The organism is Microbacterium sp. Ld4 (assembly GCF_045066555.1).
In the GTDB taxonomy this organism is placed as follows: domain Bacteria; phylum Actinomycetota; class Actinomycetes; order Actinomycetales; family Microbacteriaceae; genus Microbacterium.
In genome coordinates this window covers 1-56,429 of record NZ_JBISHE010000011.1, presented here as the reverse complement: position 1 = coordinate 56,429, position 56,429 = coordinate 1, and the positions used below count along the sequence as shown (strand labels likewise).

Annotated in this window: 53 protein-coding genes and 1 tRNA gene; 11 read left to right on the top strand and 43 right to left on the bottom strand. The window is 70.0% G+C overall.

Features of this window, described 5'->3' with window-relative positions; all coding sequences use genetic code 11:
* Positions 1-90 precede the first annotated feature (90 nt).
* The 5 genes from ACJJV7_RS07410 to lnt all read left to right on the top strand — a co-directional run bounded on the left by ACJJV7_RS07410 (position 91) and on the right by lnt (position 5,421).
* A complete protein-coding gene (locus tag ACJJV7_RS07410; RefSeq protein ID WP_405376065.1) occupies positions 91-627 on the top strand; it encodes a ribose-5-phosphate isomerase in 537 nt (178 codons plus the stop codon).
* Positions 627-1,625 (top strand): Fpg/Nei family DNA glycosylase, encoded by a 999-nt coding sequence (locus ACJJV7_RS07405; protein WP_405376067.1) that lies wholly within the window; start codon positions 627-629, stop codon positions 1,623-1,625. Before ACJJV7_RS07410 ends, ACJJV7_RS07405 begins: the two co-directional genes overlap by 1 nt.
* A 16-nt stretch (positions 1,626-1,641) precedes the next feature.
* Positions 1,642-2,295, top strand: a complete 654-nt coding sequence (locus ACJJV7_RS07400) for an FMN-binding negative transcriptional regulator (RefSeq protein WP_405376069.1) — start codon at positions 1,642-1,644, stop codon at positions 2,293-2,295.
* On the top strand, positions 2,292-3,794 hold the full coding sequence (locus tag ACJJV7_RS07395; RefSeq protein ID WP_405376071.1) for an amidohydrolase: 1,503 nt from the start codon (positions 2,292-2,294) through the stop codon (positions 3,792-3,794). The genes ACJJV7_RS07400 and ACJJV7_RS07395 overlap by 4 nt, the downstream gene beginning before the upstream one ends.
* 70 nt (positions 3,795-3,864) lie before the next feature.
* Positions 3,865-5,421 carry an apolipoprotein N-acyltransferase gene (gene lnt / locus ACJJV7_RS07390; RefSeq protein ID WP_405376073.1) on the top strand — a complete coding sequence of 519 codons (1,557 nt, stop codon included), beginning with the start codon at positions 3,865-3,867 and terminating at the stop codon, positions 5,419-5,421.
* Positions 5,422-5,424: 3 nt separating this feature from the next.
* Here lnt and ACJJV7_RS07385 read toward each other — a convergent pair whose 3' ends face one another.
* Both ACJJV7_RS07385 and ACJJV7_RS07380 read right to left on the bottom strand, forming a co-directional pair.
* Entirely contained in the window at positions 5,425-5,787 is a 363-nt protein-coding gene (locus ACJJV7_RS07385; protein ID WP_405376074.1) for an RNA polymerase-binding protein RbpA, read from the bottom strand.
* A 106-nt stretch (positions 5,788-5,893) separates the two neighbouring features.
* On the bottom strand, positions 5,894-6,667 hold the full coding sequence (locus tag ACJJV7_RS07380; RefSeq protein ID WP_405376076.1) for a glycerophosphodiester phosphodiesterase family protein: 774 nt from the start codon (positions 6,665-6,667) through the stop codon (positions 5,894-5,896).
* Positions 6,668-6,801: 134 nt separating this feature from the next.
* Between ACJJV7_RS07380 and ACJJV7_RS07375 the strand changes: the two genes are divergently transcribed.
* A complete protein-coding gene (locus ACJJV7_RS07375; protein WP_405376077.1) occupies positions 6,802-7,563 on the top strand; it encodes an SDR family oxidoreductase in 762 nt (253 codons plus the stop codon).
* An 18-nt stretch (positions 7,564-7,581) separates the two neighbouring features.
* Here ACJJV7_RS07375 and ACJJV7_RS07370 read toward each other — a convergent pair whose 3' ends face one another.
* On the bottom strand, positions 7,582-8,523 hold the full coding sequence (locus tag ACJJV7_RS07370) for an AEC family transporter (RefSeq protein WP_405376079.1): 942 nt from the start codon (positions 8,521-8,523) through the stop codon (positions 7,582-7,584).
* Between the two features lie 86 nt (positions 8,524-8,609).
* Here ACJJV7_RS07370 and ACJJV7_RS07365 point away from each other — a divergent pair, with 86 nt between their 5' ends.
* A complete protein-coding gene (locus ACJJV7_RS07365) occupies positions 8,610-9,074 on the top strand; it encodes a DUF2975 domain-containing protein (protein WP_405376080.1) in 465 nt (154 codons plus the stop codon).
* The gene (locus ACJJV7_RS07360; protein ID WP_405376082.1) at positions 9,074-9,292 is read left to right on the top strand and encodes a helix-turn-helix domain-containing protein; all 219 of its coding nucleotides are present in this window, start codon (positions 9,074-9,076) and stop codon (positions 9,290-9,292) included. The genes ACJJV7_RS07365 and ACJJV7_RS07360 overlap by 1 nt, the downstream gene beginning before the upstream one ends.
* A 108-nt stretch (positions 9,293-9,400) precedes the next feature.
* Here ACJJV7_RS07360 and ACJJV7_RS07355 read toward each other — a convergent pair whose 3' ends face one another.
* Positions 9,401-9,934, bottom strand: a complete 534-nt coding sequence (locus tag ACJJV7_RS07355) for a DUF2087 domain-containing protein (RefSeq protein WP_405376084.1) — start codon at positions 9,932-9,934, stop codon at positions 9,401-9,403.
* Positions 9,931-10,230, bottom strand: coding sequence for a DUF427 domain-containing protein (locus ACJJV7_RS07350; RefSeq protein WP_405376086.1), 300 nt, complete (start codon positions 10,228-10,230; stop codon positions 9,931-9,933). The genes ACJJV7_RS07355 and ACJJV7_RS07350 overlap by 4 nt, the downstream gene beginning before the upstream one ends.
* Before the next feature lie 160 nt (positions 10,231-10,390).
* Between ACJJV7_RS07350 and ACJJV7_RS07345 the strand changes: the two genes are divergently transcribed.
* Entirely contained in the window at positions 10,391-11,725 is a 1,335-nt protein-coding gene (locus tag ACJJV7_RS07345) for a nitrate/nitrite transporter (RefSeq protein ID WP_405376087.1), read from the top strand.
* 49 nt (positions 11,726-11,774) lie between these two features.
* Here the strand turns inward: ACJJV7_RS07345 and ACJJV7_RS07340 are convergent, their stop codons facing one another.
* From ACJJV7_RS07340 to polA, 6 genes are all read right to left on the bottom strand, one after another.
* Positions 11,775-12,032: a DUF6458 family protein gene (locus ACJJV7_RS07340; protein ID WP_405376089.1), complete on the bottom strand. Its 258-nt coding sequence runs from the start codon at positions 12,030-12,032 to the stop codon at positions 11,775-11,777.
* Positions 12,033-12,119: 87 nt separating this feature from the next.
* Entirely contained in the window at positions 12,120-12,878 is a 759-nt protein-coding gene (locus ACJJV7_RS07335) for an SGNH/GDSL hydrolase family protein (RefSeq protein ID WP_405376091.1), read from the bottom strand.
* Between the two features lie 28 nt (positions 12,879-12,906).
* Positions 12,907-14,256 (bottom strand): MFS transporter, encoded by a 1,350-nt coding sequence (locus tag ACJJV7_RS07330; protein WP_405376092.1) that lies wholly within the window; start codon positions 14,254-14,256, stop codon positions 12,907-12,909.
* A gap of 45 nt (positions 14,257-14,301) precedes the next feature.
* Positions 14,302-15,333, bottom strand: a complete 1,032-nt coding sequence (locus ACJJV7_RS07325) for an LLM class flavin-dependent oxidoreductase (protein ID WP_405376094.1) — start codon at positions 15,331-15,333, stop codon at positions 14,302-14,304.
* A gap of 93 nt (positions 15,334-15,426) precedes the next feature.
* Positions 15,427-17,103 carry a DUF885 domain-containing protein gene (locus tag ACJJV7_RS07320; RefSeq protein ID WP_405376096.1) on the bottom strand — a complete coding sequence of 559 codons (1,677 nt, stop codon included), beginning with the start codon at positions 17,101-17,103 and terminating at the stop codon, positions 15,427-15,429.
* A 31-nt stretch (positions 17,104-17,134) separates the two neighbouring features.
* On the bottom strand, positions 17,135-19,762 hold the full coding sequence (polA, locus tag ACJJV7_RS07315; RefSeq protein ID WP_405376098.1) for a DNA polymerase I: 2,628 nt from the start codon (positions 19,760-19,762) through the stop codon (positions 17,135-17,137).
* 82 nt (positions 19,763-19,844) lie between these two features.
* On the opposite strand from polA, the gene ACJJV7_RS07310 reads away from it, so the two are divergent.
* On the top strand, positions 19,845-20,276 hold the full coding sequence (locus ACJJV7_RS07310; RefSeq protein ID WP_405376100.1) for a PaaI family thioesterase: 432 nt from the start codon (positions 19,845-19,847) through the stop codon (positions 20,274-20,276).
* Between the two features lie 7 nt (positions 20,277-20,283).
* On the opposite strand, the gene ACJJV7_RS07305 is transcribed toward ACJJV7_RS07310, so the two are convergent.
* Both ACJJV7_RS07305 and ACJJV7_RS07300 read right to left on the bottom strand, forming a co-directional pair.
* Complete coding sequence (locus ACJJV7_RS07305) at positions 20,284-20,796, bottom strand: GNAT family N-acetyltransferase (RefSeq protein WP_405376102.1); 513 nt, start codon at positions 20,794-20,796, stop codon at positions 20,284-20,286.
* 7 nt (positions 20,797-20,803) lie between these two features.
* Positions 20,804-21,427, bottom strand: a complete 624-nt coding sequence (locus ACJJV7_RS07300) for an ANTAR domain-containing response regulator (RefSeq protein ID WP_405376104.1) — start codon at positions 21,425-21,427, stop codon at positions 20,804-20,806.
* A gap of 57 nt (positions 21,428-21,484) precedes the next feature.
* On the opposite strand from ACJJV7_RS07300, the gene ACJJV7_RS07295 reads away from it, so the two are divergent.
* Positions 21,485-21,567, top strand: a tRNA-Leu gene (locus tag ACJJV7_RS07295).
* A gap of 51 nt (positions 21,568-21,618) precedes the next feature.
* On the opposite strand, the gene ACJJV7_RS07290 is transcribed toward ACJJV7_RS07295, so the two are convergent.
* From ACJJV7_RS07290 to carA, 30 genes are all read right to left on the bottom strand, one after another.
* Positions 21,619-21,885: a GlsB/YeaQ/YmgE family stress response membrane protein gene (locus ACJJV7_RS07290; RefSeq protein WP_405376106.1), complete on the bottom strand. Its 267-nt coding sequence runs from the start codon at positions 21,883-21,885 to the stop codon at positions 21,619-21,621.
* A gap of 159 nt (positions 21,886-22,044) precedes the next feature.
* Positions 22,045-23,493, bottom strand: a complete 1,449-nt coding sequence (gene pyk / locus ACJJV7_RS07285; protein WP_405376108.1) for a pyruvate kinase — start codon at positions 23,491-23,493, stop codon at positions 22,045-22,047.
* A 46-nt stretch (positions 23,494-23,539) separates the two neighbouring features.
* Positions 23,540-25,006 carry a glutamate synthase subunit beta gene (locus ACJJV7_RS07280; RefSeq protein WP_405376110.1) on the bottom strand — a complete coding sequence of 489 codons (1,467 nt, stop codon included), beginning with the start codon at positions 25,004-25,006 and terminating at the stop codon, positions 23,540-23,542.
* The gene (gltB, locus tag ACJJV7_RS07275; RefSeq protein WP_405376112.1) at positions 24,999-29,612 is read right to left on the bottom strand and encodes a glutamate synthase large subunit; all 4,614 of its coding nucleotides are present in this window, start codon (positions 29,610-29,612) and stop codon (positions 24,999-25,001) included. The genes ACJJV7_RS07280 and gltB overlap by 8 nt, the downstream gene beginning before the upstream one ends.
* Positions 29,613-29,665: 53 nt before the next feature.
* Complete coding sequence (gene lgt, locus ACJJV7_RS07270) at positions 29,666-30,637, bottom strand: prolipoprotein diacylglyceryl transferase (protein WP_405376114.1); 972 nt, start codon at positions 30,635-30,637, stop codon at positions 29,666-29,668.
* Positions 30,634-31,458 carry a tryptophan synthase subunit alpha gene (trpA, locus tag ACJJV7_RS07265; RefSeq protein ID WP_405376116.1) on the bottom strand — a complete coding sequence of 275 codons (825 nt, stop codon included), beginning with the start codon at positions 31,456-31,458 and terminating at the stop codon, positions 30,634-30,636. Before trpA ends, lgt begins: the two co-directional genes overlap by 4 nt.
* Positions 31,455-32,714, bottom strand: a complete 1,260-nt coding sequence (gene trpB / locus ACJJV7_RS07260) for a tryptophan synthase subunit beta (RefSeq protein ID WP_405376118.1) — start codon at positions 32,712-32,714, stop codon at positions 31,455-31,457. Before trpB ends, trpA begins: the two co-directional genes overlap by 4 nt.
* Positions 32,711-33,487 carry an indole-3-glycerol phosphate synthase TrpC gene (gene trpC / locus ACJJV7_RS07255; protein ID WP_405376120.1) on the bottom strand — a complete coding sequence of 259 codons (777 nt, stop codon included), beginning with the start codon at positions 33,485-33,487 and terminating at the stop codon, positions 32,711-32,713. Before trpC ends, trpB begins: the two co-directional genes overlap by 4 nt.
* A gap of 1 nt (position 33,488) precedes the next feature.
* Complete coding sequence (locus ACJJV7_RS07250; RefSeq protein WP_405376122.1) at positions 33,489-33,719, bottom strand: DUF6704 family protein; 231 nt, start codon at positions 33,717-33,719, stop codon at positions 33,489-33,491.
* A 124-nt stretch (positions 33,720-33,843) separates the two neighbouring features.
* Complete coding sequence (locus ACJJV7_RS07245) at positions 33,844-34,449, bottom strand: Trp biosynthesis-associated membrane protein (protein ID WP_405376123.1); 606 nt, start codon at positions 34,447-34,449, stop codon at positions 33,844-33,846.
* Complete coding sequence (gene hisI / locus ACJJV7_RS07240; protein ID WP_405376125.1) at positions 34,446-34,805, bottom strand: phosphoribosyl-AMP cyclohydrolase; 360 nt, start codon at positions 34,803-34,805, stop codon at positions 34,446-34,448. Before hisI ends, ACJJV7_RS07245 begins: the two co-directional genes overlap by 4 nt.
* Positions 34,802-35,566, bottom strand: coding sequence for an imidazole glycerol phosphate synthase subunit HisF (gene hisF / locus ACJJV7_RS07235; protein WP_405376127.1), 765 nt, complete (start codon positions 35,564-35,566; stop codon positions 34,802-34,804). Before hisF ends, hisI begins: the two co-directional genes overlap by 4 nt.
* 1 nt (position 35,567) lies before the next feature.
* Positions 35,568-36,410, bottom strand: coding sequence for an ATP phosphoribosyltransferase (gene hisG / locus ACJJV7_RS07230; RefSeq protein WP_405376129.1), 843 nt, complete (start codon positions 36,408-36,410; stop codon positions 35,568-35,570).
* Positions 36,411-36,456: 46 nt separating this feature from the next.
* Entirely contained in the window at positions 36,457-36,720 is a 264-nt protein-coding gene (locus ACJJV7_RS07225) for a phosphoribosyl-ATP diphosphatase (protein ID WP_405376131.1), read from the bottom strand.
* Complete coding sequence (rpe, locus tag ACJJV7_RS07220) at positions 36,717-37,415, bottom strand: ribulose-phosphate 3-epimerase (protein ID WP_405376133.1); 699 nt, start codon at positions 37,413-37,415, stop codon at positions 36,717-36,719. The genes ACJJV7_RS07225 and rpe overlap by 4 nt, the downstream gene beginning before the upstream one ends.
* A gap of 66 nt (positions 37,416-37,481) precedes the next feature.
* A complete protein-coding gene (locus tag ACJJV7_RS07215) occupies positions 37,482-38,837 on the bottom strand; it encodes an RsmB/NOP family class I SAM-dependent RNA methyltransferase (RefSeq protein ID WP_405376135.1) in 1,356 nt (451 codons plus the stop codon).
* A complete protein-coding gene (fmt, locus tag ACJJV7_RS07210) occupies positions 38,834-39,766 on the bottom strand; it encodes a methionyl-tRNA formyltransferase (protein ID WP_405376137.1) in 933 nt (310 codons plus the stop codon). Before fmt ends, ACJJV7_RS07215 begins: the two co-directional genes overlap by 4 nt.
* An 8-nt stretch (positions 39,767-39,774) precedes the next feature.
* Positions 39,775-41,733 carry a primosomal protein N' gene (locus ACJJV7_RS07205; RefSeq protein WP_405376139.1) on the bottom strand — a complete coding sequence of 653 codons (1,959 nt, stop codon included), beginning with the start codon at positions 41,731-41,733 and terminating at the stop codon, positions 39,775-39,777.
* 6 nt (positions 41,734-41,739) lie between these two features.
* Positions 41,740-42,933, bottom strand: a complete 1,194-nt coding sequence (metK, locus tag ACJJV7_RS07200; protein ID WP_405376141.1) for a methionine adenosyltransferase — start codon at positions 42,931-42,933, stop codon at positions 41,740-41,742.
* A 112-nt stretch (positions 42,934-43,045) separates the two neighbouring features.
* On the bottom strand, positions 43,046-43,300 hold the full coding sequence (gene rpoZ / locus ACJJV7_RS07195) for a DNA-directed RNA polymerase subunit omega (RefSeq protein ID WP_405376143.1): 255 nt from the start codon (positions 43,298-43,300) through the stop codon (positions 43,046-43,048).
* 114 nt (positions 43,301-43,414) lie between these two features.
* On the bottom strand, positions 43,415-43,972 hold the full coding sequence (locus ACJJV7_RS07190) for a CoA-binding protein (protein ID WP_405376145.1): 558 nt from the start codon (positions 43,970-43,972) through the stop codon (positions 43,415-43,417).
* Complete coding sequence (locus ACJJV7_RS07185) at positions 43,969-45,306, bottom strand: O-acetylhomoserine aminocarboxypropyltransferase/cysteine synthase family protein (RefSeq protein WP_405376147.1); 1,338 nt, start codon at positions 45,304-45,306, stop codon at positions 43,969-43,971. The genes ACJJV7_RS07190 and ACJJV7_RS07185 overlap by 4 nt, the downstream gene beginning before the upstream one ends.
* A gap of 31 nt (positions 45,307-45,337) precedes the next feature.
* Positions 45,338-47,374, bottom strand: coding sequence for an acetate--CoA ligase (gene acs / locus ACJJV7_RS07180; RefSeq protein WP_405376149.1), 2,037 nt, complete (start codon positions 47,372-47,374; stop codon positions 45,338-45,340).
* A 3-nt stretch (positions 47,375-47,377) separates the two neighbouring features.
* The gene (locus ACJJV7_RS07175) at positions 47,378-48,202 is read right to left on the bottom strand and encodes an ABC transporter permease (RefSeq protein ID WP_405376151.1); all 825 of its coding nucleotides are present in this window, start codon (positions 48,200-48,202) and stop codon (positions 47,378-47,380) included.
* A 2-nt stretch (positions 48,203-48,204) separates the two neighbouring features.
* Positions 48,205-49,245: an aliphatic sulfonate ABC transporter substrate-binding protein gene (locus tag ACJJV7_RS07170; RefSeq protein WP_405376152.1), complete on the bottom strand. Its 1,041-nt coding sequence runs from the start codon at positions 49,243-49,245 to the stop codon at positions 48,205-48,207.
* A complete protein-coding gene (locus ACJJV7_RS07165; RefSeq protein WP_405376154.1) occupies positions 49,242-50,081 on the bottom strand; it encodes an ABC transporter ATP-binding protein in 840 nt (279 codons plus the stop codon). Before ACJJV7_RS07165 ends, ACJJV7_RS07170 begins: the two co-directional genes overlap by 4 nt.
* Before the next feature lie 98 nt (positions 50,082-50,179).
* Positions 50,180-51,076, bottom strand: a complete 897-nt coding sequence (gene gmk / locus ACJJV7_RS07160) for a guanylate kinase (RefSeq protein ID WP_405376156.1) — start codon at positions 51,074-51,076, stop codon at positions 50,180-50,182.
* Positions 51,069-51,932: an orotidine-5'-phosphate decarboxylase gene (pyrF, locus tag ACJJV7_RS07155; protein ID WP_405376158.1), complete on the bottom strand. Its 864-nt coding sequence runs from the start codon at positions 51,930-51,932 to the stop codon at positions 51,069-51,071. Before pyrF ends, gmk begins: the two co-directional genes overlap by 8 nt.
* The gene (gene carB, locus ACJJV7_RS07150; protein WP_405376159.1) at positions 51,929-55,216 is read right to left on the bottom strand and encodes a carbamoyl-phosphate synthase large subunit; all 3,288 of its coding nucleotides are present in this window, start codon (positions 55,214-55,216) and stop codon (positions 51,929-51,931) included. Before carB ends, pyrF begins: the two co-directional genes overlap by 4 nt.
* Positions 55,209-56,396, bottom strand: a complete 1,188-nt coding sequence (carA, locus tag ACJJV7_RS07145; RefSeq protein WP_405376209.1) for a glutamine-hydrolyzing carbamoyl-phosphate synthase small subunit — start codon at positions 56,394-56,396, stop codon at positions 55,209-55,211. Before carA ends, carB begins: the two co-directional genes overlap by 8 nt.
* Positions 56,397-56,429: the final 33 nt, after the last annotated feature.

Genomic DNA, 56,429 nt, shown 5'->3' with positions numbered 1-56,429 from the left:
CGTCCGGGCGCTGCTGGCGCCGGCGGCAACCCCACCACACTACGCCGCTGGAACGCCCGGGCGAGTGACCGGCATCCCTAGAATCGACGCATGCGCATCCACATCGGAACCGACCACGCCGGCATGGAGTTCTCCACTCGTCTCCAGCACCATCTCGCCGAGGCCGGCCACGAGATCGTCGACCACGGTCCGACCTCCTACGACCCCCAGGACGACTACCCCTCGTTCTGCATCCGCGCGGCGCAGGCCGTGGCCCGCGATCAGGCCGCCGGCACCGAGGCACTGGGCGTCGTCTTCGGCGGCTCGGGCAACGGTGAGCAGATCGCCGCGAACAAGGTCCTCGGCATCCGGTCGGCGCTCGTGTGGAGCCTGGCGACGGCCGAACTCGCCCGCGAGCACAACGATGCCAACGTCATCGCGATCGGCGCGCGCCAGCACACCTTCGATGAGGCGGCCGGGTTCATCGACCGCTTCATCGCCACGCCGTTCTCCGGCGAGGAGCGGCACGCCCGCCGCATCGCGCAGCTCGCCGCCTACGAGACGGACGGCTCGCTCGAGCCCGACCCTCGGGCGACCACGCCCGACGTCCAGGGCGCCTCCGACTCGTTCGATCCGGAAGCGGGCTGATGCCCGAAGGCCATTCCGTCCACCGGATCTCCCGTCAGTTCGCGCGCAACTTCGTCGGACGCACCGTCAGCGCCAGCAGCCCGCAGGGGCGTTTCGCCGAGGGCGCCGCAGCCCTCTCCGGACGCGCGATGACAGAGGCGCGCGCGGTCGGGAAGCAGATGTTCCTCGCCTTCGAGGGCGATGTGTGGCTCCGCGTGCACCTCGGGCTCTACGGCGCGTGGGACTTCGCCGGCGAGATCGCCCTCGATCCGACGATCGCGGCGGCCAACGGCCGCATGGGGCAGACCAACCAGCGCGGCACCGACCTGGCCGCCGTGTTCGACGCGGACGGCGAGAACTCCCTGGCCTCCATCGGTGCACCGCGCCGGGCCCGGGGGGCCGTGAGGATGAGCGAGCAGACCCGCGGCCTGGGCGGCGATGCCCTCGACGAGTGGCCGCCTCCGGTCGTCGGCCAGGTGCGCCTGCGCCTTCTGACCGAGGTCACGTGCGCCGACCTCCGCGGGCCCACCGCGTGCCAGCTGCAGACCCCCGACGAGGTGGCCGCGAGCATCGCGAAGCTGGGTCCCGACCCGCTGGTCGACGACTCCGACGCGGGGGAGGAGCGCTTCGTCAGCGCGATCCGCACCAAGCCGACCGCGATCGGCATCCTGCTCATGGATCAGAAGATCGTCAGCGGCATCGGCAACGTGTACCGCGCCGAGATGCTGTACCGCGCGAACCTGAATCCGCACACGCCCGGCAGGGACGTGCCAGTCGACACGCTGCGCGCGCTCTGGCGCGACTGGGTGCGGCTGCTGCGGATCGGGGTGGAGACGGGTCAGATGATGACCATGGACGATCTCGACCCCGATGCGTACCGGCGCGCGATGGCGCATCGCGACGACCGGCACTGGGTCTACCACCGCGCGGGGCTCCCGTGCCGCGTCTGCGGCACGGAGATCCTGCTCGAAGAGATGGTGGCGCGGAAGCTCTACTGGTGCCCGACCTGCCAAGCGTGACCCCGAGGACCCTCCCATGAGACAGAACCCCAGCTTCGCCCTGACCGACGTCGCCGAGCTCCGGCGCCTCATCGACGCGCACCCGTGGGTGACCCTGGTGACCTCGGGTGACGAGGGCCTCACCGCGTCCCACTACGCCGTCCTGCTCGACGACGACAGGGACGACCTCACCATCGTGGGGCACGTCGGCAAGCCCGACGACCTCATCCTCGGGCTCGGCGACCGCGAGTTGCTCGTGGTCGTGCAGGGACCCCACGGCTACATCTCACCCTCCTGGTACGGCGACGGCCCCGCGGTGCCGACGTGGAACTTCGTATCCGTGCACCTCCGCGGAGTGCCCGAGCTCCTCAGCGACGACGAGAACCTCACGGTCCTCGGCCGCCTCGTCGACCGTTTCGAGGGGAGCATGCCCTCGCCCCGCCGGATGTGGGAGCCGCCCAACGACGCGGCCTTCATCGACCGGCTCGCTCGGGGCACGACCGGCTTCCGCCTCACCCCGACCACCGTCGTCGCCAAGCGCAAGCTCAGTCAGAACCGTTCCGACGAGGTCGTCGACACGATCATCTCCGAGCTGGAGGCCGGCTCGAGCGCCTACGCCGACCCGCGGCTGCCGGCCGAGATGCGCCGCGCCCACGACGCGATGCGAGCCGCTCGCGGAGCGCGGTCGTGAGCGTCGAGCGCGGCGATCGCGTCGATGTCATCACCGGGGTGCACCTGACCGGCTCGGATCGGCTCGACCCGTTCGGAGACGACCTCGTCGACGTGCACCTGCGCGGTGGGACGATCATCGACATCTCGCCGGTCGGAGCGCTCGGGCGCCGGGGCCGAGTCCTCGACGGCGCCGGTATGTGGCTGATCCCCGGGCTGTGGGACCACCACATCCACACCGTCCAATCGGCCCTGTCCGCGGAGCGCGCCGACCTCGGCCCCGCCGCGAGCGCTGCCGAAGCGGCATCCATCATGGGACGCTCTCCCGTACTCGCGGGGGACCGCCGGATCGGCAGCGGGTTCCGCGACGCGTTCTGGCCGGATGAGCCGACCCGGGAGCTGCTCGACGCCGCGACCGGGGACGTTCCGACGTACCTGATCAACGCCGACGTGCACAGCGTCTGGCTCAACACCGCGGCCCTCCAGCGCGAAGGGTTTCCGCTCGACGACAGCGGGATGCTGCGCGAAGAGCCCGCGTTCGAGATCTCCCGACGGCTGAACGACGTCGACCCCGCCCTCGCTGATCGCGCCGTCCGCCGCACGCTCGAGCGCGCGGCGTCCCGGGGAGTCACGGGCATCGTCGACCTCGACATGGCGTGGAACGCCGGTGCCTGGGCGCGGCGACTGGACGCCGGATTCGACGCGGTCCGCGTCCGCTTCGGCGTGTACGCCTCGCTGCTCGACGACGCCGTCGCGGCCGGGCTCGCCACCGGCGATGCGCTCGATCCGGCCGGCCTTGTGCGGATGGGATCGTTCAAGGCCATCACCGACGGATCGCTCGGCACGAGAACGGCGGCATGCTCGCACCACTATCCCGGCGACCCGGCGAACTTCGGCGTCCTCACGATCCCCCCGGATCAGCTGGTCGACCTCATGACGCGGGCCACCGGCGCGGGCCTGTCGTGCGCCATCCACGCGATCGGCGACGTCGCGAACTCGCACGCGCTCGATGCCTTCGCCCGCACGGGGGCGACCGGGACGATCGAGCACGCACAGCTCGTCTCGCACGCCGACATCCCCCGGTTCGCCCGGCTCGGCGTGGGAGCGAGCGTCCAACCCGAGCACGCCGTGGACGACCGTGACCTGACCGACACGATCTGGGCCGACCAGACCGCTCACCCGTATCCGCTGCGCGCACTCGCCGACTCCGGAGCCAACCTGCTCTTCGGGTCGGACGCCCCGGTCTCACCCCTCGACCCGTGGGCGGCGATGGCGGCGGCCGTGCATCGCACCCGAGGCGGACGAGCGCCGTGGCGACCCGACCAGGCCCTCGACGCGGCGACCGCGCTGGCGGCATCGACCGCCGGCGGCTCCCACACCGGCAACACGCTCGCGCCGGGTTCTGTCGCCGACATCGTCCTCGTCGATCGCGATCCGCTCCGGGCCGACGACGCGTCGCTCCGGGCGACCATTGCTCACGCGACCATGATCGCCGGCCGGCTGACACACCTGGGCGGGTGAGCGCCGCGTGACCCGTGCCGCAGGCGCCGTCCCTCAGCCACGCCATAGCGGCGACGCCTACGCTCGGGCCGTGCCCGAACCCGCCCGCCCGCTGCTGTCCCTGTGGTGGGCGCTCCCGCTCGCCGTGATCGGCGGGGCTCTGCTCGACGTCGCGTTCCCCGACATCGGCATCTGGCCGCTCGCGTTCGTCGCCGTGGCGCTGTCGCTGATCACCCTCATTGGGCGATCGATCGGCGGAGCGATGCTCGTGGGCGCCGCGTTCGCGGCATCCTTCTACCTGCTCCACATCGAATGGATCACCCGGTACCTCGGACCTGTGCCGTGGTTCGCCCTCGCCGGGCTCGAAACACTGCTCAGCTCGGTGGCCGCGATCCTGCTGACCCTCGGCTACCGGTGGGTGCCCCGGCTGCTGCCGGGCTCCTGGAGCCGCGTCACGGTGCTTCCGGCCCTGATCGCCGGCCTTTGGACGGCACGGGAGCAGTTCCTCGGTTCGTGGCCCTACACGGGCTTCCCCTGGGGCCGGCTCGGGATGAGTCAGGCCGAGGGGCCGCTGGCCGACCTCGCCTCGTGGCTCGGTGTCAGCGGCCTGACGTTCGTGATGGTGTTCGTCGTGGCGGCCGCGATCGAATCGGTCCGCATGCGGGTCTGGCGTCGTATCCGGCTGCTCGTGCCGGCCGTGGCGGCAGCGACCCTCCTGCTCGTCGTCCCGCAATTCCCGACGACGGATGCCGGCACGCTCCGCGTCGGAGCAGCGCAGGGCAACGGCCCGTCGGCGTACTTCGACGAGCGCGAGCCCTATGCGGTGTTCGACGCACAGATGAAGGCCACGGAGGCTCTGGAGGGAGAGGATCTCGACGTCGTCCTCTGGCCGGAAGGGGGCATCGACGCCGACCCGCTCCGCAACGCCGCCGTCGGCGCCGCGCTCAGCCAGCTCTCGCGCAACCTGGACGCGCCCCTCATCGTGAACGGGGCGACGGAGCGCGGGGAGAACATATACAACACGTCCGTGCTGTGGGATGCCGCGCAGGGGCCGAGGGCACTGCACGACAAGGTCAATCCGGTGCCGATGGGGGAGTACGTCCCCGACCGGTGGTTCTTCGAAGCCCTCGTACCGGATCTCATCGGCCTCATCCAGCGTGAGTACACGCCGGGATCGAACGCGCCGTTCTTCGACGTCGACGGGGTGGGCGTCGGCCTGGCCATCTGCTTCGACGTGATCTACGACGACGTCATCTGGGACGGTGCCCGCGACGGGGCGCAGGTGTACATGTTCCAAACCAACAACGCCGACTTCCGCGGGACCGACGAGAACCTGCAGCAGCTGAGCTTCGCGCGGATGCGGGCGATCGAGACGGGCCGCTCGGTGGTGAACATCTCGACGGTGGGAACCAGTCAGGTCATCGCGCCCGACGGCTCCGTCCTCGACGGGCTCGCCGCCGATGAGGCGGGCGCCCTCCTGGTCGACGTCCCGCTCCGCACCGGCTTGACCGCTGCCGTCGTGATCGGTCCCGCCGTGCAGATCGTGCTCGGTTGGGCCGCGATCCCCGTCCTCCTCGCTTTCGGCATCATGCTGCGCCGGCGCACGAAAGCGGCGCCGCCCACGAGGGGCGACGCCGCAGAAGTGTGAGGGTCAGGCGCTGAGGCGCTCGCCACGGCGAGCACGCAGAAGCGCCAGGCGCTCTTCGAGGAGTTCCTCGAGTTCGGGAACGGTCCGGCGCTCCAGGAGCATGTCCCAGTGGGTGCGCGCGGCCTTGTCTCCGGAGTGGTCGACCTCGGCGATCGTGTCGCCGACGCGACGCAGGGCCTCGGAGCCGCAGGTGCGGCATTCCCAGGCCTCGGGCACGTCAGCGTCAGCGGCGAAGGTCATGACCGTCTCCCGCTCGCACTGCGTGCAGACATAGGTGTGGTTCGTGCGCTCTACGAATACGACGCCTTCTTCGCTCTGTAGGCTCGAAGCGCCGAGTCGCATGCCACGCAAGCTGCGATCTGCCATTGTGTGGTCCTCTCGTCGTCCTCAGGTATAACGAACTCACCTGTGCAGATCATCCGAACGGACACCATTGGATGTGGTATTCACAGCCCGCATCCAGCCACGAAGGTTATACGCGTCCTGCCGCGACCGCGAGAGCGACATCCGCGCGGTCGCTGACGATTCCGTCCACACCCAGCGCGAGGAGTCGGCGCATGTCGGCGGCATCGTTCACCGTCCAGACATGGACTTCGACGCCGGCCGAGTGCGCGATGTCGATCAGCCGGGGCGTGACGACGCGGAGGCCGCGGTAGCGTTCCGGAACCTGCAGGGCGTCGACGTCGGCGACCAGGCGAGACGCGGTTCGTCGAAGCCCTGAGCGCGCCGCCGCGAGCAGGCGGAGGAGGGTGCCCATGCCGGCGGATGTGGCGGGGTCACCGCCCTTCGAGCGCGCGGAGGCCAGCGCCTCGGCGCGGCGCGCGTCGGAGAAGCTCGTCACGAGCACGCGGTGCGATTCCCTCGCGACGAGGAGCCCGACGGATGCGGCCGCGGGGGAGGCCTTCACGTCGAGGTTGAACCGCGCGTCCGGGAAGGCGTCGAGGGCGTCGGAGAGCGTTGCCAACCCCCCGCGGGTGGACATGATCTCCGTCAGTTCGCGGGTGCTCACCTCCGAGACCCTCCGAGGGTCGCCGGCCACGCGCACGAGATCGTCGTCGTGGAAGAGGACGACCGTCCCGTCGGCTGTCAGGTGGCAGTCGGACTCCAGGTAGACGGTGCCGGCGGCACGGGCGGCGGCCAGCGCGGCCACCGAGTTCTCGGCGACCCCCTCCGCGTCGGCGGGCACGAAACCCCGGTGGGCGAGCACGCGCGGAGCCGCCACACCGGAGAACCAGGGATGCGTCACGAACAGGTCCTTTCACCAGCGTCCTACGGACATTAGCAACCGGTCGGGGCACCCAGGCGGAGCGCACACCGGTTGATAGAGTCGGAGTGCTCGAGCCCCGGCTCGCAATCCCTCTCACCCTCGCAGGAGCCCTCATGTCGCAGCCCCTTCCCGCCGGTTCCCTCACGGGAAAGACCGCTCTGGTCACCGGCTCTTCGCGCGGCATCGGCGCCGACACGGCGCGCTATCTCGCACAGGCCGGCGCGAACGTCGTCATCAACTTCCGCAACAAGGCTCCTCGGGCGGAGAAGCTCGCCACCGAGCTGCGCGGGCTCGGCGTCGACGTCCTCACGGTCGGAGCCGACCTCACCGACACGGCATCCGTCGCCGAGATGTTCGCCGCGATCGACGCGCGCTTCGGCGGCCTCGACGTGCTCGTCCTGAACGCGTCCGGGGGCATGGAGGGCGGCATGGCTGCCGATTACGCGCTGACCCTCAACCGCGATGCTCAGGTCTCCGTCCTCGAGACGGCGCTCCCGCTCCTGCCGCGTGGCGGTCGGGTCGTGTTCGTGACGAGCCACCAGGCCCACTTCATCGAGACGACCCCGACGATGCCGGAGTACGAGCCGGTCGCCCGCTCGAAGCGCGCCGGTGAGGACGCTCTCCGCGAGCGCATCCCCACGCTCGAGGCGCAGGGCGTCGACTTCGTCGTCGTCTCGGGCGACATGATCGAGGGAACGATCACCGCCACGCTTCTCGAGCGCGCCAACCCCGGCGCGATCCAGGAACGGCGTCAGAGCGCGGGCAAGCTCTACAACGTCTCGGAGTTCGCGGCGGAGGTCGCCCTGGCGGTCATCGAGCCGGTTCCCGCAGACAACACGCGTCTGATCGGTGACATCAGCTCGTTCGAGAGCTGATTCCCGCGCCGGCTGCCGTCACGAGCCCGCTGCGGCGGGCCCGAGGAGCAGCACGATCAGGAACAGAATCGGTACGCATCCGATCGTCGTGACGAACACCGTGTCGCGTGCGATGATCTCGCCGACCCGGTAGCGCTGCGCGAAGTTGAACACGTTCTGCGCCGTCGGAAGCGCGGCGAGGACCGTCACCACCAGCACATCGCCGGGGGAGAGGCCGAACAGGAACGTGGCCACCGCCCACGCCACGGCCGGCATGACCAGCAGCTTGATCGTGCTCGCGAGAAGGATGTCGCGTCGTCGTCCGGACCGCCCGAGTACGCGCTGCCCATGCAGGGAGATGCCGTAGCTGATGAGGAGCACCGGGACCGCGGCGCCGGCGATGAGGTGGAGCGGGTCCATCACGATCGGTGGCAGCGAGAGGTTCAGGGCCGACGCCGCGGTGCCGAGAGCCGATCCGATCACGATGGGATTCGTGATCGTCCGACGCACGATCGGCCACGGCCGCCCTGTCGTCGGGGAGACGATCGCCTCGAAGATCGCCATCACGACCGGCGTCAGAACGAGCAGCTGGAAGAGGATCACGGGCGCGGGGAAGGCGGCGCTCCCGAGAAGGTAGAGCGAGAGCGGGATGCCGATGTTGTTCGAGTTCACCTGGCCCGCTGCCAGCGCGCCGATCACGGTCTCTCCCGCGCTGCGGCGCCAGGCGAACCGAGCGATCGGGACGTAAAGCGCGAAGACGACGAGCGCCGAGACGGCGGACACCGGCAGCAACGCCGAGAACAGGGTGGCGACGTCGGACTCGGAGAGCACGACGAACAGCAGGAACGGGCTCAGGACGAAGAAGGTGAGCCGGCCGAGCACCTGACCGCCGGTGGGGCCCAGGAGATCGATGCGCCCGATCACCCACCCCACGAGGATCGCGAGGCCGATCACGGCGAATCCTGTGAGCACCTCGAGCATGCTTCGAGCCTACGACCCCGACCTGACGCCGACGACGGGGGAGGGGCTATCGTGTATCGATAGATATCTATCGAAAGGGGATCACCATGGCGCGAACAGCCATCATCGTCCTGCGTATCGTCATCGCGCTGTCTCTGGTGGGGTCGCTTCTCACGCAGACGTTGATCATGTGGGCCCTGTGGCAGGACCTCGTCGGCGTGGAGATGGGCACGCGGATCGCGATCGTCGCGCTCGGAGTGCTCTGGATCGCCTGCCTGCAGACCACCGCCGTCTGCATCTGGCAGCTGCTGACGATGGTCGCCGCCGGATCCGTCTTCAGCGATCGGGCCTTCCGTTATGTCAACATCGTGATCGGCGCGGTTCTTGCTGCCGCGGCCCTCACCGCGGTGCTCGCCACGATGCTCGTCCCGGGTGAGGCTGCTCCGGGGGTCGTGGGACTGATCTACGGAGCAGCACTGGTCACCGCGGGGGTCGCACTGGTCATCGTCGTCATGCGGATGCTGCTGCGCCAGGCATCCGACATGCGCGCCGAACTGGCGGAGGTGGTCTGATGCCGATCGTCGTCGACATCGACGTCATGCTCGCGACCCGGAAGATGTCGGTGGGAACGCTTGCGGAGCGCATCGGCATCACGCCGGCGAACCTCGCGGTTCTGAAGAACGGCCGCGCGAAGGCCGTGCGCTTCAGCACGCTCGAAGCCCTGTGCGATGTGCTCGAGTGCCAGCCTGCCGACCTGCTGCGCTGGGAACCCGCCTCCGCACCCGAGTAGGCCCCTCTTGGATACCTCCGATAATGCACATTATGTCAATATGCTGATCAACGGGCGGACCGTCGCTCTCGCGTCGCCCTCCCCGGGAGCGTGAGCCAGCACCTCGGGTCAGGCGGCGCCGGAACTCCGATAGCTCGAACCGTCACGCGTCCGCATGACGAAGCCCTCGTCGACGAGATGGCGGCGGAGGGCGGCGACGTCGTCGGTGAACGTGAGAAGACGTTCGTTGAGCTGGACCTCGTCGATGTCCTCATCGGGCGTCCTGAGCGTCTGGGACGCGACATGGGCGAGAAGCGCGCGGCGGTCGGCGAGGCCCGACGGGTACTGGTCGATGCGACCGTCGCTCGCGAGGAATCTCGCGACGCCCTCTCGGCGCGGCGTTCTGCCCGCCGCTGCCAGGAGCACAGAGAACGCATCGGTGACGAACCAGCCATCGTCCCGCTGCTCGACAATGCCCGCAGCGAGCAGCGCCGAGAGCGCTTTTCGGCCGCGCGGCGACGCCGACTCGACCGGATCGGGGCCGCCCAGGACGATCTGCGCGAACACCCGGCGGGTGCCGGGGTGCGAGAGGGCCGCGAAGACGGCGCGGAGGTCGGGTGCTCCCCCGCCGCCGCCGCGCCCCTCTCGCCCGGCGTAGGTCAAGAAACCGTGATGGCCGGGCTGAAGGCGACGTAGCCCGAGAAGTCGGCGCCGACGCGGTCGAAGGCGCTCGGGTACGGGGTCGGGTACGCCCACGCACCGTCGGCGAGGGTCTGATCACCGGTCACGACGTTGTAGTACTGGCACTCCCCCTTCCAGGGACAGGTGTACGGCGTCGGGCTGTCGGTGAGCGCTCCATTCGTGACGGAGCTCGGCGGGAAGTACGCGTTCCCCTCGATGCGGATGATGTCTTCGTCGGGGGCCTCTGCGATCACGATGTCGCCCAGCGTTGCCTTCATGTCTTCTCCGTTCGACGTTCGGTTTTCCTCAGCGTACGCCCGCCTCGTGCCGGGGGCGGCGGGAGATCCGGGGCTCCCGGCATCCGCTCGGCCGGCCCGTTCGGGCGTAACGTGGTCGGGTGACGTTCTCGGCATCCGCTTCGACGATCGGATGCCTCTCGTGAGCTCACCCGCGCTCCGCGCCCAGGAGGGCGGCCCCGGCATCCGCGCCTGGATCATCTGGGGAACGGCGGTGGCGGCGTACGTGCTCGCGGTCACGAATCGCACCTCGCTCTCCGCCGTCGGCGTCGATGCGGCGGAGCGGTTCCAGGCGGATGCCGCGACGCTGTCGCTGTTCGCCGTCGTCCAGCTGGCCGTCTATGGCGGGATGCAGCTGCCGATCGGCGTCCTGCTCGACCGGTTCGGTTCCCGCCCGATCATGACGATCGGGATGATCCTGATGGCGGTGGGTCAGCTCACGATGGCCCTCTCCCCCAGCGTCGGCGTCGCGATCGTCGCGCGCATGCTGCTCGGCGCGGGTGACGCGGCGGTGTTCCCCGCCGTCCTCCGCCTGGTCGCCACCTGGTTCCCCGCCCAGCGCGCTCCCGTCATGGTGCAGTTCACCGGCATCCTCGGGCAGGCCGGACAACTCGTGGCCGTGATCCCCATCGCCGCCGTCCTCCACGCGACCAGCTGGTCGATCACCTTCGGCAGCATCGCGGGCCTGTGCGTGCTGTTCGCGATCCTCGTCTTCGCGCTCGTGCGGAACCATCCTCCCGAGGTCGACCGCGACATCAGCGTCAACACCGACACCGGCGCGATCCGGGTCGTCACCTCGAGCGTCGACACGGGCGTCGGCATCCGCGCCGCGTGGGCGCACCCCGGCACCCGCCTCGCCTTCTGGTCGCACTTCACCACCCCGTTCGCCGGAACAGCGTTCATCCTGCTCTGGGGAATCCCGTTCCTGACGGCGGGCGAGGGCCGGAGCCTCGCCGAAGCGAGCGCGCTCATGAGCCTCTACGTCTTCGCCGGCATGGCCCTCGGGCCCGTCCTCGGCGAGCTCTCCCGCCGGATGCCCCACCTGCGCTCGCGGGCGCTTGTCCTCCCCGCCGTCGCCGTCCAGATGATCGCCTGGCTCACGGTCATCGTCTGGCCGGGCCAGGCGCCGCTCTGGCTGCTGATCGCCCTGATGGTCGCGCTCTCGATGGGCGGGCCGGCATCGATGATCGCGTTCGACCACGCCCGCACCCACAACCCCTCGCACCGCCTCAGCACCGCCACCGGTGTGACCAATGCGGGCGGGTTCCTCGCCGCCCTCGTCGCGATCTTCGCCATCGGGCTCGCGCTGGATCTGCAGGGCGCCGGAACACCCGCGACCTACCACCTCGATGCGTTCCGCATCGCCTTCCTCGTGCAAGTGCCGCTCTGGCTCCTCGGCGCCGCGTTCATCTCCCGCGAACGACGGCGCACGCGCGTCCACATCGGGATGGATCCGCCGCGCCGCCCACGCCGGTGACATGCGTGTGGCCCGGTCCCCTCGGAGCCGGGCCACACGTCACGACGGTTCAGACGGTGCCGTCACCCGACGTGCGGGTCTCGGAGCGAGTGACACGCTCGCCCGCGACGGGGTCGACCGTGCGGACGGTCGACTCGGTCGAGCGACGCTTCAGCAGCATGGCCATTCCGATGATGAAGACGAGCGCGCCGGCCCCCATCATGATGTAACCGATCATGTCGAGGTTCACCGCCTCGACCTCGACGTTGACAGCGAAGGCGAGGATGGCGCCGATCACGAACAGTACGATTCCGGTTCCGATACTCATGCGGACACTCCCTTATGTGGTGGTGTCCCGATGATCGCCCATCCCCGGGCGCCCCGCATGCCCTTGACAGCCCCGAAACCGGTATGCCTACCGCGGCGCGACCGTGATCCAATCGCCGTACTTCGCCTCGCGGCCGTCGCCCGAGGAGGTGCCCGTCAGCCGGCGCTTCAGCCACGGACCGAGGTGCTCTCGGAAGTACCGCCCCCGATCGAGGCGCACCGTCTCGTCGGGTTCGTCGAGCGCCCACCATTCTGCGGGAGCGGCCTCCCCCAGTGCGTCGAGCACGCGCGCGGCGACGCGATGGTGGCCCCGGCTGTTCATGTGCAGACGGTCCGCCGACCAGAACGAGGGCGCCGAGAGCTCAGCATCCGGCCAGTTGAAAGCCGTCACGATGTCGTCCCGGTCCGCGATGCGCGCGAGGACCTCCGCGGAGAACGCATCACCCCGGCGCTGGATGAGCCGGGACAGCGGCAGCTGGCCTGACGGATTCGCCCCCGACAGGAGGATCATCGTTACTCCCTCCTCGTCGCAGCGCCGCAGCACGTGCGAGAACGCGTCGGCGATACGCGCAATCGGCGTCCGGGGACGCAGCATGTCGTTGCCGCCGCCGTTGAACGACAGATGGGTGGGACGCAGGGCGAGCGCGCGCTCGAGCTGCTCGTCGACGATCGGACGGATCAGCTTGCCCCTGATGGCGAGGTTCGCGTAGCCGATCTCCGCGCCGCGGGAATTCGCCCAGCCTTGCGCGACCAGGTCCGCCCACCCCCGGACGGCGCCGCCTGCGAGCTCATCGCCGACCCCCTCGGTGAACGAATCGCCGATCGCGACGTAACGGACCTCTTCCACTCCCCCAGCTTACGAGCGTGCGCGGCGCCTATTCGTCGAGCGACGCACCGCGGCGGTCGGCGAGACCCCACGCCGCGACGGCCGCGATCACGAAGAACACGCTGAAGACGAGGAAGACGAGCCCGATGCCCCCGACGCCCACCAGGAGGGGCACGCTCGGCGGCGCAAGGATCGAGGCGATCCGCCCCACTCCCGCCGCCCACCCCGCACCGGTCGCGCGGAGAGACGTCGGATACGCCTCGGGGGTCGCCGCGTACAGCGCTCCCCACGCCCCGAGATTGAAGAACGAGAGCGCCATGCCCGCGGCGAGGATCGCCCACGGCTCCCCCGCCTGACCGAAGAGCACCGCCGACACGGCGGAGCCGACGAGGAAGACGGAGAGCGTCGCGCGTCGCCCCCAGATCTCGATCAGCCAGGCCGCCACCGCGTACCCGGGAAGCTGCGCGAGGGTGATGATCAGCGTGAACTCGAACGACCGCACGAGGCCGTAGCCCTGCGAGAAGAGCAGGGTGGGGATCCAGATGAACGCGCCGTAGTAGGCGAAGTTCACGCAGAACCAGACGACCCAGAGCGCCAGCGTGCGCCTGCGCAGCGGCGCCGACCAGAGCCCGGCGAACCGCTCCCGCGTCGTCGCGGCGAGGACGCGGGGCGGACGAGCGCTCTCTGCGGGAGCGTCGATGCGGGCGCCGAAGAGCACGCGGGAGCGTTCGAGCTGAGCGGTGATCGCGTCTGCCTCTGCATCCCGCCCCCTGCTGGCCAGCCAGCGGGGCGACTCGGGCAGGCCCCAGCGCACCACCAGCGCGTAGAGCGCGGGGATGGCTCCGATCGCGAGGGCCCATCGCCATCCCTCGTCGACGTTCGGGATCACGAAGAACCCGATGAGAGCGGATGCCGTCCACCCCACCGCCCAGAACGCCTCGAGGATGACGATCACGCGCCCGCGCATCCGCGCCGGTGCGAACTCGCTCACGTACGTGCTCGCGACGGGCAGTTCCGCCCCCAAGCCGAGCCCGACGACGAACCGGAAGAGGATGAGCACTGCCACGCCGCCCGCGAGAGCGCTCGCTCCCGTCGCCAGGCCGTAGACGAGCAGGGTCAGCGCGAAGACCGATCGTCGCCCGATCCGGTCGGCGAGGAGCCCACCCACCGTCGCCCCGATCGCCATGCCCGCGAAGCCCGCCGAGGCGATCCACGAGGCGTGGGCCGTCGACAGGTTCCACTCCGCGACGAGCGCCGCGATGACGAACGAGATCAGCCCGACGTCCATCGCGTCGAGAGCCCACCCGGCACCTGATCCGGTGAGGACGCGCAGATGCGTGCGGGTGAACGGAAGGCGGTCGAGCCTGCGGGCGATCGGCTCGGCGCTGGTGACGGTCATCCCTGAATCGTACGAGAGCGGCGGGGCGGTCCGGCGCGAGATGACTCAGTCGGCGAGCATGTCGCGCACCATCGGGATCACCCTCGTGCCGTAGAGCTCGACCGAGCGCATGAGCTTGTCGTGTCCGAGGGTTCCGTTCGCGTACTTCAGGTCGAAGCGGTCGACCCCGAGTGCCCGGATCGATGCCACCATCTTGCGCGCCACGGTCTCGGGAGATCCGGCGTAGATGGAGCCTTCGGGGCCGACCTCCTGCTGGAAACGGAGTCGGCTGTAGGCCGGCCATCCGCGCTCACGGCCGATGGTGTTGTTCTGCGCCTCGAATCCGGGGTATGCCTCTTCCCACGCCTGCTCGTCGGTGTCGGCGATGTGACCGGGCGAGTGCATGCCGATGGGCTGCGCCTCGGTGCCGAGTTCCCCCACAGCGCGGTGGTAGAGGTCGACATACGGACGGAAACGTGGCGCCGGGCCGCCGATGATGGCCAGCATCAGTCCGTAGCCGTAGCGGGCGGTCCGGATGACGGATTCGGGAGAACCTCCCACGCCCACCCAGGCACGGATGCCGTTCGGGGTTTTCGGGAAGACGTCGGCGGCATCGAGCCGGGCGCGCGTCGTCCCCTGCCACGTGACCGGCTTCTCGCTCCTCAGCAGCGAGAACAGCTCGAGCTTCTCCTCGAAGAGAGCCTCGTAGTCGCCGAGGTCGTATCCGAAGAGGGGGAACGACTCCGTGAACGAGCCGCGCCCGAGGATGATCTCGGCACGCCCACCCGAGATCGCATCGAGTGTCGCGAAGCGCTCGTAGACGCGCACCGGGTCATCGCTCGAGAGCACGGTCACCGCGGTTCCGACGCGGATGCGCTCGGTCTGGGCGGCGATCGCGGCGAGCACGATCTCGGGGCTCGACACCGCGTACTCGCGGCGGTGGTGCTCCCCCACCCCGATGAAGTCCACCCCGACCGAGTCGGCGAGGACCGCCTGCTCCACGAGGTTGCGGATCGCCTGCCCGTGCGAGACCGGCTGACCATCACCGTCCAGGGTCACGTCGCCGAAGGTGTCCAGTCCGAGTTCCACAGCCGTCATGAGTCGCGCCTTTCATTCATACGCATAAATATGTCACAGAAAGGAACGTCAGCGGGTGCGCCGGGCATTCCCGGCGCACCCGCTGCATGCGCCTCAGGCGCCGGCCAAGGCCATCCGGAGGGTGTCGAGCCCGACGCCACCCAATCGGAGCGCCCGCATGTGGAAGCGCTTGATGTCGAAGTCGGCTCCGGCTCGCTGCTCGGCGTCATCGCGGATCTGCTCCCAGATGCGCTGGCCGACCTTGTATGACGGCGCCTGCCCCGGCCACCCGAGGTAACGGTTCACCTCGAACTGGATGAACTCGTCGGACATGTTGACGTTGCGCCGCATGAACTCGAGCGCGTAGTCGGCATCCCAGGTTCCCGCGCCGTCGAGGCGCGGCTTGCCGAGGTGCACGCCGATGTCGAGAACGACACGCGCCGCGCGCATGCGCTGCCCGTCGAGCATGCCGAGCCGGTCCGCCGGGTCGTCGAGGTAACCCAGCTGCTGCATGAGCCGCTCCGCGTACAGCGCCCACCCCTCGGCGTGACCGCTCGAGCCGGCGAGGAGACGCCGCCACGAGTTGAGCTCCGACCGATTGTACACCGATTGGGCGATCTGCAGGTGATGCCCCGGAACGCCCTCGTGGTAGACGGTCGTGAGCTCGCGCCAGGTGTCGAACGTGTCGACCCCTTCCGGCACCGACCACCACATCCGACCGGGGCGGGAGAAGTCGTCCGTCGGACCCGTGTAGTAGATGCCGCCCTCGTTGGTGGGCGCGATCATGCACTCGAGCCGCCGGATCGGATCGGGGATGTCGAAGTGCGTGCGCCCGAGCTCCTCGACGGCACGGTCGCTGGTCTCCTGCATCCACTTCTGCAGCGCCTCGGTTCCGCGGAGCTTGCGCGCCTCATCCTCCTCGAGGAACGCGACGGCTTCTTCGACGGTCGCGCCGGCCTTGATCTCGTGGGCGATCGACTCCTGCTCCGCGACCATCCGAGCGAGCTCCTCGACACCCCACTCGTAGGTTTCGTCGAGGTCGATCGTCGCGCCGAGGAATCGCCGCGAGTGCAGTTGGTAGAGCTCTCGGCCCACGGCATCCACATCGGATGCCGCCGGTGCCAGCTCGTCGCGGAGGAACCTCGCGAGCTGGTCGTACGCGACCCGAGCGGCCCCGGCGTTGTCGGCGAGGTCGCGAGCGAGGGACGCGGGGAGGTGTCCCTCGGCGGGGGCGGCATCGCCGACGAACGTCGCGAAGAAGCCGGTGTCGCTCGTGTAGCGGGCGATCTGCGTGACGACCTCTCGCACCTGGCGACGCGCGGGGACGACGCCTTCGGACACACCCCGGCGCAGTGACTCGACGTAGCCGGCGAGGGCCCCGGGGATCGCGGCGAGACGCGTGGCCACGACGGACCAGTCCTCGACCGTGTCGGTCGGCATGAGGTCGAAGGCCGCTCTGATGTCCTGCGACGGCGACGCGATCACGTTGATGTCGCGGAGGTGCGACTTCGCCGCATGCAGGTCGAGGTGGAGGCCGAGCTCGGCGGAGAGGTCCATCTTCGTGACCTCGTCGACGTCGTCGACCGCGTCCGCGGCCTGGAGGGCGCGCAGTGTGTCGGCTGCCGCGTCGGTGAGACGGTCGTGCCCCGCCGGCGAGAAGTCGTCCAGTCGCCCGTTGTGCTCGGTGCGCCCGATGTAGGTCGCGAGACTCGGGGAGAGTTCTGCCAGCGTGTCCACCCAGCGGTCCGCGATCGCGTCGATCGGAGTGGGTGTGCGGTGTGCGTCGGTCATTCCTCGAGCGTAGAGCGTCGCACGCTCCGCGTCAGTGAGCCGCTTCGTCCCAGTGGCTGCCGCGCCCGATCTGCACGTCGAGGGGGACGGACAGGTCGGCCGCATCGCCCATTCGCGTGCGGACGATCTGCTCCACGGCATCCCACTCCCCTGTCGCTACCTCGACCACGAGCTCATCGTGGATCTGCAGGAGTACGCGGGATGACAACCCCTGATCGCGGAGGTCGCCGTGGATCTCGACGAGCGCGATCTTCATGATGTCGGCCGCACTGCCCTGGATCGGAGCGTTGAGAGCAGCACGCTCGGCGTTCTCGCGCAGGACCCGGTTGGGGCTGGTCAGGTCGGGGAACGGTCGACGGCGGCCGAAGATCGTCTCGGTGTAGCCGTCGATACGTGCCTGCTCGACCGACGACCGCAGGTAGTCGCGCACCGAACCGAAGCGTGCGAAGTACTCGAGCATGAGCTGCTTCGCCTCGGACTGCTCGATGCGGAGCTGCTTCGACAGGCCGAACGCGCTCAGGCCGTACACCAGGCCGTACGACATCGCCTTGACCTTCGTGCGCATCGGCGAGGTCACCTCGGCGGGCTCGACTCCGAAGACCCGCGCACCCACGAAGCGGTGCAGGTCCTCGCCCGAGTTGAACGCCTCGATCAGCCCGGGGTCGCCGGACAGGTGGGCCATGATCCGCATCTCGATCTGCGAGTAGTCGGCGGTGAGGAGTGTCTCGTACTCCGGCCCGACCTCGAAGGCGGCACGGATGCGCCGCGACTCCTCATTGCGGATCGGGATGTTCTGGAGGTTCGGATCGGTGCTCGAGAGCCGCCCCGTCTGGCTGCCGGTCTGCACGTAGGTCGTGTGGATGCGGCCGTCGTCGGCGATCCCGACCGTCAGCGACTCGATGATCTGACGGAGCTTGGTCGCCTCGCGGTGCTGCAAGAGCAGACCGAGGAACGGGTGCGGGTGGGAGTCCTGCAGGTCCGCAAGGACCGCGGCATCCGTCGAGTACCCCGTCTTGGTCTTGCGGGTCTTGGGCAGCTCCAGCTGCTCGAACAAGACCTCCTGCAGCTGCTTGGGCGAGCCGAGGTTCACCTCGCGGCCGATGATCCCGTACGCCTCTTGCGCGATCGCGTCGGCCCGGGCGGCGAGCTCGCCCGAGAAGCCCGACAGCTTGTCGCGGGAGACCGAGACGCCGGCGAGCTCCATGTCGGCGAGGGCGTCGAGGGTGGGAAGCTCGATGTCGTCGAGAACGCTCGAGACCGATGCCGGCAGCTCGGAGCGCTCGGCCTCGGCGACCCGCAGGCTGAACCAGGCGAGCTGACCGGGGGTAGCACCCTCGGTCTCGGGAACGAGCTGCGACGGGTCTGCCTCGGGCAGCTTCTCATCGAGGTACCGGTCGACGAGGTCAGCGAGGTTCTTGTCGGGAAGGCTCGGCCGCAGAAGCCACCCGGCGAGCAGGACGTCGAACGCGAGTCCGCCCAGCCGCACGCCGGCGCGGCGGAGCGCCTTCACCTGCGGCTTGGCATCGGTCATGATCTTGGGCGCGTCGCTCTCGAGCCACGATGCGAGCGCCACACGCGCGGCGTCGTCCCAGGCCGCCTCGCGGACCTCCTCCGACGTCGCGACGCCGATGCGCGTGGGCAGTCCTCCCGCCATGGTCACCGTGAGGGCGAGTTCGCCAGACTGCTCGGCGAGCCACGCAGCGAGGGCGTCGGCATCCGTCTGCTGCGGCTCGGGTGCGGCGACCTCGGGAGCGGGCGGCTCGTCGGTGGCGTCGAACGCCTCGAACACCCGCGGCAAAAGCGTTCGGAACTCGAGCCGCGCGAAGATGTCGCGGACCGCCTGCGTGTCGAGCGGACGGATGAGGAGGTCCTCCGGCGCGTACTCGAGTTCGACGTCGCGCAGGAGGCGGTTGAGCTGACGGTTGCGACGGACGTCGTCGAGGTGCTCGCGGAGGTTGCCGCCGACGACTCCCTTGATCTCGTCCGCGCGCTCCAGGAGGGCGTCGAGCGAGCCGAACTGGGTGATCCACTTGACCGCGGTCTTCTCCCCCACCTTCGGCACGCCGGGAAGGTTGTCGCTCGTCTCACCGACGAGGGCGGCGATGTCGGGGTAGTTCTCGGGCGGCAGGCCGTACTTCTCGACGACGGCGTCGGGAGTGTAGCGCTTGAGCTGCGAGACGCCCTGGACGCTCGGGTACAGGAGAGTGACGTCGTCGGTGACGAGCTGGATCGTGTCGCGGTCGCCCGAGCATACGAGGACGTGGAACCCGCCCTCGATGCCCTGCGTCGCAAGCGTCGCGAGGATGTCGTCGGCCTCGAAGTCCTCTTTGGTGAGAACGGGCACGCCCATGGCCGCGAGACAGTCCTGCAGGAGCGGGATCTGACCCTTGAACTCGGCCGGCGACTCGGAGCGGTTCGCCTTGTATTCCTCGTAGACGCGCGTGCGGAACGACTGCCGCGAGGTGTCGAACGCGACGGCGAGGTGCGTCGGCTTCTCGGCCTTGACGAGGTTCACGAACATCGACAAGAAGCCGTAGATGCCGTTCGTGTGCTGGCCGTCCTTCGTCGAGAAGTTGTCGACGGGAAGGGCGTAGAACGCCCGGTAGGCCAGCGAGTGGCCGTCGACGACGAGCAGAGTAGGCTTTCCGGAGTCGCTCACCCGACCAGCCTAGTTCGGGCCTGCGACATCGACTTCCCCGCGGATGCCGAGCCGGCACCGCCCGACCGCAAGGTGATCCGCCATGTCCGAGACTGGTCCAACTCCGTCCGATGCGCTCGCGTGGGTGACCAGTCGCGGGATGGGGTCCCTCGCCGAGAAGATGGGCATCGAGTTCGTCGAGTTCACCCTCGAACGAGCAGTTGCACGGATGCCGGTCGCCGGCAACACGCAGCCGGTGGGCCTCCTGCACGGCGGCGCGTACGTCGTCCTCGGCGAATCGCTCGGCTCGATGCACGCGAACCTCCACGCGGGGCCCGACCGCCTCGCCGTGGGCATCGACATCAACGCGACCCACACCCGCTCGGCGACCGAGGGCTGGGTCACGGGCATCTGCACTCCCCTGCACCTGGGGCGGAGCCTCACCGTCCACGAGATCGTCGTGACGGACGATCAGGGTCGGCGCTGTTCGACGGTCCGCATCACCAACATGGTGCGGGACCTGCCGGCATCCTGATCCGGATTCAGCGCGGCACGGCGAGCTTGAAGCCGACGTGCGAGTCGACGAATCCCAGTCGGGTGTAGAACCGGTGGGCGTCGAGACGAGCGGCATCCGAGGTCAGCTGCACGAGGGATGCCCCCACTGCAGGGGCGGCGACCTCGGCGACCCACGTCATCATCGCGCCACCGATACCGCCGGAACGTTCCGTGCTCGCCACGCGCACAGCCTCGACGAGGAGTCGCGTGCTGCCGCGGCGGGCCATTCCGGGGATCACCGTCAGTTGCATGGTGCCGACGACACGGCCGTCGGTCTCGACGACGAGGAGGTCGTTGCCCGCTGTCGCCAACGTCCGGCCGAGCGCGGCGGCGTACAGCGGCCGATCCTGTGCGGCGGACACGTCACCCCGGCCGGAGCTGACCGGGTCGTCCGACAGCAGGCTCATGAGGACGTCGAGGTCGCCGGTCGCCGCACGCCGAAGCTGAACGGCTCCGCGGCGAGCGGCGAGCTCCGCAGGAAGCGTGAGCTCGTCGATCATTGCGGCGTCAGCCCTTCTTGGGCGCCAACTGCTCGATGATCGCCTTCGCGACGTCCTGCATCGTGAGACGGCGGTCCATCGACGCCTTCTGGATCCAGCGGAATGCGTCGGGCTCGGAGAGGCCCATCTTCTCGTTGAGAAGACCCTTGGCCCGATCGACGAGCTTGCGGGTCTCGAAGCGTTCGACCATGTCGGCGACCTCGGCCTCGAGCGTGATGATCTGCTCGTAGCGCGCCAGCGCGATCTCGATCGCCGGCAGCAGGTCGTTCGGCGTGAAGGGCTTGACCACGTACGCGAGCGCACCGGCTTCACTCGCCCGCTCGACGAGCTCCTTCTGGCTGAACGCGGTCAACAGGACGACAGGCGCGACATGGTTCTTGGAGAGCTTTTCCGCGGCGCTGATGCCGTCGAGGATCGGCATCTTCACGTCCATGATCACGAGGTCGGGTCGAAGCTCGGTGGCGAGCTGGACTGCTGTCTCGCCGTCGCCCGCCTCACCGACCACGTCGAAGCCGCTGTCGCGCAGGATCTCGACGATGTCGAGTCGGATCAGCGACTCGTCCTCAGCGACGACGACGCGTCGCGGGGTGGGGGCGGCCTGGGGTGCCGTAGTGGGTTCCTGCTCAGTCACGGTGTCCATCCTAGGCCAGGGTGGCGCGGGATCCTGCGGTATCGTCGAGGGACGTGCGCCGGTGTGGCGGAATGGCAGACGCGACCGACTCAAAATCGGTTGCCCGAAAGGGCGTGTGGGTTCGAGTCCCACCACCGGCACGACAGAAGCGGCGCCCCTGAGGGACGCCGCTTCGTCGTGTCCGACCGGGGTCAGGTGGTCTTCCGACGGCCCACGATGAGGCCGTAGATCAGCAGCACGATCAGCGAGCCGCCGATCGCGAGGAGCCAGGTCTGCAGGCTCCAGAACTCTTCGAGGTTCACGTCGAACAGCAGGCCGCCGAGCCAGCCGCCGAGCAGAGCGCCGACGACGCCGAGCAGCAGCGTGATGAACCATCCGCCGCCCTGCTTGCCAGGGAGGATCAGCTTGGCGATGGCGCCGGCGATCAGGCCGAGGATGAGGAATGCGATGAAGCTCATGTGGTGCTCCTTAGGGTGAGGATGCGCCACGGTACCGCGGCCGAAACGGCCCGAACGAGACTCTTCCGCCGGATGCCCTGCAGGTGCTATGCGCTGCAGCGACGACGAAGGGGCGGGCACCCCGTGAGGGATGCCCGCCCCATTCCGCCGCGTCTCGGCTTACTGCTCGGCCTTGTAGATGGGCGCCTTGCCGTGGACGGCGTCGCCGATCTTGTGGATGCGGATGTCGTTGGTGGCACCGATGATTCCGGGAGGGGACCCGGAAATGACGACGACCTTGTCACCCTCCTGCAGGAGCCCCTGCGAGAGGAAGTAGTCGTCGACCTGGAGGAACATCAGGTCGGTGTGCGCCACGTGCTCGACCAGCGCGGACTGGATGCCCCAGGTGAGGGCCATCCGTCGGCGGATCGCCGGCTCGATCGTGAACGCGAGCATCGGGATGCCGGAGCGCAGCCGCGACATGCGGCGCGCGGTGTCACCCGACTCGGTGAACACGCAGATGTACTTCGCCTCGACGAACTCGGCGACCTCGTTCGCGGCCAGGGTGATGATGCCACCCTGGGTGCGGGGCTTGGCCGTCAGAGCCGGGATGCGCTCGAGACCGTGGGTCTCGGTGGCGTCGATGATGCGGGCCATGGTCTCGACGACCCCGACCGGGTGCTTTCCGACGCTCGTCTCTCCGGAGAGCATGACCGCGTCGGCGCCATCGAGGACGGCGTTGGCGACGTCGCTCGTCTCCGCGCGCGTCGGGACCGGGTTCTCGATCATGGTCTCGAGCATCTGCGTCGCGACGATGACGGGCTTCGCCATGCGGCGGCAGAGCTCGACGGCGCGCTTCTGGACGATCGGCACGGCCTCGAGGGGCAGCTCGACGCCGAGGTCGCCGCGGGCGACCATGATGCCGTCGAACGCGTCGATGATCTCCTCGAGGGCTTCGACGGCCTGCGGCTTCTCGATCTTGGCGATGACGGGTACGCGACGACCCTCTTCCGCCATGATCTCGTGAACACGCGTGACGTCGGCGGCGTTGCGCACGAACGACAGCGCGATGATGTCCGCTCCGGCGCGGAGGCCCCAGCGGAGGTCGGCTTCGTCCTTGTCGGAGAGCGCGGGCACGCTCACGGCGACTCCGGGCAGGTTGATGCCCTTGTTGTTCGAGACCGGACCGGCCACGATGACCTCGGTCGTGACGACCGGTCCGTCGACGGACGTGACCTGGACGCGGACCTTGCCGTCGTCGATCAGGAGGTAGTCGCCGGGGTTGACGTCGCCCGGGAGGCCCTTGAAGGTCGTCGAGACGAGCTCCTTGGTGCCGGGGACGTCCTCGGCGGTGATCTTGAAGACATCGCCGACCGCGAGGTAGTGGGGACCGTCGGTGAACCGGCCGAGTCGGATCTTGGGGCCCTGGAGGTCGACGAGGACGGCGACGGCGCGCCCGGCATCCTCGGAGGCCTTGCGGACGTTCGCCAGGCGGGCGTCGTGGTCGGCGTAGTCGCCGTGGCTCAGGTTGAATCGGGTGACATCGACACCGGCATCGATGATGGCGCGAACCATCTCGTAGCTGTCGGTTGCCGGGCCCAGAGTGGCGACGATTTTCGCGCGTCTCACAGAATTAGCTCCGTCGGGTTGTTATGGGGCTGTGTACGGTCTCAGCCTAGGCGTGCGGGAAGCCGATCGCGACGTCCTTCGGACGCACCGGCGCGGGGAGATTGGTCGATCCCATCAGGAACTCGTCGACGGCGGATGCCGCGGCGCGCCCCTCTGCGATCGCCCAGACGATGAGGGACTGACCGCGTCCCGCATCGCCGGCAACGAAGACGCCCGAGGACGTCGACTGGTAGTCATCGGCGCGCTCGACGTTGCCGCGACCGGTGAAGACGGCACCCAGCTGGTGCTCGAGCGAGGTGCGCTCGGGGCCGGTGAACCCCATCGCGATGAGGACGAGGTCCGCGGGGATCTCGCGCTCGGTGCCGCTCTTCGGCACGCGGCGGCCGTCGACGAACTCGGTCTCGGCCACGCGGAGGGCGCGCACTTCGCCCTGGGCGTTGCCGAGGAACTCGACGGTCGAGGCGAGGTAGCTGCGTTCTCCGCCCTCCTCGTGCGCCGAGGCGATCTCGAACAGGGTGGGAGCGGTCGGCCACGGCTGGTGGTCGGGCCGCTCGGACGGCGGCTGGGCGCCGATCGCGAGGTTCGTGACGCTCAGCGCGCCCTGACGGTGAGCGGTGCCGATGCAGTCCGCTCCGGTGTCGCCACCGCCGATGACCACGACGTGCTTGCCCTCGGCGTCGATCTGGTGCGGGACCTGGTCGCCGGCGACCGCTTTGTTCGACTCGACGAGATACTCCATGGCGAAGTGGACACCGTCGAGGTCGCGCCCCGGGATCGACAGGTCGCGCGGGACCGTCGACCCGGTGGCGATCACGACAGCGTCGTACCGGGCGCGCAGGTCGTCCCAGGAGAGGTCCTTGCCGATCTCGACGCCCGCGCGGAAGCGCGTCCCCTCGTCGCGCATCTGGCGCAGGCGCGCGTCGAGGTGGCGCTTCTCCATCTTGAAGTCGGGGATGCCGTATCGCAGGAGTCCGCCGATGCGGTCGTCGCGCTCGTACACGGCGACCGTGTGGCCCGCGCGTGTCAGCTGCTGCGCGGCGGCAAGACCGGCAGGACCCGACCCCACGACGGCGACCGTCTTGCCGGTCAGGCGCCCTGGGGGCTCCGCCTCGACCCAGCCCGAGGCGAACGCCTCGTCGATGATCGAGACCTCGATCTGCTTGATGGTCACGGCAGGCTGGTTGATCCCCAGCACGCAGGAGCTCTCGCAGGGTGCAGGGCAGAGGCGGCCGGTGAACTCCGGGAAGTTGTTCGTCGCATGCAGTCGCTCGCTCGCCGCACGGCCCTCGCCCCGCCACGTGAGGTCGTTCCATTCCGGGATCAGGTTCCCGAGCGGGCAGCCCTGGTGGCAGAACGGCACGCCGCAGTCCATGCAGCGCCCGGCCTGCCGGCGCAGGACGGCCGTCTCGCCGGGCTCGTAGACCTCTTTCCAGTCCATGATGCGGACGGGGACGGGCCGGCGCGGCGGGAGCTCGCGCTCGGTGACTTTCAGAAAGCCTTTGGGGTCAGCCACGGGTCACCTCCAGGATGCGGTTCCAGACGATGTCGCCGTCGGGGTCCAGCCCCTCGTCGGCCGCCTGCTGTCGGGTTCTGATGACGGCGGCGTAATCGCGCGGGAGCACCCGCGTGAAGTTCGCCGCTTCGGTGTCGAGATCGGCGAGCAGACGCTCCGCCAGGTCGGATCCGGTCTCGGTGACGTGGCGTTCCAGCAGGTCCGCGAGGATCTCCACGTCGCCGGAGCCGAGCGGGCCCAGTTCGAGCTCGCCCGTGGCGAGGGATTCCCGGTTGATGAGCGTCTCGTCGAGGCGGTAGATGTAGGCGCTGCCGCCCGACATCCCGGCGCCGAGGTTGCGGCCCGTCTTCCCGAGGATCACGGCGAGGCCGCCGGTCATGTACTCGAGGGCGTGGTCTCCCACCCCCTCGACGACGGCGGTCGCGCCGGAGTTGCGGACGAGGAACCGCTCCCCCACCACGCCGCGGAGGAACATCGAGCCCTGGGTCGCGCCATACCCGATGACGTTTCCGGCGATGACGTTCTCCGACGCGTCGAAGTGCGCCCCGCGCGGGGGCCGGACGACGATCTCGCCTCCGGAGAGGCCCTTGCCGACGTAGTCGTTCGAGTCACCCTCGAGTCGGAGCGTGATGCCCGACGGGAGGAACGCGCCGAAGGACTGTCCGGCGGAACCGGTGAGGTTGACCTCGATGGTTCCCGAGGGCAGGCCGCCCGCGCCGTGCGCACGCGTGACGTGGTGACCGAGCATGGTTCCGACGGCGCGTTCGGTGTTGCGCACGGGCAGATCGATCACGATGTGGCCGCCGTGCTCGACGACGTCGCGTGCTCGCTCGAGAAGTCCGACGTCGAAGTGCTCGTCGAGCTCGTGCTCCTGGTCGATGACGTGACGGCGCGGAGCGTCGTCGGCGAAGACGGGGCCCTCGAGGATGGGGGCGAGGTCGAGGCCGTGCGCCTTCCAGTGGTCGACCGCCGGAGCCGTGTCGAGGGCCTCGGTGTGACCGACGGCCTCCTCGATCGAACGGAAGCCGAGCTCAGCCAGGTACTCGCGGACCTCCTGCGCGATGAACTCCATGAAGTTGACGACGAACTCGGGCTTGCCGGTGAACCGCTTGCGGAGCTCCGGGTTCTGCGTCGCGACACCGACGGGGCAGGTGTCGAGGTGGCAGACGCGCATCATGATGCAGCCTTCGACGATCAGGGCGCTCGTCGCGAAACCGAACTCCTCCGCGCCCAGGAGCGCCGCGATCACGACGTCTCGGCCGGTCTTGAGCTGGCCGTCCGCCTGCACGACGACGCGTCCGCGCATGTCGTTGATCATCAGCGTCTGCTGCGTCTCGGCGAGGCCGAGCTCCCACGGCGTCCCGGCGTGCTTCAACGAGTTCAGCGGGCTCGCGCCGGTGCCGCCGTCGTGCCCGGACACCAGGATGACGTCGGCCAGCGCCTTCGCCGTTCCTGCAGCGACGGCCCCGATACCGGACTGGCTCACGAGCTTCACGTGGACGCGCGCCGACGGATTGGCCCGCTTGACGTCAAAGATGAGCTGCTTGAGGTCCTCGATCGAGTAGATGTCGTGGTGCGGCGGGGGCGAGATGAGCCCCACGCCGGGGGTGCCGCCGCGCGTGCGGGCGATCCACGGGTAGACCTTGCCCGGGGGCAGCTGCCCACCCTCGCCGGGCTTGGCGCCCTGCGCGAGCTTGATCTGGATGTCATCGGCGTGCGTCAGGTACATGCTCGTCACACCGAAGCGCCCCGAGGCGACCTGCTTGATCGCACTCCGACGCTCGGGGTCGAGGAGCCGGTCGACGTCTTCGCCGCCCTCACCCGTGTTCGACTTCGCGCCCAGCTGGTTCATCGCGATCGCGAGCGTCTCGTGGGCTTCCTTCGAGATCGAGCCGTAGCTCATCGCGCCGGTGGAGAACCGCTTGACGATGGACGAGACGGGTTCGACCTCGTCGAGCGGCACGGGGGGCCGGTCGCCGGTGCGGAACCGGAAGAGCCCCCGGAGGGTCTTCAGCTCGGATGCCTGCTCGTCGACCAGCTGCGTGTACTCGCGGAAGATGTCGTACCGCCGCGTGCGCGTCGCGTGCTGCAGCCGGAACACCGTGTCGGGGTTGAAGAGGTGCGGCGCGCCGTCACGGCGCCACTGGTACTCGCCGCCGGTCCACAGACGCTCGTGCGCGCGCGCCGCCTGATCCTGCGGGTAGGCGAACTCGTGCCGCGAACGGTTCTCGCGGGCGACCTCGGCGATGCCGATGCCGCCGAGCTTGGTCTCCGTGCCGGTGAAGTAGGTGTCGACGAAGTCCTGCGACAGTCCGACGGCCTCGAAGACCTGGGCTCCCGCGTAGGAGGAGACCGTCGAGATACCCATCTTCGACATGATCTTCAGCACGCCCTTGCCGAGCGCATAGATCAGGTTACGGACGGCCTTCTCCTCGGAGATGCCGGTGATGTAGCCCGCCCGGACGAGGTACTCGACCGTCTCCATCGCGAGGTAGGGGTTTACGGCGGATGCGCCGTAGCCGATCAGCGTCGCGACGTGGTGCACCTCGCGGACGTCGCCGGCCTCGACGACCAGACCCACCTTCATCCGGTTCTCGTTGCGGATGAGGTGATGGTGCACGGCCGAGAGCATCAGCAGCGAGGGGATCGGGACGAGGTCGCTCGTCGAGTCGCGGTCGCTCAGGATGATGAACTCGACGCCGTCCGCGATCGCGATGTCGACCTCGGCGCAGATCTCGTCGAGACGCTCCGCGAGCGAGTCCTCACCGGCATCCGCTCGGTAGAGCCCTCGCACCGTGATCGAACGCCGCCCCTCGAGGGCCTTGTCGATGTGCTGGAGCTTGGCGAGCTCGTCATTGTCGATCACCGGGAAGTCGAGGTCGATCACGCGCGTGTGGTCGGGGCCCCATTCGAGCAGGTTGCGCTCGGGGCCGAGCCCGAGGCCGAGGGAGGTCACGACCTCCTCGCGGATCGAGTCCAGCGGCGGGTTGGTGACCTGCGCGAACTGCTGCACGAAGTAGTCGAAGAGCAGCCGCGGACGCTCGCTGAGCACGGCGATCGGGGTGTCGGAGCCCATGGCGCCGAGAGGCTCTGCGCCCACCTGTCCCATGGGGGTCAGCAGGATGCGCACCTCCTCCTCGGTGTAGCCGAACGTGCGCTGACGACGGGTGATCGAGGCGATGGGGTGCACGATGTGCTCGCGCTCGGGGAGTTCGCGGAGCTTGACGCGGCCGTTGTCCAGCCACTCCTGCCACGGCTGCAGCGCGGCGAGCTCCTGCTTGATCTCGTCGTCTTCGACGATCCGCCCCGCGGCGGTGTCGACGACGAACATGCGGCCCGGACGCAGCCGCCCGCGACGCTTGATCCGCTCCGGGGCGACGTCGAGGACGCCGGTCTCGCTGCCGATCACGACGATGCCGTCGGTCGTCTCGGTCCACCGGCCGGGGCGCAGACCGTTGCGGTCGAGCGTCGCACCCACGAGCGTGCCGTCGGTGAAGATGAGGGCGGCCGGGCCGTCCCACGGCTCCATCTGCATCGAGTGGTACTCGTAGAACGCGCGGACGTCGGCGGGCAGATCGGTCTGCTTCTCGTACGCCTCCGGAACCATCATCATGATCGCGTGCGGCAGGCTGCGTCCCGTGAGGGTCAGCAGTTCCAGCACCTCATCGAAGGAGGCGGAGTCGCTCTGCCCGGGGCTGCAGATGGGCAGAAGCGGGTCGATGTCGCCGATCAGCTCGGATTCGAGCTGCGACTGCCGTGCGCGCATCCAGTTGCGGTTGCCGTTGACGGTGTTGATCTCGCCGTTGTGCGCGAGCATCCGGAGCGGCTGCGCGAGCGGCCACGACGGGAAGGTGTTGGTGGAGTATCGCGAATGGACGACCGCGAGCTCGGTCGCGAACCGCTCGTCCTGGAGGTCGGGGTAGAACGGCTCGAGCTGCAGGGTCGTGACCATGCCCTTGTAGCCGAGGGTGCGGCTCGAGAGCGAGACGAAGTAGGCGCCGAGCTCATGCTGGGCGCGCTTGCGCAGCCGGTACGTGCGACGGTCGAGCGCGATCCCCGACAGCGCGGGCGCGTCGCCGACCGCCGGGCGGGAGACGAAGAGCTGCTCGAACGCCGGGCGGGCCGCGTGAGCCAGCTTGCCGAGGTTCTCATCGGCGGTGGGCACCGAGCGCCAGCCGAGCACGGACAGCCCTTCGGAGACCGCGATCGCCTCGATCGCCGCCTTCTCGGCATCCCGCTCGTCGCGGTCGATCGGCAGGAACGCCATCCCGACGGCGTACTCCCCCGCGGGCGGGAGGTCGAACCCGGCCACCGCGCGCAAGAAGGAGTCGGGCATCTGCGTGAGGATGCCGGCGCCGTCGCCCGTGCCCGCGTCGGACCCGATGGCGCCGCGGTGCTCGAGGTTGCGGAGCGCGGTCAGCGCGAGATCGACAATGTCGTGTCCGGCCTCGCCGCGAAGGGTGGCAACCATGGCCAGGCCACAGGCGTCCTTCTCGAACGCCGGGTTGTACATTCCCTGGCGCGCCGGGAACGACCCTCCGGACGCGGCCTTACGGCCAGTGCCCGGGGCGGATGCAGCGGACTCGGAACGGGCGCTCGAAGGCATGCCTACCGTCCTCACATTGGTGCTCGACCTGGGACGACGTCGGCCCTGCGGTGCTATCGGGTGGTGACTGAGCTTGTGGCTTGGTCGGAGGATTCTTCGGACGAGGGGGGTGCGCTCACGTCGACGAAGTCATCGGTTCCCTGTGAGTGTACCGCGCCCGGAGGGGTCCATTCGCGACCCGGCTGATACGGCGATGCTTCGGCTCCGAGGTGGCGACGACGCTGCACGAAGAAGATGACCACACCGACGATAACGCCGAACACGGACGCCCACACATTGGTGCGCAGACCGAAGAAGACCTCGCTCGGGTCGATGCGGATCGACTCCCAGACGATGCGTCCTGCGGAGTACCAGATCAGGTACAGCGCGAACAGACGGCCCCACTGGAGGGCGAAGCGGCGACCGACCCACACGAGGACGCAGACGCCCATCACGTTCCAGATGACCTCGTAGAGGAAGGTCGGGTGGAAGAGCGTGCCCTCTGCGAGACCCTCGGGCCAGGCGGCGTTGGGGTAGTCGATCTCAAGGCCCCACGGCAGATCGGTCGGCAGACCGTACAGCTCCTGGTTGAACCAGTTGCCGAAGCGTCCGAAGGCCTGCGCCAGCAGCAGCGCAGGCGCGAGCGCGTCGGCGAAGCTCCAGAACCGGATGCCGGTCCACTTGCAGCCGAGCCACGCACCGAGCGCGCCGCCGAGAAGGGCGCCGAAGATCGCGATGCCACCCTCCCAGATGCGGAAGATCGCCCAGATGTCCTTGTCGTCACCGAAGTAGAACCCGGGGTGCGTGACGACGTGGAAGATGCGCGCGCCGATGATGGCGAGCGGCACGGCGATCAGCGCGATGTCGATGACGACCCAGGGCTCGGCCCCGCGCCGGGTGAGGCGACGATTGGTCCACAGGGTCGCGACGATGATCCCGAACAGGATGCAGAGCGCGTAGAAATGGATCGTCAGCGGACCGACCTGGAAGAAGCTGATCGACGGGCTGGGGATGCTCGCGGCGACCGAAAGTGCAGTGGATGTCACGACGGCGAGTCTACTTCGCCGCCGGGCGCCGTCACGCCGGTGCGCGTTCCGGCCGCGAGGGCGCGCGCCGTCTCGACGAGCGCCTCCTGCCCGCCGTCGCGCAGTGCGCGCACGAGCGCCGTTCCGACGATCGCCCCATCGGCGTAGTCGAGGACGCCCGCCACCTGATCGGGGGTCGAGATGCCGATACCGACGCAGGCGTTCTCGACGCCGTGCGCGCGGAGACGGGAGACGAGCGTCCGCGCCGCGGCATCCAGTTCGGCCCGCTCCCCCGTGATGCCCATCGTCGACACGGTGTACACGAAGCCGGTCGTCGCCTCCGCGATCATCGCGAGACGCTCGTCCGTCGACGTCGGAGCCGCCAGGAAGATGCGGTCCAGACCCGTGCGCTTGGAGGCTTCGATCCAGTCGCCGGCGGCGTCGGGAGTCACGTCGGGGGTGATGAGACCGGCCCCACCCGCCGCGACGAGGTCGTCGGCGAAGCGGTCGACGCCGTACTGCATGACCGGGTTCCAGTAGGTCATGACGACCACGGGGACATCCACCCGATCGGTGATCGCCTTGACCGCGGTGAAGGTGTCGCGCAGGCGGAACCCGGCAGCCAGAGCAGTCTGCGTCGCCTCCTGGATGACGACGCCGTCCATCACCGGGTCGGAGTAGGGCGGGCCGAGCTCGAGGATGTCGGCACCACTCTCGGCGAGGGCGACCGCCGCCTCGATGCTCGCTTCAAGCGTCGGGAAGCCGATCGGGAGGTAGCCGACGAATGCGCCGCGGCCCTCCGCTTTCGCGGCCGCGATGGCCGCCTCGACGCGCGTGGTCACAGCTCGACTCCCTCGCCGCTGCCCGGCTCGGGGTCGCGCGGCACATCCACGGGCTGGGCCCCGGCGTCGTAGAGGTCGAACCAGCGGGCGGCCGTGTCCATGTCCTTGTCGCCGCGCCCCGAGAGGTTGATCGCGATGATGGCGTCGGGTCCCATCTCCCGACCGATCCGCAGGGCACCCGCGAGTGCGTGCGCCGACTCGATGGCGGGGATGATCCCCTCGGTGCGGCTCAGCAGCCGGAGCGCCTCCATGGCCTCGGTGTCGGTCGCCGGGATGTACTCGGCGCGACCGATGCTCGCGAGCCACGCATGCTCGGGTCCGACACCCGGGTAGTCGAGCCCGGCGGAAATGGAGTGGGATTCGACGGTCTGACCGTCGTCGTCCTGGAGCACGAAGGTCTTCGACCCGTGGAGCACCCCGGGTCGGCCCCGCTCGATGGACGCTGCGTGCTTCGGGGTGTCGACGCCGTCGCCGGCCGCCTCGACCCCGTAGAGCTTCACACCGTCGTCGTCGAGGAAGGCGTCGAACATGCCGATCGCGTTCGAGCCGCCGCCCACGCACGCGACCACGGCATCGGGAAGGCGGCCGAGCTCGTCGAGCAGCTGGCGCCGTGCCTCTTCGCCGATGATCTTCTGGAAGTCACGGACCATGGCGGGGAAGGGGTGCGGACCGGCCGCCGTTCCGAACACGTAGTTCGTCGTCTCGACCGACGACACCCAGTCGCGGTAGGCCTCGTTGATCGCGTCTTTCAGCGTGCGGGATCCGGTCGTGACCGGGATCACCTCGGCGCCGAGGAGGCGCATGCGAGCCACGTTGAGGGCCTGGCGCTCGGTGTCGACCTCGCCCATGTAGATCGTGCACTCGAAGCCGAAGAGGGCGGCGGCCGTCGCGGTCGCGACGCCGTGCTGGCCCGCCCCGGTCTCGGCGATGACGCGCTTCTTGCCGAGACGCTTGGTCAGCAGCGCCTGTCCGAGGACGTTGTTGATCTTGTGCGAGCCGGTGTGGTTGAGGTCCTCGCGCTTGAGGAACACACGAGCGCCCCCGGCGTGCTCGGCGAAGCGGGCCACCTCGGTCAGGGCGGACGGGCGACCCGCGTAGACCTCGAGCAGGTGGTGGAGCTCGGCGGCGAACGCAGGATCCGCCTTGGCTGCCTCGTACTCTGCGGCCAGTTCGTCGATCGCCGCGATCAGCGATTCGGGCATGAAACGTCCGCCGAACTCGCCGAAGAACGGTCCGGCCATGTCGCGAAGACTCATGATCCTGCCTCCAAGAAGGTCGCCAGGGTGGCGACGGGGTCGCCGGTGACGAGGGCTTCGCCGATCAGCACGACGTCCGCTCCCGCCTGGCGGTAGTGGGTGACGTCGGCCGGAGTGAGGACCGCGGACTCCGCGATCTTGACGACGTCATCGGGAAAGCTGCCGGCCAGCCGACCGAACAGGTCGCGGTCGAGCTCGAACGTCGAGAGGTTCCGCGCGTTCACACCGACGAGCTGGGCGCCGATGTCGAGAGCGCGCTGCACTTCGTCGGCGGAGTGGGTCTCGACGAGCGGCGTCATGCCCAGCTGCAGCACGAGGGCGTGCAGTTCGGCCAGAACGGGCTGATCCAGCCCGGCGACGATCAGCAGCACGAGGTCGGCGCCCGCGGCGCGCGCTTCGAACACCTGATACGCGGTCGAGATGAAGTCTTTACGGAGCACGGGGACGCCGACACGGGCGCGGACCGCCTCGAGGTCGGCCAGACTCCCCTTGAACTTCCGCCCCTCGGTGAGGACGGAGATCGCCGACGCGCCGCCCCGCTCGTACTTCTCGGCCTGCGCGGCGGGGTCGGGGATCGCGGCGAGATCGCCCCGGGAGGGACTCGCACGCTTCACCTCGGCGATGATCTTCACGCGATCGGTGGGGGCCAGCGACGCGAGCGCGTCGAGCGCAGGGGTCTGCGCCAGTGCCCTCGCTTCGACAGCGGCGAGCGACAGGTCTGCCGCGCGCTGCTGCGCATCCTCCACCGCGCCGGCCATCAGGTCGGCGAGCACGTCAGTGCTGCTTCGCGGTCGTCTTGGGTCCGTTGACGCCGTAGCCCGCCTTCGTCATGACGAAGCCGACGATCAGACCCACGATCAGGAGGACGACGGACGCCCAGACGAGCAGTGGCATGTCGAGGAAGAAGAACAGCGTTCCGAACGCGATGGCGACCAGCATGATCACAACCGTCGCCCAGGCCGCCGGGGAGTGTCCGTGGCCGGGATCGTCGATGCTGCTGCTCATGGTTCTCCTTCGGATGCGAAGCACGGGGTGCGGCGAGGCCGCCGCAGGGGGCCGGATGCCGCAGGGTCAAGTCTAGCGGGCGACGCGTACTCCCCCGGCCCGCAGGCGCGAGAAGCAGCGCATCTCAGCGCGTGGGATCCTCACCACGGGAGAGGTCGTCCCACGAGTCGATGGCGTCATGGGGACGGCCGGTTCCGGCGGACTCGGCCCCCTCCTGGCGATACTTCCGGCCCGCTCCGGGCCAGCGGTGCGCGGTGAGGAGGGCGAGGACGCCCCCGATCACGATGAGCGCGGCCGCAGCGGCGGTCACGGCCGGCCACGGCGTCGCGACGACGGAGCGCACGATCGAGCCCACCGCCTCGAGGCCGCTGAGCCCCGTGGCATCCGTCACCTCCGCCGCGACGGCGTCGAGGGGACGCGAGATCGCGATGCGCAGCGAGCCGGAGATGAGCCAGGCGCCGAGTCCGAGCGCGAGGACGCCGAACGCGTAGCGCAGCGGGCGACCGACGATCGTCAGGGCCAGCCCGAGCGCGAGCGCCGCGAGACTCAGCGGCGCGAGCACCGACATTGCGGAGGCACCGGGCACGGCGAGGTCGAGCTGCACGCCGTCGCGGAGCACCACATCGAGCCAGGGCTGCGTCGAACCGATGATGCCGATCGCGCCTCCGGCGAGGATCGCCAGCACGGCGGTCGTCCGCGACCGGCGGTCTCGAGCGAGCTCGGCGGTCATGCGAGGTCGCCGACGACGGGGTCGAGGTCGTCCGCGTCGAAGCAGGTGTGATCGCCCGTGTGGCAGGCGGCGCCGACCTGATCGACGGTGAACAGCAGCGTGTCGCCGTCGCAGTCGAGCCGGGCGCCACGGACGATCTGGATGTGGCCGGAGGTGTCGCCCTTGCGCCAGTACTCCTGCCGCGACCGGGACCAGAAGGTCACGCGCCCCTCGGTGAGCGTGCGGCGGAGCGCTTCGGCATCCATCCACCCGAGCATCAGCACCTCGCGCGTGTCGTGCTGCTGGATGATCGCCGGGACGAGTCCGTCGGTGTTGTAGACGACCCGGGACATGCGCTCCTCGAGGTCGCGGCTCATCGCCGCACCTCGACGCCGGCCGCCGCGAGTGCGGCCTTGACATCCGCCACGCTCAGCTGGCCGGAGTGGAACACGGATGCCGCCAGCACGGCGTCGGCTCCGGCCTCGATCGCGGGGGCGAAGTGCGCCGCATCGCCGGCGCCGCCGGAGGCGATCACCGGCACGGACGCCACCTCCCGCATGAGCGAGACGAGCTCGAGGTCGAAACCGTCCTTCGTGCCGTCCGCATCGATCGAGTTCACGAGCAGCTCGCCGGCTCCCCGCTCAACGGCCTCGCGAGCCCAGGAGAGCGCATCGATGTCGGTGAGGGTGCGGCCGCCGTGCGTCGTCACCGCGAAGCCGGAGGCGACTCCGGGCGCTCTCTTGACGTCGAGGGACAGGACGAGCACCTGCGCGCCGAACCTGTCGGCGATGTCGCCCACCAAGCCGGGGCGCGCGATGGCAGCGGAGTTGACGCCGACCTTGTCTGCGCCGACGGCGAGGAGGCGCGCGACATCATCGGCCGAGCGGACTCCCCCGCCCACGGTCAGCGGGATGAACACCTGTTCGGCCGTCCGCTGGACGACGTCGTACATCGTGTCGCGGGCGTCGACGGTCGCGGTGACATCGAGGAACGTGATCTCGTCGGCGCCCTGCTCGTAATAGCGGCGCGCGAGTTCGACCGGATCGCCCATCTCCCGTAGATCGAGGAAGTTGACCCCCTTCACGACCTTTCCGGCCGCGACGTCGAGGCACGGGATCACTCGGCTGACGAGAGCCACGTCAGAGCCTCGCGTTGTGGATCGCCGTCACGAGGATCGCGCGTGCGCCGATCTCGTACAGCGCGTCCATCACCTGGTTGACGGTCTTGCGCGGGCTCATGACCCGCACCGCGACCCACTCGGGATCGCGAAGCGGCGATACCGTGGGAGATTCGATGCCGGGGGCCAGGGCGACCGCCTGATCGATGAGGTGGGCCGGCAGGTCGTAGTCGATGAGCACGTAGCGCCGCGCGACCATGACGCCGCGAAGGCGTCGGAGCAGGGTCTCGGTCCCCTCGGCCTCCGAGGGCGCCCCGATCAGGACGGCTTCGGATTCGAGCAGGACCGGGCCGAAGATCTCAAGGCCCGCCTGACGGAGCGTCGTGCCGGTGGAGACGACGTCGGCGACCGCATCGGCGACACCGAGCTGCACGGCGGACTCCACCGCGCCGTCGAGAGGCACGAGGTCGACGGCGACACCGTGCTCATCGAGATAGGCGTCGACGAGGCCCGGGTAGGCGGTCGCGACGCGGAGACCCTCGAGGTCGGAGAGCTCGGAGAAGCGGCCGGGAGGGCCCGCGAACCGGAACGTCGACCCGCCGAAGCCGAGCTGCTCGATCTCTCGCGCTCCCGGCATCCGGGCATCGAGGAGCAGGTCACGGCCGGTGATGCCGACGTCGAGGGCGCCGGATCCGACGTACGTCGCGATGTCCTTCGGGCGGAGGTAGAAGAACTCGACCCCGTTGACCGGGTCGATGGCGTGCAAATCCTTGGGATCGCGGCGACCGACGTATCCGGCCTCCGCGAGCATGTCGGCGGTGGTCTCGGCGAGCGACCCCTTGTTCGGGATGGCGATGCGCAGCATGGCGGAGCTTTCGGGTTGCGAGGAGATGACGGTGAGCGGTGACGGCTCAGAGATGTCGGTAGACGTCCTCGAGGCTGAGCCCCTTCGCGATCATCAGCACCTGCAGGTGGTAGAGCAGCTGGGAGATCTCCTCCGCCGTCTCGGCGTCGGACTGGTACTCCGCCGCCATCCACACCTCAGCAGCCTCTTCGACGATCTTCTTGCCGATCGCGTGGACACCGCGGTCGAGCTGGGCGACCGTCCCCGAACCGTCGGGCCTCGCGGCCGCGGTCTCGGTCAACTCGGAGAACAGTCCGTCGAACGTCTTCACCCCTCCAGGCTACCGGCCCCGGAGGTGCAGGCGTGCGCGGCGGCCGTCGAACGGAGCGCCGCGATCGCGGCACCGGGGTCGCCTGCCCCGAAGACGGCGGATCCGGCGACGAACGTGTCGGCTCCCGCTTCGGCTGCCGCCGCGATCGTGCTCTCGCCGATCCCGCCGTCGACCTGCAGCCAGACCTTCGAGCCGCGCCGCCGAGCCTCTGCCGAGAGCGACCGGAGCTTCGGCATCTGGTCGGCCATGAAGCTCTGACCGCCGAACCCGGGCTCGACGGTCATCACGAGAATCTGATCGAACTCGTCGAGCAGCTCGAACAGACTCTCCACCGGGGTCGCGGGCTTGACCGCCACCCCCGCGCGGGCTCCGATCGCGCGGAGGCGTCGGGCGAGGCGCACCGGGTCGGTCGCAGCCTCGAGGTGGAAGGTCACCGAGGCGGCGCCGATCTCGGCGTACTCGGGGGCGTGGGTGTCGGCATCCGAGATCATGAGGTGCACGTCCAGCGGCACCGGGCTCGTCGCCTGGATGCGCTCCACCATCTGCGGACCGAAGGTCAGGTTCGGGACGAAATGGTTGTCCATCACGTCGACATGCACGAAGTCGGCCGTCGCGATGCGGGCGAGCTCCGCCTGCATGTTCACGAAATCGGCGGCGAGGATGCTCGGGTTGATGCGCACGGTCGAAGAGGCCACGGTGCCATTATCGCGGCTCTCCGCCGAGCGGAACCGCGCGCGGCGCGCACGACCAGCCGAGGGGCCTCAGGTACGACGGAGCAAGGTGATCGACATCGCGTCGGTCCCGTGGCGATGCGGCCAGAGCTGAGCGCGTCCGGAGCCGTCGACCTGATCGGGGAGATCGATCTCGGCGTCACTGATCTCGCGGAGCACGGCGCGCGCGTCGAGCTGCTCGATGCGCCCCTCGAACCGGCGCTCGACGTCGGCCACGACCGCTTTCGTCTCTGCCAGATGAGGCGAGCAGGTGACATAGGCGACGATGCCGCCCGGTGCGAGAGCCTCGATGGCAGCCCCCAGCAGATCGCCCTGGAGCGCCGCGAGCTCGGGGACGTCGCTCGGCATCTTCCGCCAGCGCGCCTCGGGTCGCCGCCGCAGGGCGCCGAGCCCGGTGCAGGGCGCGTCGACGAGGATCCGGTCGTAGCTCCCCCGCGCCGCGCGGGTGCGGCCATCTTCCTCCGACACGGGAACCTCCGCCGGGATCGCCGCGACCGACTGCCGGACGAGCCGGGCACGGACGGCGGAGAGCTCGTTCGCCTCGACGCGCGCCCCTGCGGCGTGAGCCTCGGCGGCGAGCACCGCGGTCTTCCCCCCGGGCGCCGCGCACAGGTCGAGCCACACTTCACCGCTTCGCACCGGCACGGCGCGGGTCAGGGCCAGCGCCGCAAGCTGCGAGCCCTCGTCCTGGACGCGGACGGCGCCCCCGGATGCCGTGATGAGACGCTCCGGATCGCCGCCGCCCCACCGGAAGCCGATCGGCGACTGGGTCGTCCGCTCCGCGCCCTCCGGGATCTGGCCGACCCCCGGCAGTGCGGTCATGGTGACCGACGGTGCGCGATTGTCGGCGGCGAGCAGGTCGGCGAGCTCCTCGCCTCGCCCCTCGGCCACGAGCGCGCGCCGGAGCGCGCGGATGACCCACACCGGATGAGCGTGGCGGAGCGCGAGCCGCTCGTCGTCCGATCGAGCTGTCTCCTCGAGGTGGTCGAGCCACGACTCCTCGCCCCGTTCGGTGACACGCCTCATCACCGCGTTCGCGAAGCCGGTGGCTCGTCGTCCGGCCGCCTGTCGAACGAGTTCGACGGTCTCGTTCACCGCTGCATGCGGGGGAATGCGCGTCGCGAGCACCTGGTGGGTCCCGAGCCGCAGCGCATCGAGCACCGCGGGATCGATCTCGTCGGCCGGTCGGGACGCGGCGGCGCCGATGATGGCGTCGTACGTCCCGATGCGGCGGAGGGTGCCGTAGGTCAGCTCCGTCGCGAGCGCCGCGTCGCCCGACGACAGCTGCGCACGCAGGATCTCGCGGGGCAGCAGGAGGTTGGCGTATGCGTCGGAGGTCCGCACGGCGTGGAGGACGTCGTAGGCGACTTCGCGGGCGGTGGTCATCGGGACTCCTCCGGGAGATCGAACGTCGGCGCGTCGGAGCGCAGCCCCCGCCACCAGTCCGCAGCGGCCATCGCGCCCTTGCCTGCGGGCTGCACCCGGTCGAGAACCACGGTGCCGTCGGAGGTGCCCACCACGACGTCGCGACCGTCGAGCGCGATGGCGCCGGGGGCGAGGCCTGCAGATCCTCCCGCGCGCGCGGCAAGGATCTTGACCCGTAGCCCGTCGAGCGAGGCGTGCGCACCGGGTTCGGGGGTCGTGCCGCGGTACCGGTCGAGCACGCGCACGGCCGGCTGGGTGAAATCGAGGGCGCCGTCGCCGAGCGACAGCTTCGGCGCGAGCGTGGGTTCGCCGGTCTGGGGAACGGCACGGGCGGTCCCGTCGGAGATGGCGTCGACGACCTCCCGCACGAGCACCGCGCCCTCGTCCGCCAGGGCGTCGAGGACGTCGCCGGCCGTGGCATCGGCGGGAACGCTCCACCGGAGCTCGGTGAACACGTCACCGGCGTCGAGCGCGGGAACGAGCTGGAAGACGGCCGCGCCGGTGACCCGGTCGCCCGCGATCAGCGAGTGCTGCACCGGCGCCGCTCCCCGCCACTTCGGCAGCAGCGAGAAGTGCAGGTTGATCCAGCCGTGCGTCGGCGCCGAGAGGAGCGGCTCCCGCACGAGTCCGCCGTACGCGACGATCACGCCGAGGTCGGGCGCCAGGGCGGTGATCGCCGACGTGGCATCCGCATCGAGTCGATCCGTCTTGATCACGGGGATGCCCAGCTGCTCGGCCGCGACCGCCACAGGCGAGGGCGTGAGCACCCGGCGACGGCCGAGGGGGGCATCGCGGCGCGTCACCACACCGACCAGCTCATGGCCCGACGCCGCGAGCGACCGCAGGGAGGGGACGGCCGGTTCGGGTGTTCCGGCGAAAACGACGCGCATCACAGTCCTCACAGATCGAGCTCGGGCACATCGAGCCGAACCTTGAGTGTAGTCCGGGGCGGTGCGCCGGGCCCGCGTCGCCGTCCGCGGACGGCCTCGGCGACGACCGAGGCCCGGAGCTGCTCGGCGACCGTGCGCCCCTGCCCGTAGTCGACCCTGATGAGCGCACGCACGCCGCCGGCCTCGAGCGGCACCGGGCCGAGCACGGCCGCGGGCGTCAGGGCCGGCACCGCCTCCCGCAGGTCGCGGATCGCGGACTCCACCGCCGTCGCCGTGCCCTCGACGGCGGCAACGCGCACGGCCGGCGGCATGAGGAGCGGCGCTCGATCGGCGAGCTCGGCGCGGGCGTAGGCGGCGTGCGTCCAGGTCGCGAGTGCGCGTGCCACCGGTCCCGTCACCCCGACGAGGTGGACGGGGGCGCCGGGGGCCGCGAGAGCTGCGGCGTTGGACCACCAGCGCAGGCATGACTCGCCGATGCGCAGCTGCTCGGCCATGAGCATCTTGTCGCCGTCGAGCAGGATCACCGCCCGGTAGCCGCCGATCGCGGCCGGCTCCGCCCCCCTCGTCGCGATCACCAGCGCGGGCGAGCCGTCGACGGATGCCACGGGGTGATCACCATCGGCGACGATCACCCGCGTGCCCGGGAACGCGCGACCCAGCTCGTCGGCCGTGCGCTCGCTCCCCGATGACGCCATCCGGAAGCGGGTTCCCGCGCAGTTCGCGCATGTCCAGTTCGGCGCGGACCGGCCGCACCAGCCGCAGTCGGGCACCGCTCCCTGGCGGCGGGCCCGGAGCGGTCCGGCGCAGTGCCGACACCGCGCCGGGGTGCGGCATTCCGCGCAGACGAGCACGGGCGAGTATCCGGGCCGGGACACCTGCACGAGCACCGGCCCGTGCAACAGCGCCTCCCGTGCCGCGGCGAACGCGCTCGAGGGCACACGCGCACCGCGCGACTCGGCCTCGTGCGTGGCCGAGAGCACCACGCGAGGGCTCGGCCGGCGGGAGGCCGGGATCTCGCGCACCCAGCCGAGCTGCACCAGACGCTCGACATCGGTCGTGCGCGTGTGGCCGGCGAGGATCAGCGCGGATCCTTCGAGCTCCTGACGCACGAGGGCAGCGTCCCGCGCGTGCACGCCCGGGCTCAGAGGCTCGGAGAGCAGCGGATCGCCGTCGTCCCAGACGATCACGGCGCCGACGTCGTGGGCCGGCGCGTAGACCGTCGACCGGTTGCCCACGACGATGCACGGCGCCTCGCCCAGACGCCGGAGATAGGACGCGTACCGCTCCGGTCCGGGCCGGCGCGCATCGTCGCGGAGCACGGCGTCTCCCGGCACGAGAGTCGCGAGCGCGTCGAGCACCTGGGACTGGTCGCGATGGTCCGGGACGACGATCACCGTGCTCCTCCCCTGGGCGAGGAGGTCGGTCGCGATCGCCGCGAGAAGATCGGCCCACGCGCCGCGAGCAGCGCCCGGCGCGGGGCGCGGCGGTGCGTCGATCGCGATCCGCTCCCCCGCGTGCACCGCTTCGATGAGGCCGGGGAACGGCGCGAGCAGCGAAGCGGCGGACGCCGCGGCATCCGCGGTCACAGACGGAACCGGCGGGGCCTCACCCGCGAGCCACGCCTTCTCGGCGCGCACCATGCGCTTCGGGATCGCCAGCCTGAGGACGTCCGTCGCCGCTCCGGCAGCCCGATCGGCCACCTTGCGAGCGAGCGCGTAGAGCTCGGGAGGGAGGGCCTGCACCGGTGAGACCACATCGGCGAGGTCCGACAGCGGGCGCCCGCCGGGCTCGGCCTCGCCCAGCTCGATCAGCCAGCCCTCGACGACGCGTCCCGCCGTGCGCAGCGGCACCTTGACCCGCACCCCGGGCGCCGCGGCCGCCACCAGCTCCGCAGGGATCGCGTAATCGAACAGCCGATCGAGCTGCGGCAGCGGGGAATCGATCAGCACCCGTGCGACGGGAGGCACGGCCGATCAGAGCCCGGCGGCGGTCCGAAGCGCGTCGACCCGGTCGGTGCGCTCCCACGTGAAGTCGGGCAGCTCGCGTCCGAAGTGCCCGTACGCCGCCGTCTGCGCGTAGATCGGGCGCAGGAGGTCGAGGTCGTCGATGATCGCCTGCGGACGGAGGTCGAACACATCGCGGATCGCCGTGGTGATCGCATCGTCCGACACGTGACCGGTGCCGAAAGTCTCGACGTACAGCCCCACCGGTGCCGCCCGCCCGATGGCGTAGGCGACCTGCACCTCGAGGCGGTCGGCCAGCCCGGCCGCGACCGCGTTCTTGGCGACCCAGCGCATGGCGTAGGCGGCGGACCGGTCGACCTTCGAGGGGTCCTTGCCGCTGAAGGCGCCACCGCCGTGACGGGCCGCGCCGCCGTAGGTGTCGATGATGATCTTCCGGCCGGTGAGGCCGGCGTCGCCCTTGGGGCCGCCGACGACGAAGGGACCGGCGGGGTTGATGACGTAGCGGACCCCGGACGCGTCGAGACCCGTCTCTGCCAGTACCGGATCGATGACCTCGGCCTGAACGGCGGCGCGGAGAGCGGCGAGCGAGATGTCGGGCTGGTGCTGGGTCGACAGCACGACGGTGTCGACCGTCCGAGGGACGGTGCCGTCGTAGCCGAGGGTCACCTGCGTCTTGCCGTCGGGACGGAGGAACGGCAGAGCGCCGGAGCGCCGGGCCTCGGCGAGCCGCTCGGAGAGGCGGTGCGCCGTCCAGATGGCGGTCGGCATGTACTGCGGCGTCTCGTTGGTCGCGTACCCGAACATGATGCCCTGGTCACCGGCGCCCAGCGCGTCGACAGGGTCGATGGAGCCGCCCTCGCGGTGCTCTAGCGCGTTGTCGACACCCGCGGCGATGTCACCCGACTGCTCGCCGATCGAGACCGTCACACCGCACGAGTCGCCGTCGAAGCCGGTCTCGGACGAAGTGTAGCCGATGCCGTTGACGACGCGGCGGACGATCCCCGGGATGTCGACGTAGCCGTCGGTGCGCACTTCGCCCGCCACGTGCACCAGGCCGGTGGTCACGAGCGTCTCCACGGCGACGCGGCTACCCCGGTCGACGGCGAGAAGCGCATCGAGGATGCTGTCGGAGATCTGGTCGCAGATCTTGTCGGGGTGACCTTCGGTCACCGATTCCGACGTGAACAGACGCAGCGAGGTCATCGGTCCTCCATGAGGGCGAGCGGGGATGAAACCATCATGCCCGCGGTCCCCGACACGGGGGACACACGGGCATGACGATGACGCCGTGTGGCGTCAGGAGTTCAGCGCGAGATCACTCGGCGGGACGAAGGCGGAGCTTGTCCTCGTGGATCTCGTGCAGCGCGATCGTGAGGGGCTTGTCCTCGACGTTCGAGTCGACCAGCGGGCCGACGTTGTCGAAGAGGTTTCCCTCGTGGAGGTCGGAGTAGTAGTCGTTGATCTGACGCGCGCGCTTCGATGCGTAGATGACGAGCTGGTACTTGGAGTCGACCTTCTCGAGCAGTGCGTCGATGGGCGGGTCGATGATGCCCTGGTCACGATTGGCCATGGTGGTCCTCCAGGATCGTTGAGGGGAGAAGTCTGCCCGGCTGCGAGCGATCGCGGCACGGCATCCCCTCAGTCTACAGGTCGCGTCGGCGCCTCGCGGCGCCCGCGCCGCGCATCAGCGGCTGAGCAGCTGCCGTTTCGAGCTGAGCACACCCGTGTCGAAGCCGGCGAGGTGGAGCCCGCCGTGGAAGCGGGCGTGCTCGATCTTCACGCAGCGGTCCATGACGACGGACAATCCGGCGTCGGCCGCGATCCTCGCCGCGCCCTCGTGCCACGACCCCAGCTGCAGCCACAGCGTGGTCGCGCCGACGTCGACGGCCTCCTGCGCGACGCCGGGGAGGTCGTCGTGCTTGCGGAACACGTCGACGATGTCGGGCACGACCGGCAGTTCGGCGAGCGAGGCGTACGCGGGCTGGCCGAGGATCTCGGTCGCGCGCGGGTTGACGTAGTACACGTCGTAGGGCGAGCTCCCCCGCAGATACGTCGACACGAAGTAGCTCGCGCGCGCCGGATTGTCGGAGGCGCCGACGATCGCGATGGAACGCGCACGCCGGAGGATCTCGAAGCGTTCACGAGGCCCCGCGGCCGGCCAGGTGCGCGCGGCGTGGGCTGCGGGAAGGGCTGCGGGGAGCGCGCACGCCACGCCGTCGGAGGATGCTGTCGCGTCGGTCATCGGCTCAGTCCTGTCGCTGCGGTGAGGGCCTGGTCGAGGTCCCACACGATGTCCTCGGGATCTTCGAGACCGACCGAGATGCGGATGAGGTCGGCGGGCACGCCCGCGGCGGCGAGCTGATCGGCGCTCAGCTGCTGGTGGGTCGTCGAGGCCGGGTGGATCACCAGGGTGCGCGCATCACCGATGTTCGCGAGGTGCGACGCGAGCTGCAGCGCATCGATCACCGCCTCCCCCGCACGCCTGCCTGCGGCGACCCGTTCGGCATCCGTGTCGCCTTCTTCGCCGGCCTTCACGCCGAAGGCGAAGACGGAACCGGGGCCGAGCGGCAGGTACTTCTGCGCGCGGGCATGGTGCGGGTGGCCGGGCAGCCCCGCCCACGTGACGAAGGACACCCGCGGATCGGAACCCAGCCACTCCGCGACGATGCGCGCATTCGAGAGGTGGGCGTCGATGCGCTGGGGCAGGGTCTCGACGCCCTGTAGGAGGAGGAAGGCGGAGTGCGGGCTCAGGGCGGCGCCGATGTCGCGGAGCTGCTCGCTGCGGAGCTTCGTCAGGAACCCGTACTCGCCGAAGTTGTCCCACCATCTGATCCCGCCGTACGACGAGACCGGCTCGGTCATCTGAGGGAACTTGCCGTTGCCCCAGTCGAACGTGCCCTTCTCCACGACGACGCCGCCGAGGGTGGTGCCGTGCCCGCCGAGGAACTTCGTGACCGAGTGGATCACGATGTCGGCGCCGTGCTCGAGCGGCCTGGTCAGGTACGGCGTCGCGAGCGTGGAGTCGACGACGAGCGGGATGCCGGCCGCGTGGGCGACGTCGGCGAGCCCCTCGATGTCGGCGATCTCACCGGACGGGTTGCCGATCGTCTCGACGTAGAGCACTTTCGTCTCGGGCCGGATGGCCGCGGCGAAGTCGGCCGGATCGGTCGACGCGACGAAGGTGGTCTCGACGCCGAACCGGCGGAGCGTGACGTCGAGCTGCGTGACCGTCCCGCCGTAGAGCTGGGCCGACGCCACGACGTGGTCGCCGACGCCGACGAGAGCGGCGAAGGTGATGAACTCCGCGCTCATCCCGGATGCCGTCGCGACGGCGCCGATGCCCCCCTCGAGCGAAGCGAGGCGCTCCTCGAGAGCGGCCACCGTCGGGTTGCCGATGCGGGAGTAGATGTTGCCGTACTTCTGCAGGGCGAAAAGATTCGCGGCATCGGTCGCGTCGTCGAACACGAAGGACGACGTCTGGTAGATCGGCACGGCGCGGGCGCCGGTCGCAGCGTCGGGAGTGCCACCCGCGTGCAGCGCGCGCGTGCGGAAGCCGAATCGGTGCTCTTCAGTCATGGTCTCTCTCCGGAGCGGGGCGGATGGTTTCTCACGCGGCAGCCAGCGCGGCGGCGATGCGCGCGACGGCCTCGGGGTTCTGGAGCGACGTCGTGTCGCCGAGCGGGGCGGGCTCGCGGCCGGCCCGGCGGTCCTGCTCAGCCTCCCACAGCTGCCCCAGCAGCCGGCGGAGGATCTTGCCGGAGCGGGTCTTGGGGAGGTCGGGCACCACGATGACGTGCCGCGGTTTCGCCACGGCGCCGATCTCGCGCGCGACGTGAGCTCTGAGGGTCGTCGCGTCGGGATCGCCGAGACCGGACGGCACGACGAACGCCGCGACGGCGTGCCCGGTCACCGGGTCGAGGACGCCGGTCGTGCCGGCCTCACCCACGGAGCCGTGGGCGACCAGGGCGGACTCGATCTCGATGGTCGACAGCCGATGCCCCGAGACGTTCACGACGTCGTCGAGCCGGCCGAGGATCCAGATGTGCCCGTCGGCATCACGCGTCGCACCGTCGCCGGCGACGTAATAGCCGCCGTGCTCGCCGTGGCCGGCGTAGGTCGACCAGTAGGAGTCGCGGTACCGCTCGGGGTTTCCCCAGACCGTCCGCGCCATCCCCGGCCAGGGACGGCGGACGACGAGTGTGCCCGAACGACCGGGTTCGACCTCGCGACCCGCCGGGTCGACGACGGCGGCGTCGATCCCCGGCAGCGGAAGAGTCGCCGACCCGGGCTTGAGGGTCGTGACGCCGGGCAGCGGCGCGATCATGGCCGCGCCCGTCTCGGACTGCCACCACGTGTCGACAACGGGCACCTCATCACGGCCGAAGTTGCGACGGAACCAGACCCAGGCCGCGGGATTGATCGCCTCGCCGACGGTTCCGAGCAGCCGGATGCTCGACAGGTCGTGACCGGCGGGCAGCGCGTCTCCGAACCAGGTCATGAACGTCCGGATGAGGGTGGGGGCCGTGTAGTACACCGTGACGCCGTAGCGCTCGATGATCTCCAGATGCCGCTCGCGGTGCGGCGCGTCGGGAGTGCCTTCGTAGATCACCTGGGTAAGCCCGTTTGAGAGCGGACCGTAGATCTCGTAGGTGTGCGCCGTCACCCAGGCGAGGTCGGCGGTGCACCAGTGGACGTCGTCGGGCTTTGCGTCGAAGTGGGCCCAGTGCGACCAGCAGGCCTGCGTGAGGTATCCGCCGGAGGTGTGGACGAGTCCCTTCGGTTTTCCTGTGGTGCCGGACGTGTAGATGATGAAGAGCGGATGCTCGGCGCCGAAGCTCTGCGCCTCGTGCACCGGGGGCGCGGTGTCCACGACGTCGTGCCACCAGACGTCCCGACCCTCTGTCCAGGCGACGTCCTGCCCGGTGCGGCGGACCACGAGAACGTGTTCGACGTCTGGCAACCCGGCGACGGCGGCATCCGCCGTGGATTTCACCTCCACCGCTCCCCCGCGGCGGAACTGACCGTCTGTCGTCACGAGGAGCTTCGCGCCGGTGTCCAGGGTCCGGAAGCGGACAGCTTCGGCAGAGAATCCCCCGAACACGAGGGAATGCACGGCGCCGATGCGGGCGCATGCGAGGGCGATCACCACGGTCTCCACCAGGACGGGGAGGTAGACGACCACGCGGTCGCCTGCTCCGATGCCGAGCGACAGGAGGCCGTTGGCCGCCTGCGAGACGCGCCGCTGCAGATCGGCGTAGGTGACCGTGACGCGGTCGCCCGGCTCACCCTCGAAATGGAGGGCGACCTTCTCGCCGCGGCCAGCGGCGACGTGGCGGTCGACGCAGTTGACGGCGACGTTCAGCGACCCGCCGACGAACCAGCGCGCAGCGGGGACGGAGAGCTCGCCGCGTGCCGACCTGATCGGTGGCTCCCATTCGAGAGCGGTGTCCCAGGCCCCCGTCCAGTCGAGGCGGCGCGCGGCAGCCTCCCAGAACGCCGTCGGGTCACCGGCCGCGCGGGCGTAGGCGTCCGCGCCGACGTTCGCCTGGGCGGCGAAGCTCTCCGGTGCCGGATAGGTGCGATTCTCGACGAGGCGGAGCTCGTCGGCCGCGCGTGCCGGCACCGATTCGGGGAGCGAGCCCATGCGTCAGGCCCACTTCCGCAGCAGCCGGCGCTGCACGACGGTGACCAGCGCGTTCGAGAGCGCGCCCAGCACCGCGAGGAGCACGATCGCAAGGAAGATGCGGTCGACACGGCCGGTCTGACGAGAGTCGTCGAGGAGGAACCCCAGGCCCATCGACGCGCCGAGGAGTTCTGCGGCGACGAGGAAGAGCCACGACTGCGCGAGGGCGAGCCGCAGTCCGGAGATGAGAGGCGGCACCGTTGCGGGCAGCTGGACCGTCCGGAACAGCTGCCACCCGCGGAGCCCGAAGGAGCGTCCCATCTCGACCAGATGGGGGTCGACGTGGCGGAGCGCTCCCGCGACGGTCGTGAAGACGGGGAAGAAGGCGCCGATCGCGACGAGCGTGACCTTCGAATGCTCCCCGACGCCCATCCACAGGAGCAGCAGCGGCACGAGGGCGAGGGACGGAATCGCCCGGAACGCCGCCAGGATCGGGCTCAGCAGCACGTCGCCCGACCGGGTGAGGCCGACCACCGCGGCTACGGCGAGCCCGATGACGGCGCCGATCGCGAACCCGATGACGACGCGCTGGACCGAGATCGCGACATGGCGCCACAGCGCCCCGTCGTCGGCGAGCTGCGCCGCCGCGTTCACCACATCGACCGGCGCGGGAAGCCGGTACGTCGGGATCAGGCCGAATCCGGTCACCGCCTGCCACAGCGCGACCACGGCGATCGGCACGACGAGACCGCCGATCACCCGGACGCTCGTGCGCGACCAGAACGGCCGCACCGCCGCGGCGCCGGTGGGCGCAGCGGCGGTGTCGGTCGCCCGTGCGGGAGCGGTCATCCTCAGCCCGCGGCCTTCTCGGCGAACGTCGGGTTGATGATCGTCTCGAGCGCCGCGTCGACGGCGGCCTGTCCGCCGGTGACGGCGTCGGAGGCGACGAGCACGGGCGCGATCTTCTCGAGAACCGCGAGCTGGTCATCTCCCGGGATGCCGCTCACGTCGAGGTTGGAGCGCTCGGCGATGACGGTGGTCGCGACCGCGGTGTCGATGCCGGCGACGTCGGCGAGGAGGGCGGCGGTCTCCTCGGGGTTGTCGAGAGCCCAGGCGCGCGCCTCCTCGTACGCGTCGACGACGACCTGCGCCACGTCGGCGTGGTCGGTGGTGAACTCCTCGGTGGCGTTGAGGAAGCCATAGGAGTTGAAGTCGACGTTCCGGTAGACGAGCGTGTCGCCCGACTCGACCTCGGCCGCTCCCATGATGGGGTCGAGCCCGGCCCATGCGTCGACCGAGCCGCCGTCGAGGGCCGTGCGACCGTCGGCGTGCTGGAGGTTCTGGATCTCGACATCGGAGACGGTGAGTCCCGCGGTCTCGAGGGCCTGCAGCAGGAAGAAGTACGGGTCGGTGCCGGTGGTCGCCGCGATGGTCTTGCCCTTGAGGTCGGCGACCGACGTGATGTCGCTGTCCGGTCCGACGACCAGAGCCGACCACTCCGGCTGGGAGTAGACGTCGATGACCTGGATGGGCGACCCGTTGGCGCGGGCGAGGAGGGCGGCAGAACCCGCCGTCGAACCGACGTCGAGGGATCCGGCGCGGAGGAGCTCGTTCGCCTTGTTGGAGCCGGCGGACTGGATCCACTCGATGTCGACGTCGTCGCCGAGCGCCTTCTCGAGGAGTCCCTGGTCCTTCACGACGAGGCTGAGCGGGTTGTAGGTGGCGAAGTCGATCGACAGCGTGTCGGTCGACCACTGCCCCGCGCCATCCGCGGCATCCGCGTCGCCCGAGGTGGAGCTTGCGTTCTCGCCGGCGAGACAGCCGGTCGCCATGAGCATCACCACTCCCGCCACGGCGATCGTGGGGATGGTGCGGCGGATGACGGTGCTCATCGGGTCTCCTGAGGGGTTGAGCGGTGGGTGGCGACGCCGAGTCCGTCGAGGAGCTCGGCGCGCAGGTCCGTGAAGCCGTGATCGGCACGGTCGCGGGGTCGGATGCCGGGGACGTCGATCACGCGGGCGATCGAGGAGTCCTCGGAGTCGGGGCCGAGGGCGCGCAGCTGGAGCACGCGGTCGGCGAGGTACAGCGCCTCTTCGACGTCATGGGTCACGAGGACGACGGTCGTGGGCTCGGCGGAGTGGATGTCGAGGAGCAGATCCTGCATCCGGAGGCGGGTGAGGGCGTCGAGGGCGCCGAAAGGCTCGTCGAGGAGGAGGACCTCGGGGCCTCGGGCGAGAGCGCGGGCGAGCGAGGCGCGCTGCGCCATGCCGCCCGACACCTCGCGCGGACGCTGGTGCGACGCGGCGGTGAGCCCGACGAGGTCGAGCAGCTCGGACACGCGCGATCGCACTCCGGCGCGCGCGGTGCCGCGCGGCATCCCGAGCTCGACGTTCTCGGCGATCGAGCGCCACGGCAGGAGGCGGGGCTCCTGGAAGGCGACGGCCGTGCGGTCGTCGGTGTCGCCGACTGCCGCGCCGTCGACGGTCACCGAACCCGTCGTGGGAGTGTCGAGGCCGGCGAGCAGGCGCAGCAGCGTCGACTTGCCGCACCCCGACGGGCCGACGACGGCCACGATCTCACCCGCAGCGAGGTCGAGGTCGATTCCGCGGAGCACCGGGACCGGACCCTGCGCTCCGGCGAACGTGCGTCCGACGTTCGACAGCGCGACAGAGCCGCGGATGCCGGGAGCCGTGCGGGCGGCATCGGAGACGGCGAGGGTGGCGGACATGGCTCCAGCATCGCCGAGGTGCCACGATCCGCGTCATCGGTCGTAACGGTGTGAAACGTGGCGACCCGCGAGACCGCCCCGACGCCCCGGGAGGGCCGTCAGTGAGCGAGCCGCGCGATCTCGCCGGCCGCGCGGGCGACCTCGTCGTTGACGACGCGGTAGTCGAACTCGCCCTGCGAGGCGAGCTCGCCCCGCGCGGTCCGCAGCCGTCGTGCACGCTCCTCCGCATCCTCCGTGCCGCGACCGACGAGCCGGTTCACGAGCTCGTCCCAGCTCGGCGGGAGGAGGAAGATGAGGGTCGCGTCCGGCGCGGCCGCCCGCACCTGACGGGCGCCCTGCAGGTCGATCTCCAGCAGGACGGTGCGCCCCGCCGCGAGCGCGTCGTCGATCGGACGCCGAGGGGTGCCGTAGCGGTACGCGTTGTGCACGGTGGCGTACTCGAGGAGCTCGTCGGCGGCGACGAGGCGGTCGAACTCGGCGTCGTCCACGAAGAAGTAGTGCTCGCCCTCGACCTCGCCGGGCCGGGCCGGGCGCGTCGTCGCCGACACCGAGAGGAGGATCTCGGGATGATGCTCCTTGATGTGCGCGGCGACCGTGCCCTTGCCGACCGCGGTGGGGCCCGCGAGCACGAGGAGGCGGCTGCGGCCGCCCCGCGCCGATGGCTCGGGAAGCCGGCCGTCGAGGAACCCCTGCAGCGCCTCGCGCTGACGCACTCCGAGCCCGCCGATCTTCTTCACCGGGGAGATCGCGAGCTCGGCGAGGATCCGGTCGCGCTTGCCCTCGCCGATCGCCGGGATCGCCGTCAGAAACTCCGTGACCCGCATGGCCGCGGCCGCCGAGTCCGGCTCCGCCCACGCTCGCCGGAGGAGGTCCTGCGGGCTGATCACCCGGGTCGACACGTCGCGCTTCAACGATGCGCGCTCTCGTCGGGCGGCGACGGCCCGACGGGATGCCGCGGCGCGGTCGACCTCGGGAGGGGTGCGGGAATCAGGCATTCAAGGCTTCCAGAAGGTCGGAGTTGTGGCTGTCGATAGCGGCGGCGATCCCCTCAGGACCGGCGCCGAGGATGCTGCGGCTCGCGCTGGCGAGCACCTGGGGGGCGAGCGCGCCGAACAGGCCGCGGATGTCGGTGAGGCGGGCGCCCTGCGCGCCGAAGCCGGGAGCGAGCAGGGCCGCGCCGCGGAGCGCCTCGTCGCTGAGTCCGAGCGCGACGCGATCGACGGTCGCGCCGACCACGAAGCCCACGGGCCCGAATCGGTCGGAGCCGACGACGGCGGAGGAGTTGACCGCACCGGCCCGGCGGGCGACCCAGTCGGCGACGCTCTGGCCGTCATCGGCGTCGACGACGGTGAGCTCCGCCGATTGCAGACCGGCCGCTTCGGGGTTGCTCGTCGCCGCGAGGACGAAGAGCCCCTTCTCCTCCCGCACGGCTGTCGCGACGGTCCCCCGGAGCGAGTCGGGGCCCAGGTAGGGGCTCACGGTGACGGCATCCGATTCGAGGGGTGAACCGCTCGCCAGCCACGCCTCTGCATAGCCGTCCATCGTGGAGCCGATGTCGCCACGCTTCGCGTCCGCGATCACGACGAGGCCGGCGGCCCGCGCCGCGGCGAGGACCTCCTCGAGCGCGGCGAAGCCCGCCGACCCGAAGCGCTCGAAGAACGCGACCTGCGGCTTGACGACGCCGACACGGCCCGCCGCGGCCTCGACCACGCGCAGCCCGAATTCTCGGACACCGGATGCCGTGGCATCCAGCCCCCACGCGCTCAGCAGCGACCCGTGCGGGTCGATGCCGACGCACAGCTGGCCGCGGGCGTCGACCGCCGCGGCCAGCCGCGCACCGAATGAGGTCACACCCGCGCCTTCCGGTCGAGGGCGTACTCCTGGAGGCTCTTGACGGCGAAGCCCTCGCGGAGCACCGGCATCGCCGAGACGGCGGCCCCGAGCACGGCCATGGTCGTGAACAGCGCCTTGTCGCCGGCCACCGCCGCCGCGCGGATCTCGTAGCCGTCGGCACGGGCCATGCCGCCCGAGGGCGTGTTCACGACGATGTCGATCTCGCCGGCGTTGATCAGGTCGACGACGTTCGCCTGGCCCGATTCCTGCGTCTCGGAGTACTTGGCGACGGTCTCGACTCGGATGCCGTTGCGCGCGAGGATCTCCGCGGTGCCCTCCGTCGCGATGAGCCGGAACCCGAGCTCCTGGAGCCGGTGCGCCGGCAGAATGACGGCGCGCTTGTCATCGTCGGCCACAGAGAGGAAGACCGTCCCCGAGGTCGGCATGCCGCCGTACGCCGCGGCCTGGCTCTTCGCGAACGCCGTCGGGAAGTCGCGGTCGATGCCCATGACCTCACCGGTCGAGCGCATCTCGGGCCCGAGGACCGAGTCGACGGTCCGGCCGTCGGCCGTCCGGAACCGCTTGAACGGAAGGACCGCCTCCTTGACGGCGACCGGCGAGTCGAGCGGCACACGCGAGCCGTCGCCCGCGGGGAGCATCCCCTCGGCGATGAGCTCGGCGATGCTCGTGCCCGCCATGATCCGGCTCGCGGCCTTCGCCATCGGGATCCCCAGGGCCTTCGAGACGAACGGCACCGTGCGCGACGCGCGGGGGTTCGCCTCGATGACGTAGAGGACGCCCGCCGAGACCGCGAACTGCACGTTCAGGAGCCCGCGGACGCCGACGCCCTCGGCGATCGCGTGCGTCGCGATGCGCACGCGATCGATCTCGCCCCGGCCGAGGGACATCGGCGGGAGGGTGCACGACGAGTCGCCGGAATGGATGCCGGCCTCCTCGAGGTGCTCCATGACACCGCCGATGTAGAGCTGCTCGCCGTCGAAGAGCGCGTCGACGTCGATCTCGACGGCGTCATCGAGGAACCGGTCGACGAGCAGGGGCGCATCGTCGCGGATGATCGCCTGATCGGCGATGCGGACGAAGTAGTCGCGGAGGCTCTCGGTGTCGTACACGATCTCCATGCCGCGGCCGCCGAGCACGAAGCTCGGGCGGACCAGCACGGGGTACCCGATCTCCTCGGCGATCGCGACGGCACCCGCCTCGTCGGTCGCCGTACCGTGCCGGGGCGCCGTGAGGCCGGCCCGGTCGAGCAGCTGCGAGAAGAGCTCACGCTCCTCGGCGATGTCGATCGCGGCGGGCTTGGTCCCGAGGATCGTGTAGCCGGCGGCCTCGATCCCCTTGGCGAGGCCCAGCGGGGTCTGACCGCCCAGCTGGCAGATGACGCCGACGATCTCGCCGGACTTCGCCTCGGCGTGCAGCACCTCGAGGACGTCCTCGAGGGTCAGCGGCTCGAAGTAGAGCCGGTCGCTCGTGTCGTAGTCGGTGGAGACGGTCTCGGGGTTGCAGTTGACCATGATGGTCTCGAAACCGGCATCCGACAGCGCGAACGACGCGTGGACGCAGGAGTAGTCGAACTCGACACCCTGACCGATCCGGTTCGGGCCCGACCCGATGATGACGACCTTGCGGCGGTCGCTCGGGGTGACCTCGGTCTCGGTGTCGTAGGACGAGTAGTGGTACGGCGTGAGAGCGGGGAACTCCCCCGCGCACGTGTCGACCGTCTTGTAGACGGGGCGGAGCGCGAAGCCGTAGCGGACCTCGCGCACGTGCTCCTCGGTCAGCCCGCGCAGCCCGGCGATCTGCGCATCGCTGAAGCCGTGGTCCTTCGCGATGCGAAGCGTGGCGGCATCGAGCTCGGCGGCGTCCGCGACGAAATCGGCGACCTCGTTGATGAGGATCATCTGGTCGAGGAACCACGGGTCGATCTTCGTGGCCTCGAAGGCCTGCTCGAGCGTGGCGCCCTTGCGGAGCGCCTGCTGCAGGACGACGATGCGGCCGTCGGTGGGGACCTTCGAGATCTCGAGGAGCTCCTCCATCGACCGGTCCTCGCGGCCCCAGTGGAAGCTGGAGCCGCGCTTCTCGAGCGAACGGAGCGCCTTCTGGAGGGCGGTGGCGTAGTTGCGCCCGATCGCCATCGCCTCGCCGACCGACTTCATGGTGGTCGTGAGGGTGGTGTCCGCGGCGGGGAACTTCTCGAAGTTGAACCGCGGCACCTTCACGACGACATAGTCGAGCGTCGGCTCGAAGCTCGCCGGCGTCACCTTCGTGATGTCGTTGGGGATCTCGTCGAGGCGGTAGCCGATTGCGAGCTTCGCGGCGATCTTCGCGATCGGGAACCCGGTCGCCTTCGAGGCCAGTGCCGACGAGCGCGACACCCGCGGGTTCATCTCGATCACGATGATGCGGCCCGTCTCCGGGTCGACCGCGAACTGGATGTTGCAGCCGCCGGTGTCGACGCCGACCGCCCGGATGATGTCGATGCCGATGTCGCGCATCTTCTGGTACTCGCGGTCGGTCAGCGTGAGCGCGGGGGCCACGGTGATCGAGTCGCCGGTGTGGACGCCGACCGGGTCGACGTTCTCGATGGAGCAGACGACGACCGTGTTGTCGGCGGTGTCGCGCATGAGCTCGAGCTCGTACTCCTTCCAGCCGAGGATCGACTCCTCGAGGAGGACCTCGGTCGTCGGCGAGTCCTTCAGGCCCGCACCGGCGATCCGACGGAGGTCCGACTCGTTGTAGGCGAAACCGGATCCCAGGCCGCCCATCGTGAAGGAGGGACGGACGACAAGGGGGTAGCCGAGCTCCTCGGCGCCGGCGATCACCTCGTCCATCGTGTGGCAGATGCGACTGTCGGCAACGTCGGCACCCGAGTCGATCACGAGCTGCTTGAAGATCTGGCGATCCTCGCCCTTGTTGATCGCCTCGAAGTTGGCGCCGATCAGCTCGATGTCGTACTTCTCGAGGATGCCGTGGTTGTGGAGGTCGATCGCCGCGTTCAGGGCGGTCTGGCCACCAAGCGTCGGAAGGATCGCGTCGGGGCGCTCCTTCGCGATGATCGTCTCGATCACCTGCCAGGTGATCGGCTCGACGTAGGTCGCGTCGGCGAAGTCAGGGTCGGTCATGATCGTCGCCGGGTTCGAGTTGACGAGGATGACGCGCACGCCCTCCTCGCGGAGCACCCGGCAGGCCTGCGTGCCGGAGTAGTCGAACTCGCACGCCTGGCCGATGACGATGGGGCCGGAGCCGATGACGAGGACGCTCGTGATGTCGTCGCGCTTAGGCATTCTTCTTCCCTGCGTCCTTCTGTGCGTTCTGGGCGATGGTCGCGACGACGAGGTCGCGGAAACGGTCGAACAGGTAGTTCGCGTCGTGGGGGCCGGCAGCGGCCTCGGGGTGGTACTGCACGCTGAAGGCAGGCAGATCGAGGGCGCGGATCCCCTCCACGACGTTGTCGTTGAGGCCGACGTGGCTCACTTCGACCCGGCCGTAGCCGTTCGGGCTGTCGATGACCCCCTCGGTCGGGGCATCGACGGCGAAGCCGTGGTTGTGCGCGGTGATCTCGACGCGACCGGTCGTCTTGTCGAGCACCGGCTGGTTGATCCCGCGGTGCCCGAACGGGAGCTTGTAGGTGCCGAACCCGAGAGCGCGGCCGAAGAGCTGGTTACCGAAGCAGATGCCGAAGAACGGCAGCCCTCGGTCGAGAACCTCTCGCAGGAGGGCGACATGACGATCGGATGCCGCCGGGTCGCCGGGGCCGTTGGAGTAGAACACCGCGACAGGATCGATCGAGAGGACGTCCTCGATGGTCGTGGACTGCGGCAGCACGTGCACCTCGAAGCCCCGCCCGGCGAGATTGTTCACGGTGGCCTGCTTCACCCCGAGGTCGAGGATCGCGAGGTTGCCGATGCGCTCGCCGACCGCGGGCGTGACCTCTGCCGCGGGGACGGACACCTCGGCCGACAGGTTCCGGCCGCTCATCGCGGGCGCGTCGCGCACCATCCGGAGCTGCTCGTCGTCGGTGAGCGCCGCGGCATCCCCGGAGAAGACTCCCCCGCGCATCGAGCCGGCCGAGCGCAGCGCGCGCGTGACCGCACGGGTGTCGATGCCGCTGATCCCGACGATCCCGTCGCGGACGAGGGCGTCTTCGAGCGAGTGGTCGGCACGCCAGTTCGACACGACGCGCGACGGGTCGCGGACGACGTAGCCCGACACCCAGATGCGACGGGACTCGTCGTCCTCGCCGTTCATTCCGGTGTTGCCGATGTGGGGCGCCGTCTGGAGCACGATCTGACCGGCGTAGGAGGGATCGGTGATCGTCTCCTGGTAGCCGGTCATACCGGTCGAGAAGACGACCTCGCCGAGCGTGGTGCCGCGGGCACCGTAAGCACGGCCGGGGTGGCGGGTGCCGTCTTCGAGGACGAGCACGGCGGGTTCGGGGGCCTGGAATCTTGCGGTGAGGCTCATGAGTCGCTTCCGGGGGTGTGCGTGGGGGGCGGG

What these genes read in the sequence shown, in the direction of transcription:
- ACJJV7_RS07185 (WP_405376147.1), bottom strand. Translation starts at nt 45,306, where the DNA reads ATGACTGAAGAGCACCGATTCGGCTTCCGCACGCGCGCGCTGCACGCG.
- fmt (WP_405376137.1), bottom strand. Translation starts at nt 39,766, where the DNA reads ATGCGCGTCGTTTTCGCCGGAACACCCGAACCGGCCGTCCCCTCCCTG.
- gmk (WP_405376156.1), bottom strand. Translation starts at nt 51,076, where the DNA reads ATGCCTGATTCCCGCACCCCTCCCGAGGTCGACCGCGCCGCGGCATCC.
- ACJJV7_RS07400 (WP_405376069.1), top strand. Translation starts at nt 1,642, where the DNA reads ATGAGACAGAACCCCAGCTTCGCCCTGACCGACGTCGCCGAGCTCCGG.
- ACJJV7_RS07175 (WP_405376151.1), bottom strand. Translation starts at nt 48,202, where the DNA reads ATGACCGCTCCCGCACGGGCGACCGACACCGCCGCTGCGCCCACCGGC.
- ACJJV7_RS07385 (WP_405376074.1), bottom strand. Translation starts at nt 5,787, where the DNA reads ATGGCAGATCGCAGCTTGCGTGGCATGCGACTCGGCGCTTCGAGCCTA.
- hisI (WP_405376125.1), bottom strand. Translation starts at nt 34,805, where the DNA reads ATGAGCCGCGACCTCGAGGAGCGCATGTCCCGGGTCGTCTACAACACC.
- ACJJV7_RS07250 (WP_405376122.1), bottom strand. Translation starts at nt 33,719, where the DNA reads ATGAGCAGCAGCATCGACGATCCCGGCCACGGACACTCCCCGGCGGCC.
- ACJJV7_RS07215 (WP_405376135.1), bottom strand. Translation starts at nt 38,837, where the DNA reads ATGACCACCGCCCGCGAAGTCGCCTACGACGTCCTCCACGCCGTGCGG.
- ACJJV7_RS07325 (WP_405376094.1), bottom strand. Translation starts at nt 15,333, where the DNA reads ATGACGGCTGTGGAACTCGGACTGGACACCTTCGGCGACGTGACCCTG.
- ACJJV7_RS07360 (WP_405376082.1), top strand. Translation starts at nt 9,074, where the DNA reads ATGCCGATCGTCGTCGACATCGACGTCATGCTCGCGACCCGGAAGATG.
- carA (WP_405376209.1), bottom strand. Translation starts at nt 56,396, where the DNA reads ATGAGCCTCACCGCAAGATTCCAGGCCCCCGAACCCGCCGTGCTCGTC.
- ACJJV7_RS07310 (WP_405376100.1), top strand. Translation starts at nt 19,845, where the DNA reads ATGTCCGAGACTGGTCCAACTCCGTCCGATGCGCTCGCGTGGGTGACC.
- ACJJV7_RS07340 (WP_405376089.1), bottom strand. Translation starts at nt 12,032, where the DNA reads ATGAGTATCGGAACCGGAATCGTACTGTTCGTGATCGGCGCCATCCTC.
- gltB (WP_405376112.1), bottom strand. Translation starts at nt 29,612, where the DNA reads ATGCCTTCGAGCGCCCGTTCCGAGTCCGCTGCATCCGCCCCGGGCACT.
- metK (WP_405376141.1), bottom strand. Translation starts at nt 42,933, where the DNA reads ATGACCTCGCTGCGTCTGTTCACGTCGGAATCGGTGACCGAAGGTCAC.
- ACJJV7_RS07290 (WP_405376106.1), bottom strand. Translation starts at nt 21,885, where the DNA reads ATGAGCTTCATCGCATTCCTCATCCTCGGCCTGATCGCCGGCGCCATC.
- ACJJV7_RS07330 (WP_405376092.1), bottom strand. Translation starts at nt 14,256, where the DNA reads ATGACCGTCACCAGCGCCGAGCCGATCGCCCGCAGGCTCGACCGCCTT.
- rpoZ (WP_405376143.1), bottom strand. Translation starts at nt 43,300, where the DNA reads ATGGCCAATCGTGACCAGGGCATCATCGACCCGCCCATCGACGCACTG.
- ACJJV7_RS07350 (WP_405376086.1), bottom strand. Translation starts at nt 10,230, where the DNA reads ATGAAGGCAACGCTGGGCGACATCGTGATCGCAGAGGCCCCCGACGAA.
- ACJJV7_RS07305 (WP_405376102.1), bottom strand. Translation starts at nt 20,796, where the DNA reads ATGATCGACGAGCTCACGCTTCCTGCGGAGCTCGCCGCTCGCCGCGGA.
- ACJJV7_RS07370 (WP_405376079.1), bottom strand. Translation starts at nt 8,523, where the DNA reads ATGCTCGAGGTGCTCACAGGATTCGCCGTGATCGGCCTCGCGATCCTC.
- ACJJV7_RS07375 (WP_405376077.1), top strand. Translation starts at nt 6,802, where the DNA reads ATGTCGCAGCCCCTTCCCGCCGGTTCCCTCACGGGAAAGACCGCTCTG.
- trpB (WP_405376118.1), bottom strand. Translation starts at nt 32,714, where the DNA reads ATGAGTCTTCGCGACATGGCCGGACCGTTCTTCGGCGAGTTCGGCGGA.
- ACJJV7_RS07165 (WP_405376154.1), bottom strand. Translation starts at nt 50,081, where the DNA reads ATGTCCGCCACCCTCGCCGTCTCCGATGCCGCCCGCACGGCTCCCGGC.
- ACJJV7_RS07405 (WP_405376067.1), top strand. Translation starts at nt 627, where the DNA reads ATGCCCGAAGGCCATTCCGTCCACCGGATCTCCCGTCAGTTCGCGCGC.
- ACJJV7_RS07410 (WP_405376065.1), top strand. Translation starts at nt 91, where the DNA reads ATGCGCATCCACATCGGAACCGACCACGCCGGCATGGAGTTCTCCACT.
- ACJJV7_RS07170 (WP_405376152.1), bottom strand. Translation starts at nt 49,245, where the DNA reads ATGAGCACCGTCATCCGCCGCACCATCCCCACGATCGCCGTGGCGGGA.
- acs (WP_405376149.1), bottom strand. Translation starts at nt 47,374, where the DNA reads ATGGGCTCGCTCCCCGAATCGGTGCCGGCACGCGCGGCCGACGAGCTC.
- hisG (WP_405376129.1), bottom strand. Translation starts at nt 36,410, where the DNA reads ATGCTGCGCATCGCCATCCCGAACAAGGGGTCGCTCGCCGAGACCACC.
- carB (WP_405376159.1), bottom strand. Translation starts at nt 55,216, where the DNA reads ATGCCTAAGCGCGACGACATCACGAGCGTCCTCGTCATCGGCTCCGGC.
- ACJJV7_RS07365 (WP_405376080.1), top strand. Translation starts at nt 8,610, where the DNA reads ATGGCGCGAACAGCCATCATCGTCCTGCGTATCGTCATCGCGCTGTCT.
- ACJJV7_RS07245 (WP_405376123.1), bottom strand. Translation starts at nt 34,449, where the DNA reads ATGACCGCCGAGCTCGCTCGAGACCGCCGGTCGCGGACGACCGCCGTG.
- ACJJV7_RS07190 (WP_405376145.1), bottom strand. Translation starts at nt 43,972, where the DNA reads ATGACCGACGCGACAGCATCCTCCGACGGCGTGGCGTGCGCGCTCCCC.
- ACJJV7_RS07320 (WP_405376096.1), bottom strand. Translation starts at nt 17,103, where the DNA reads ATGACCGACGCACACCGCACACCCACTCCGATCGACGCGATCGCGGAC.